Here is a 56528-nt window from a genome sequence, read left to right as displayed (position 1 = left end):
TCAATCACTTTGCGCTGGATGCGGATGCCCCACATACCGTGTTGATGGGCGGGGGCATTGGCATCACTCCGATGATCGCTATGGCGCATGAGTTATACGCCAAAGGCCGCCCTTTCGCGCTGCACTATTCCGGTCGAAGCCGTGCTACGATGGGCTTTCTGGACGACATCGCGGGTTTTGGCTGGGCGGACCGCGTGGTGCTGCATATCTCGGATGAAAGCAGTCGCGCTGATCTGGCCGCAATCATGGCAGCGCTGCCGAACGGCACGCATCTGTATACTTGCGGCGCGCAGGGCTATATGGACGCCGTGATCCAAGCGGCATCGGACGCGGGCCTGCCCGAAGACGCGGTGCATCTGGAATACTTCACGCTCCCCGAGGTGCCAGAATACCAGAACCACGACTTCACCCTGCGGCTTGCCCGCTCGGGGCGTGATCTGCCGGTGCCTGCGGGGCGTGTGGCGACCGATGTGCTGGCCGAGAACGGCGTGCATCTGGATGTGAAATGCGCGGACGGGCTGTGCGGTGTGTGCAAATGCACCCTATTGGGCGGCGAGGTCGAGCATCGCGATTTCGTGCTGTCCAAAGCGCAGCGGGCGGATACGGTGATCTTGTGTCAGTCCCGTGCCGCGCAAAAGGACGGCGTGATCGAAGTGGATTTATAGCTCTCGGTCGTATCCCGTCATCTCCAGATACCCGACACCCTGATGGCTGCCTGACACGGTCACCGGCCCCTCCCAATAGGGCACCGACAGGTCCATCCATGCGTGCGGGTTGAGCGCGCCCACGGTCACATCCACGCCGTAATCGGGCACGCGCACCTGCCAGCGCGTCGGCACCTCGCGCCCGCCCACGTCTGATACCGTCAAAGGCTCGGCCTGAAAGCTGCCGTCGGGCAGGGGCGTTGCCGCACCCGCCGCCGTGATCCATGTGCCAGAGGTAAAGTAGCTGCCGTCCGCCTGCCGCAGTCTGAACCCCATCAGCTTGTCCCCGTCCTCAAACGAGAGCGAGAACCAGTCCCACCCCGTCTGGTCACTGGCCAGCGGTTGCGATGACCACTCACGGTCCAGCCACGCATTGCCGGTGACGGCCACATCGCCGCCGGGCAGGGTCAACGTGCCCTCCAGCGCAAAGAAGGGTTGCGAGTAGTAATAGCTGGCCTGCCCCTGCTGGGATTTGACCGAATAGCCGCCGTCGCCTTGGAAAACCAACGGGCCTTGAGTCTCCAGCGTCACGTCATAGGCGAACTGGGTGCCTGCGGCCCGCAGGGTCACGCGCTCCATCGTCTCGCCGCGCATGTGCCAGTCGTCGATCCACGCCTCGAAGGGGGCAGGGGTCACGCCAGCCTGTCCAACACCGCCACGGGCAAAGCGTTCGGCCGTGTGATGCGCGTCTTGCGTAGTGACAGCAGCATGGCCCAGCCAGATTTGCGGGCTGTCCCAATCGTTCGTGGCAAAGGGCGCAAGGGCCGAACGGAAGAGCGTCCATTGCAGCCCGTAGGGGGTGCCATTCGCATCGGTCATATTGGCAGTCACATACCACCATTCGATCCGGTAGTCGTTGTGCGGGCCATGATCGGCGGGAAAGTCGAATTGCGGGTCGGGGGCAGGGGTGGCAAAGCCCTCGGCCTGCGTGCCCATGCCCGCAAACCCTTGCGCCAGACCAAAAGCGGGCGCACCAAAAGCGAGGAGCGTAGCGAGGAGCGCGGCCTTACCGTTCATTTGCAAATACCTTCAACAAATCCGCAGGCGGCGTGCGCGCCAGCTTGCGAGCAGGCCATGCCGCCGCCAGTGTCGCCGCCAGCAGCGCAAAGCCCCCCAGCACCGCATACTCACGCGGAAACACATACATCGGCAAACGCCAGCCAAAGGCTTCGACATTTACCACAGCCAGCAAGACCCACGCCAGCGCCATCCCCAAAGGCAGCGCACAAACCGCCGTCAGGGTCGCCAGTACAACCGCCCGCACCAGTTCCAACTGCCCCAACCGCGCCCGCGTCATCCCCAAGGCCCAGGCAGGCGCCAGTTGCGGCAGGCGCATCCCCGCCAGCGTCAGCAAGCTCATGAAAATGGCAAACCCCGCCACGCACAGCGTCAGCACATTCAGCGCGGCAGTCACCGTGAAGGTCCGCTCAAACACGGCCAATGAGAACGCCTTGATCTGAGCCTGATCCGTAATCGCCTGATCGCCAAGGCCAAAGTCGTCGCGCAAAGCCGCCCGCAACTCTTGCGGTGCATCGGTCCGCAGGCCAAAGCGCAAGGCCCGCACATCGGGATGCAAGCGCGTGAACAATGGCTCAGTCACAATCGCCTGCCCGATGGGGTTGCCGTAATCGCCGAAGACCCCCGCAATAGGCAGCGATGTGCCCTCCGAAATTTGCAGCACATCCCCGACCCACAGGCCCGCCCGCCGCGCCAACTGCTCGTTCACCAACAGCGCCTCGCCGCGTGCCACACGGTCCCAGACCTTTGCCGATTGATCCAAAAGGCCCCAATTCTCGCGGTAGGTCGCGCCGATCCGTGCGCCATAAAGCTCGGCTGGCAGCCCCGCCAGTTCGGCCTCGACCGACAGCAGAGGCAGGATCTCGGTCACGTAAGGGGCTACAAATGCCTCCAACGCCTGCGCCTGCTTGGCACTTTCGGTGCTGACATAAAGCTCGGAGGCAAGCCGCTGGTCCAGAAATCCGGTAAAGGTCAGACGAAAGCTCGACACCATGGTCGACACACCGACGTTGGCCGCCATCGCCAGCAGCAGCGCCATCAGCGCAAGGCTAAGCCCCGGCAGTTGCTGACGCGTATCGGCCCAGAACCACTGTGCCGTGACGCCTTTGGCCACGCGGCCCATGGCGCGCAACGCGACGTCCAACACCAAAGGCAGCGCCAGCGCCGCGCCGATCAGCAAACAGGCCAGCAGGCCAAAGCCCATGACCAGCCCGCTGCCCACCGCCGCCAGCAGCGCTGCGATTGCCAGCAACCCGATGCTTGCCCCCATCTGCACCTGTCGCATCCGTTCGCGTGCGGTGGCCCATGCCCTTGGCCGCGCACTTGCCAACAGTGGCATCCGCGCCACCGAGGTCAGCGCCCCCGCCGCCGCAATCGCCGTGCCCAGCACCGATATCGCCATGCCGGACAGCCACCAAACAGGCCGCAATTGCAACGTGCCCGACACCTGCGCCCCATACAGCCCCTTGAGTGTTGCGGCCACATCGGGCAGCAGGCTCGCCGCGACCAGATACCCCGCACTCACCCCCAACAGACCGCCGACAAGCGCCAGCGCCAGTAACTCCGCCGCCATCAGGACAACAAGTCGACGCAAGGGCAGCCCCAGCGCCCGTAGCGTGCGGACCATGGCGCGGCGTTGTTCGAACGCGAGGCCAACGGCACCGTGAACGATGAAAATCCCCACCGCAAAGCTCAGCAAGCCAAAGGCGGTGAGGTTCAAATGAAAGCTGTCCGTCAGCCGCGCCACATCCGAGCCGCCCTGCGCGGCACGGCGCGTCAGTTCAGGTGCGACCTGTGCGAGGGGCAGGCGGCCTATGGGTTGATCGGGGGCGACGATAAGGCGGCTTAGCGTGCTGCCCGCGTCCAGCAGGCGCTGGGCCACAAAGATGTCGGTGATGGCCGTGTCGGGGGCGATGGACGGCTCGATCACGATGGGGGTGTCCAGCACGCCGCGCAGCTTGGCCGCCGTGGCGGCATTGGCAAAGACGGGCCTGTCGTTCAGGAACCCTTGCAAATCGCCACCGACCCCCACAGGCCCCAAGCCTCCGGGTGCTGTGAGCGGATCAATCCCGACCAGCCTGATGCGTGCGGATTGCTCCCCAATCTGCCCCTCAACCACAGGCCCCACCAGCCAGCCCGCCCGCCGCAGGGCGATATACGTCTCTTGCGCGATTTCGTCCGTAGACGTGGGCAGCAGCTGGTCATATTGCCCTTCACCCAATGTGGCGGCGGCTGCGCCATAGCTGGCCCGTGCCTCGGCGTTGACGGCCTGCACGCCCGACCAAAGTGCTGTGGCCAGCGCCAGACCCGCGATCAGCGTAAACAGCTGCAACGGGTTGCGCCGCCAATGCGACCAAAGTGCGGCAAGCGCTGCGCGGGTCACGGGGCGATCACCCCTTGGCGCAGATGCGCCCGCCGCGCCATCTGTGCGGCCAGCGTGGGCGAGTGTGTCACCATGACCAGCGCCGCGCCCGTCTGCGCCACCAGATCGCGCATCTGCTCCATCACCGCTGCGGCGGTTTCCTCGTCCAGATTTCCCGTCGGCTCATCCGCGAGGATCAGCTTTGGCTTGGCGGCCAATGCGCGGGCGATGGCCACGCGCTGTTGCTGGCCGCCTGACAGCTGCTCGGGGTATTTTCGCAGATGCTCGGACAGGCCCAGCCGTGCTGCCAGATCCTGCGCCGCCGCAGCGTCATAGACCCCCGCAAGCCGCGCCTGAAACGCGATGTTGGCAGCCACATCCAGCGAAGGGATCAGATTGAACTGTTGAAAGATGATGCCCACATGGTTGCGGCGCACGGCGGCGCGTCCCGCATCATCAAGGCTGGCGATGTCTTGCCCCTCCAGCACCACGCGCCCCGCGTCCGCGGTATCGAGCCCGCCAATCAGGTGAAGCAGCGTGCTTTTGCCCGACCCGCTTTCGCCTGTAAGGGCAAGCGTGTCGCCGGCCGCCACCTCCAGATCAATGCCGCGCAGCACCGGCACGGGGCCGTCGTTTCCTGCGTATGATTTTGTAAGGTTCTGGACGTCTAGTAACATGGGCGCGCTCCGCTCTGCCCCAAGACCTATCGCGGATCGGCGCCATTGCCATCCCGATTTTGCCCCCGTCGGTCCATTTGCCGCGCCGCGCTGGTCAAGCGCGCCCCGCCCGCTATGTCGTCGCGTAGTCAGGAGGGCGCGATGGGACGTATCAGATACGCAGTTTTGGCATTGGCGCTGAGCACACAAACCGCCGCAACACAGGAGCAGATGATGGAGCTGGACCCCGAATGGGAATTTGTCGCCGACACGGTGATGGGCGGCGTATCGGAGGGCGAGATTGAGCAGGTCACCCTAGACGGGCGTGCCGCGATGCGACTGCATGGCGCGGTCTCGCTCGAGAATAATGGTGGCTTTATCCAGATGGCGTTCGACATGCCGCAGGGTGGCGAGTGGGCAGGGATCGAGATCGACCTGCGTGGCAATGGCGCACAATACGAGGTTCGTCTGCGCACGGATGAGCTGTCGCGCCCGTGGCATTCCTACCGCGCAGTGTTCGACACCAGCGGCGAATGGCAGACCCTGCGCCTGCCGTGGGCAGCGTTTGAGCGCAACAAGACCGATGTGCCTTTCGATCCCGCACGCCTGCGGCGCATGGGCGTGCTTGCCTACGGGGCCGAGATGCAGGCCGACATCGCCGTGGCCTCCGTGCGGTACTTTAAATGAGCGCGCCTGATTTGGCCCCCGCCGATATCAGCGCGGTCATCGAAATGGCGCTGAGCGATCATGTGCCGTTTGCCACGATCAAGGCGGAATATGGCTTGGGGGAAAAGGACGTGCAGGCGCTGATGCGTGGCGCCCTGAAGCCCGGCAGCTACCGCGCATGGCGCAAACGCGTGCGCGATTTCGGCAGCCGACGGGCGCAGTATAAATGAGCACCCCGCGGGACAAGGGACTGGCAGTGCCTGCCAGCAGGCTGGGGCGGCTGACGCGCCTTGGCTCGATGACCGCGGGGGTGGCGGGGAACATGGCGCTGGGCGGGATGGCGCAGCTGGGGCGCGGGCAGCGGCCCGATTGGCGCGGTTTGCTGCTGACCCCTGCCAATATCACCCGCGTGGCGGACCAGTTGGCCAAGATGCGCGGCGCGGCGATGAAGATCGGGCAGCTTGCCTCGATGGACGCGGGCGACATGCTCCCGCCCGAGCTGTCGCAGATCATGGCGCGGCTGCGGGATGATGCGCATTTCATGCCGCCTGCTCAGCTCAAGAAAGTATTGGCGACCCAGTGGCACGACGGCTGGCTGCGCGACTTCAAACGCTTTGACGTGCGCCCCATCGCTGCGGCCTCGATCGGGCAGGTACACCGTGCGCAATTGCGCGACGGGCGCGATGTGGCGATCAAGGTGCAGTACCCCGGCGTGGCGCGTAGCATCGACAGCGACGTGGCAAATGTCGGCACGCTGATCCGCATGTCGGGGCTGCTGCCTGCGGGCTTTGCGCTGGACCCCTATCTGGACGAAGCGGCGCGGCAGTTGCACGAAGAAACGGACTATCTCCGCGAGGCGGCCTGCCTCAATCGCTTTCGCGACTTGTTAAACGGGGTCGAGGGATTTCGCCTGCCGAAGGTGCATGCGGATCTGAGCACAGGGTCGACCCTGACGATGGACTATCTGGAAGGCCGTCCCATCGAGGAGGCGGCAGAGGCGCCGCAAGAGCAGCGTAATGCAATCATGGCTCGCTTGATTGATCTGATGCTAAAGGAAGTATTTGAATTCAAGGTGATGCAGAGTGATCCTAATTTTGCAAACTACCGTTTTGATCCGGTGAGCGGAGATATAATCTTGTTGGATTTTGGAGCGACGAGAGATGTTAGTGAAGATATTTCAGTGCTTTATAGGTCGATCTTGATGGCGGGGCTGGATGGAGGCTGGGGTAAGTGTGAAGATCTTGCTCTAAGTCTCGGATTTGTGGATGAAAATACCAAGTCAGAGCATCGAGAAAAGTTGATGTCGTTGATGCGGGTCGCTTTCACATCGCTGGCTGCTCCGATGTTCGACTTTACCGATAAAACCCTCACGCGGCAGATGCAGGCCGAGGGCGAAGCACTGGCCCGTGACGGATTTATCCCGCCCGTTGTGCCGATGGATGTGCTGTATCTGCAGCGCAAATTTGCGGGGATGTTCCTGCTGGGCGCACGGCTGGGTGTGCGGTTGCCGGTGGCGGATATGCTGCGGCAGGCCTGCGCCCCAAGGTGAAACCCAAGGGGCGCAAGGGGGGTTAGCTTTTCTTGCTGTCGTCGATCACGTTCATGCCCGCCAGACCGGATTGACCCAGCTCAACCCCCGCAAAGGGGCCGCCGTGGCACATGTGATTGGGGTCGTGCGGGTCCATTGGCGGCTCTTCGGCCAGCACTTTTTCAGCGTAGATTTCGGCGTTGTCGGTGGGGCGGTAGCCCAAGAAGCTGGCCTTGGCATTGTCCACCGGTGCGCGGTCGTTGTTGCTGACGCCGTAGATGACGGCCCAGCCCGTCACGGGTGTTTCGATGCAGCGCGTGACCAGCTGAATCAGGTCGTCATAGCTGAGGTAGGATCCAAGCGCGCGCGCGTTGTTGACCTGCGCACAGCTGAGGATGCGCATGTGCACGCTCTCCAATCCGCGCTTTTCCCAATACATCCGGCCAAGGTCTTCGGTGAAACACTTGGCCAGCCCGTAGAAGGTATCGGGGCGGTGGGCGACTTCGGTGTTGATGAATTCGTTCTTGGGGTACATGCCGACCGCGTGGATGGACGAGCCATAGACCACCCGCCGCACACCGTGGCGCGATGCGGCTTCCCACACGTTGTAGGAGCCGACAAAGTTCGGGCCCAGCAGTTCTTCAAACGGCTTTTCGTCCACGATTGCGCCCATGTGAACGACCATATCCGCGCCCTTGATCACGGCCTCCATCGCAGCGAAATCGGCCAGATCGGCCTGCACGAATGTCTCACCCGCATAGAGGCTGCCGGGTTGGTCCGCGATGTCGGTGGAGACCAGTTCGTCGCACAGTGCAGTGAGCGGTTCGCGCAGATACGAGCCAAGACGGCCAGCCGCGCCTGTCAGTACGATTTTCTTTAGTTTAGCAGCCATGGAAAAGCCTTTCAGAACAGGTTGTTTTTGACATCTGACAGCAGCGCATCGGTGGCGCGGGCCAGAAGGGTTGTATCGGTGCCGCAGGCGACGAAGGTAAAGCCTTCGTTCAGCAATTGCGCGGCGAAGGCGCCGTCATTGACCAATGTGCCAACAGGCATGCCCTTGGCAATCAGCTTTTGCGCGCAGGGGCGGATCAGGTCCCAGACCTCGGCATCCAGCGGTTTGCCCAGCTTGCCAATGTCCGCCGCAATATCCGCAGGACCAAAAAAGATGCCATGCACGCCGTCCACATCCGAAATCGCCTCGGCCTGTTCAATCGCGTGGCGCGATTCCAGTTGCAGCAGCACCGTCGTCTCGTCCTCGACCCGTGCCAGATAGTCGGTGACGCGGCCGAATTTGTTAGCCCGCGTCGCGCCAGAGAACCCGCGCACGCCATGCGGTGGATAGCGGGTTGCGGCGACAGCGGCTTGCGCCTCCTCAACAGTGTTGATCATCGGGAACAGCAGCCCGCGTGCGCCAAGGTCCAGCAGGCGTTTGACCATCACCGCGTCATTCCATTCGGGCCGCACGATGGCGGTGGTCGGGGTGGCGGCAAAAGCCTGTAGCTGGCCCAAGACGGTCATATAATCGTTGGGCGTATGCTCCATATCAATCAAGGCCCAGTCAAAGCCCGAGGGTGCTGTGACCTCGGCGGCAAAGGGGCTGCACAGGCTGACCCACAGACCCAGCTGTTTGCGGTTTTCGCGCAGCGCATGGGTGAAGGCATTGTCGGGATAGTTCATTTGGTGTCCCTTTCCTAGCAATGAGGGTTGTTATTTATCAACTTTGTGCAGGCCTTATTCACTAAGTGATGGTAATTTGTTGTCTATTGTCAACTTTTCACGCCTTTATCCACAGACATACCGCTAGAGAGGCACATCATAGGTCACCCAAGGCGTGCGGTCCGCAAGTTGGTCATAGACGCCCCGCGCGCGGTAGTTGTCTTCGGCCGTGATCCACCGGATCAGTGCCCAGCCACGGGCGCGCCCTTCGGCTTTGACCGCATCGATCAGCGCCTGCGCCGCGCCGCTGCCACGGGCGATGGGATCGACGAACAGATCATCCAAAAATCCGCGTGTGTTGGCGGCAAGAGGCGAGTGGAAGGGCCGGTAATGGGTGAGGCCGATCAAGGTGCCGTCCTGCTCGGCCACAAATCCGTTCACCTCATGGGCGGGATCATGCAGCCAGCCCCAGACCGTCTCGCGCATGGCGGGGGTTTGGGGTACGCCGTAAAACTCTGCATAGCCTGCGTACAGGGCCTCCCATGCGGGGCGGTCGGCAGGGGCAACAGGGCGGGTGGTGACGGGCATGGCGGTTTCCTAGATGACGGCGGTTTCTTCGAATTTGGTGCGGCTTGCGGCGCGGTTCACGTCAAACGCGCTCAGATCAAGGCTGCGGTAAGCGCCGTAGGCGATCAGCTCGGCAATGCCGCGGCCCATAGCGGGCGATTGTTGCAGCCCGTGGCCCGAGAACCCGTTGACGAAGATGAAGTTGGGGCAGCTATCGGCACGGCCCAACAGGGCGTTCTGATCAAACGTGTTAAATGCGTAGTGACCGACCCATTCATTGATCACTTTGATCGCTTCGAACTGGGGAATGCGGTTGGCGATGGTGGGCCAGACTTTGTTTTCCCAGATGGAGTGGTCAAAGTCGAAATCATCATAGGCCACATCGGGGTCCACATCGGGCGGACACCCGGCAAGATAGTATTTCCCCTCGGTGCGCATGTGAACGCCGCCGGGGTCGATGGTCAGCGGCAGGTCGCGGTCCAGCGGCTGGGCCGCGTCAAAGATGAAGGTGTAGCGTTTGCGCGGTGCGACAGGAATCTCCAGCCCCGCCATCCGCGCCGTAGCAGCGGCCCGTGGGCCAGAGGCATTCACCACCGTGCCGCAGCCCACTTTAGTCCCGTCGGCCAATGTCACGCTGGTCACGGCATTGCCGTCGCGGGTCATTGCGCTTACCTCGGCGTGGACATATTCCACACCATTGGCGCGGGCTTTGCGTTTGAACCAGTCGAACATGGTGCCCCCGTCGAAATACCCTTCGTCCACCAGGTTATGGTTGCCTGCATAGATGTCTTCGAGGTTGTAGAACGGATAATCGGCGGCGATTTGTTCGGCGCTCATGTGTTTGGTGGCCGCGCCAAGGCGGGACTGGACCTGCTGCGCGTCTTTCAGGGTTTGGGCAAATTCGGGCGTATCGGCAAGGTACATATAGCCATAGCTTTGCAGCGGCAGATGCGGAACCTCCTCGTCTCCGCCCATGAAGTCGCGGAAGTTGCGGATGAACTGCGCGCCAAACTGGCTGACCGAGATATTGGTCGGGTTGCTGAACTGCTGGCGGATGCAACTGTTGGTATGCGAGGTCGAGGCGAACTGATAGGTCGGGTCCCGCTCAACCACCAATACAGTGCCGTCGAACCCCTCCATCTGGGTCAGCCACCATGCGACCGAAGAGCCATAAATCGCGCCGCCAATGATGACGACGTCATAGGACGAAAGGGTAGGGGTTTGCATGATACAGGGCTTTCTATGGACAGTGCTTTGACGATGATAAGCACGTCACTTCGCCATTGCCTATAGGGTGTCTAGCAAAAGAAGGGCTGCTTGACCGCGTGGGCCAGCATTTCCAGGCGGTCCTGCCCGTAAAACATATCACCATCCAGAAAATAGGTAGGCGAGCCGAAGATGTTGCGCCTGATCGCCTCTTGGGTGTTGGCGTCATGGCGGGCTTGCACGGTGTCGGACTGCGCTGCCTCTAGCAGGTGCGCGCCGTTCTGGCCGCAGGCACAGGCCAGCGCTGTCAGCGTGGCGGGATCGGCGATATCGGCATCGTCGCGCCAATGGGCCTGCAAAATCGCAAAGCTGAGCGGGTCTGGATCATCGCTGGCGATGATCATCCCGTTCGCAAGTGCGAGCGGATTGTCGTGATGTGTCGGGCGGTGGCGGATCATCTTCAGGCCGCGCCATTGCGCCCAACGGGCCAGTTCGCGGCCAAAGAAATAGTCGATATGTGCGGCGCTGCGGTTTGCAAACGCGGGTGCGCCCGTGGCCTGCATAACGGGGGAAAAGTCGAACGGGCGGTGTTCGATCCGCAGTCCTGCGTCGCGGGAAATTTGTGTCAATTGCTGTGCGCCAAGATAGGCATAGGCAGAGTGGGCGGAGTAGAAATATTCGATCACGCGGTCGGTTGTCATTAAAACCTCGAAGGTGGCGCAGGGTGTGATTCGCAAATTACACGCGGAGCGAGAGGGCGTTCAAGGCGCGTTCAGCTGTTGAAGTGCCGCAGCGAGCGCATCACCGTCGCAGCGGTGAAATTTTGCTGGACCGAAACGCGGGGCTGGGTCATCACTATGGCATGAAAACGCCTCTGATAGACAACCTGCAATACGCCAACTTCTCACCTCGCATATTCGAACAGATGCGCGCGGGCGGGGTGGACGCCGTGCATGTCACCATCGCCTATCACGAAAGCTTTCGTGAGATGGTGCTGAACCTTGAGCAATGGAACCGCTGGTTCGAGGCGCATCCCGATCTGATCTTCAAGGGCACCACCGCCGACTGCGTGCGCCGCGCCCAAGCGACAGGGCGCACGGCGATTTTCTTTGGCTTCCAGAACCCCAGCCCGATTGAGGATGACATTGGTCTGGTCGAGATTTGTCACCAGCTCGGCATCCGCTTTATGCAGCTGACCTATAACAACCAGTCCCTGCTCGCGACGGGCTGTTACGAGGATTATGACGCAGGCCTGACCCGCATGGGCCGGCAGGTCGTGTCCGAGATGAACCGCGTGGGTCTGGTGGTGGATATGTCCCACTCGGGCGAGCGTTCGACGTTGGACGCGATCGCGCATTCGACCCGCCCGATTGCCATCACCCACGCCAATCCTGCGTGGTGGCACGCGGCGCTGCGCAACAAGTCCGACGCGGTGCTGAGCGCGCTTGCTTCCAGTGGTGGAATGTTGGGATTTTCTATTTATCCTCATCATCTTGCAGGTGGGACTTCATGTACTGCGCGAAGTTTCTGCGAGATGATAGAAGAGGCCGCCGGCCGCTACGGCGCGCACACCCTCGGCATCGGTACAGATTTGTGTCAGGACCAGCCCGACAGCATCGTGGAATGGATGCGTGTGGGCCGTTGGTCCAAGGTGATCGACTATGGCGAAGGCTCGGCCAGCAACGCGGGCTTTCCCGCGATGCCCGACTGGTTCGGGGATAATCGCGACTTTGGCAACATCCGCGCAGGGCTGCAAGCGACCAGCCTGACCGCCGAGGAAATCGACGGGATCATGGGTGGCAACTGGTTGCGGTTCTATGAGGAAAGCTTTGGGGCCGCGACATGAAAGACGGGCTTGCGCAGCCGCCACAAAAGCCGTTGCGCACCCCTGATGATGTCATGCGCCTGTCGCGGATGGGGTCAATGTTTCCCTCGCGGCTGTCCTTCCTGCGCAGTCTGATCCGCCGCCTCGCGCAGGAGCGGGCCACCGTCACCCGCCACGCATGGCAGATTTGCGAAGACGGGTTTGGCCACGCGGTGTTCAGCGTCGATCTTGGCGGCCATACCTATTCGCTGGTCGCCGTCTCGACCGACCTGCCGCCCGCGCTGCGCACCGACCGTGTGATCGCGACAGCGTGGGACAGCGCATATGTCCTGTTCGACGGCATTCCTGACCCGGATGACATTGCGCGGATCACCAAAAACGCGCCCCTGCAAGAGGCGGGACGCTTTGGCCCGCGGGACCTGATCCTGAGCCGTGCGAATAAATCCGTGCGCCTGTTTGCCCATGTTACCGACGCGCTGCAGGCGGGGCGGCAACCCGATGCGGATATGATCCGCGATGTCGGCTATCTGATGCGGACCACCGCTGTTTACGGCAACGGCAAATTCGGCATCGCCGACCGTGCGACCTATGACACGCGCCCGGGGTTGGAGGGGCCGTTCGCCGCAGAGATGCTGACCGTCTGGCTGATCCGCCACTTCACACATGCGCTGGCCGAACATGTGGGGCGCGGCACGCTTGCGCCGCATCTGAAACGGCATCTGGGTATCGGAAATTCAACGGGCCTTGGCATGGCGCCGTTTTTGGTGACCCACCCCGTGCTGCTCAATAACTGGATGCTGGCACGCGAGACGGCGTTGGCGCGGGTGCGGGCAATTGAGGCGTTGAGCGCGGCGCAGATCACGCGGCTGGGCGTGCTGGCGGCGCGGGCCGCGTCGCATCTGGCGCAGTGGCGCGTGCCAGACCCCGACCATCAGGCGCGGATTGATCGGTTGCGCCGCGATTGGCGCACCGCCGCGACCTTTCTGGAGGCGGGTGCGTTGACGGGGCAGACCCCGCTCGACACCGTGATGCAGCGCGTGGAAGACCACAGCGAAGACGTGCAAGAGCTCATGGCCGCGCTGCTGATCGAGCCGTTTGGCGATGTGGTGGACGGGCTGACCGAGTGTATGGCCGACCCGTTTTGCGGCTTTGCGCTGCCTTTGCGCGACACGGGTGCGGTGCGGGCGCGGATAACCGATCACTTTGCTTGGGCGTTGGATGTGGACTATGCCGCCGCGGCGCACTGCGGGCAGTTCTGGTATGTCTCCGAGGCGAAGATGGAGCCGCGTCTTGGCCAGCGGTTCACCGAAGAGGGGGCCGCCCTTGAGACACCGCTTGATATCGCGCGGCGCGTGGCAGCGGCCTTTGCCGATCTGCCAGCGGATGCGGTTCCCGTCTCTGATTTCCTGACCCGTCACCCCGAACACGCCCTCGCGGTAGAGCGTGTGGCCCTGTCGACCCAGCACCCCTATGCCGAAATCCGCGACAATCTGATCGCACAAACCTGCCTGCCCATTGATATGCTGCGCTGCAAGCTGTCGTTCTTTGGCGCGTCCAAGTTCGACCCCAAATCCGACCGCTGGACCCGCATCACCCTGTGCCAGGGTGCGCCTTTGGCCGAGGACCTGAACAGCGACGCAGACGACTGGTGGTTGCCGGTGTTCGGCGCATGACACGCTCGGCCAACGAGGTGATGGTGCTGGCGGGCAAAGCCGCACGCGGGGCGGGGGCGCCGCCTGCACAGGCTGCGCAATTTGGTGCGGCAGCCGTTTGGCATTTGCAGCAAGGGCGCGATGTTGCTGCGTTGGACGCAGCCTTGGCGGCTTTGCCTGCGGGGCCGATCCTTGATCTACCGCTCGCGATTGCGCGGATAGTCGAACGGGGCGAAGGCGCAAGCGTTCTGCCGCCCGCGCCGCTTGCGCAGAGTTACGTCGAAACGCTGCCCTTTGTCGCTCGCATGGATGCGCAGGGCCGTGTGGAGATCGATTTAACGACACCTGCACCGCGAAAGGTGCCGCAGCGGATTGCGCTGGACCCGCAGACCTATGCGGGGTGGAGCGCCCTTGCCGCAAAGCTGTTGGTGCCGGAAAGCGATGCCTCGCGGCTGTCGGGCGCGGGGGCGGGCCTAACCGACAACGACTGAGCCGTCGAAGGGCGATGTCTCGTACGTGACCCCCGCCAGATACAGCCCGTGCGGCGGTGAGACAGGGCCGCACGCCTGACGGTCCCGCGCCTCCAACGCGGTTTTCACGTCGATGGGTTGGAGCGATCCACTGCCCACCCGCTCAAGCGTGCCGATGAAACTGCGGACCTGATTGTGCAGGAAGGACCGCGCGCGCACGTCGAAATGCACCTCGGTGCCGTGCATGGTTTCAACCTCAAAGATGTCCAGCACATCCAGCGCCTTCACAGGGCTGAGCGATTGGCAGATGGTCGAGCGGAAAGTGGTAAAGTCATGCTTGCCCAGCAAATGCGAGGCCCCCTCGCGCATGGCGTCCAGATCAAGCTGCTGTTTCACCTGCCACACAAAGCCCCGCGAATGGGTCACAGGGGCGCGGCGGGGCAGGATGCGAAACAGATACCGCCGCTCTTGCGCGGAAAACCGTGCGTGGAATGTGTCGGGCACCTGCGCACAAGCAGTGATCGAGACGGGGTTGGGTTTGAGGTGATAATTGATCGCCTCGGACAAACGAAACGGCGTCCAGTCGCGCACCATATCGCAATGGGCGACTTGGGCGATGCCGTGCACGCCCTTGTCCGTGCGCCCTGCGGCTGCGATTTTATGCACGCCTTTTTCGACCTTGCCCAAGGCGTGTTCAATCGCGCCCTGCACCGAGGGCAGGTCGTTCTGGCGCTGCCAGCCGTGGAACGGCGCGCCGTCATATTCAACTTGGAGGGCAAATCTGGGCATGAAAGGGGCTTTATCCCGCGGCTGTTGCTGTGGCAATCCCTGCAAAACGCCACTATGTAGGATCCGTTAGGTAGGACGGGCACGCACGTGGTGATTTCTCAGATTGCGGATGGCATATGGCGGCAGGTCGAGGCCGTGCAGGATACGGTCTCGGAGACGTTTTTCGAGCCGGTGATCCGGCTGGGTGTGACGGGGCTTGCGCGATCGGGCAAGACCGTGTTCATCACCTCGCTGGTGGCCAACCTGATTGACCGTGGACGGATGCCGGGCCTTGTCGCCGCAGGCGAGGGCCGGATCGAGGCGGCGTTCTTGCAACCCCAGCCCGACGATACGATCCCGCGCTTCGAATACGAGGCGCATTTGGGTGCCTTGACCGCTTCGACCCCCAACTGGCCCGACAGCACCCGCGCCGTGTCCGAATTGCGGCTAAGCCTGCGGGCCCGGCCCAATGGCTTGCTGTCGGGGTTGCAAGGACTGCGGACTATTCATTTGGATATTGTCGACTACCCCGGCGAATGGCTGCTGGATCTGGGGCTGCTGGATATTTCCTATGATGACTGGACCGCGCAAACGCTGGAGCGGATCGCGCCCCGTGCGCAGGCGGCAGAGTATCTTGCGCTGGCACGGGCCACGGACGGGCAGGCCAAGCTGGACGAGCCTGTGGCCAAGGCTTTGGCCGAGGCTTATGCCGCCTATCTGATCCAAGCGCGGCTTGACGGGTTCTCTGACTGCACACCGGGGCGGTTCTTGTTGCCCGGTGATCTTGCGGGTTCTCCCGTGCTGACATTTGCGCCGCTGCCTGCCAGCGGCGATGACGGTCGCAAAACCCTGCGGCGTGAAATGGCGCGACGGTTCGAGGCCTATAAGCGCGAGGTCGTCAAACCTTTCTTCCGCGACCACTTCTCGCGTATCGACCGTCAGGTCGTGCTGGTTGACGCGCTGGGTGCGATCAACGCAGGCCCGCCCGCCGTCGAAGACCTGCGTGCCGCGATGAGCGAGACCTTGGGCGCCTTCCGCCCCGGCAGCAACAGCTTTTTGGGCAATCTTCTGGGCGCCAAACGGGTTGAGAAGATCCTCTTTGCTGCGACCAAGGCCGACCATTTGCACCACAGCCAACACGCGCAGCTGACCGCGATTATGGAGGCGCTGACCCGCGAGGCCCGCGAACGTGCGCGGTTCGCGGGGGCCAAGACGGCGGCCTTGTCCATTGCCTCCCTGCGGGCTACGACCGAAGATCGGATGACCCATGAGGGGACGCCGCTGGACGTGGTGCGCGGCACGCTGTTGGACAGCGGCAAACAGGCGGCCTTCTATCCCGGTGCGCTGCCCGACGATCCCGCGCATCTGCTTAGCCCTGCGCGGGCGGGGGCGGAAAAATGGCTTGATGCTGATTACCAGATCATGCGATTTGCACCCGCAAAGCTGAGCCTGCGTCCAGGTGACGGCCCGCCGCACATCCGCCTTGACCGTGCGGCAGAATTTTTGATCGGAGACCGGCTATGAGTGCTGTGATGATACGCCCTGCGCGCAGTTTGGATGCAGGCAAGTTGGCGGATATCCTTGCCGCTGCCAATGCGCAGTTCGACTGGTTGCCGATGCTTTACTCCTCGGCCGAGGAGATCATGCTGATCGGGGATATGATCGACAGCGGCTGGGTGCGCGTTGCCTATGTGGACAGCGTCGCCGTGGGCTTTATCGCCCGCAAGGGGACCGAAATTCACGCCCTGTGCCTGCGCCCCGATATGCAAGGTAAAGGCGTGGCGCGTGCGCTGATGCGCGATGCGCAGCGGCTGGCGAAAAAGCTGGGGTTGTGGAGCTATCAGGCCAATGACCATGCCTCGGAGTTTTACGCCAAGGCAGGGTTCAAGGAACAGCTGCGAACCGAAGGGCAGGGCAATGATGCGGGCCTGCCCGACATTCGTTTCGAATGGCACAGGGACGCGGAATAATGGCCAAGGGTCCGGTACTGTTCGATCTTGAAGAAGACGCGCAGGCCGCCCCGTCGGTTGCCGATGCGCCGCCCGTCGCCGACCTTGATGTGCTACCTGCGCCGCAGGGGCAGGCCATGCAAATCGCCGCGCGGCTGGCGGCGCGCAAACCGTCCAAGTTGATGCGGCTGTTCTGGGGGCTGGCGGGGGTCTTGCTGGCGGCGTTCATCTCGCTGGCGGCGTGGCGGTTTGTCACCGACCTGATGGTGCAATACCCGCTGATCGGCACCGCGATGAGCGTGCTTTTGGTGGTGTTCCTGATCGTGATGGCGCTGGTCGCCCTGCGCGAGGCGGCGGCCTTTGGTCGCTTGGGGCGGCTGGACGGATTGCGCCACAACGCAACTCAAGCCTTGGCTGCTGCTGACCTGACCGCCGCACGCGGCGTCACGGATCAACTGGTGCGTCTGTACAAAGGGCGCGATGACACCCGCTGGGGCCGCGAGCGTCTGGCCGAATTGCGCGGGGATCAACTTGATGCCGCAGGGCTGCTGGCGGTGGCCGAGGCCGAAGTACTCGCTCCGCTTGATCTGGCCGCCCAGCGCGAGGTCGAGGCCGCCGCACGGCAGGTCGCGACTGTGACGGCATTGGTGCCGCTGGCTTTGGCCGATGTGGCGGCGGCGCTGACCTCGAACTTGCGGATGATCCGCCGGATTGCCGAAATCTATGGTGGGCGGTCGGGGTTCTTTGGCAGCTGGCGGCTGACCCGTGCGGTGCTGTCGCATCTGGTGGCGACGGGCGCAGTGGCCGTGGGCGATGACCTTTTGGAGCCGATTTTGGGCGGCGGCATTTTGGCCAAGCTTAGCCGCCGCTTTGGCGAAGGCGTTGTGAATGGTGCACTCACTGCCCGCGTTGGCGTGGCCGCGATGGAGGTCTGCCGCCCGCTGCCATTCGGCGCATGCACTCGCCCCAAGGTCCGCACGATCATCACCAACAGCCTTGGCAGCCTGTTTCGCAAATCTGACGCCGGCAATTAAGGTTAACCTTACTGGCAGCTACCGCACAGGCTGCTACACTGGCCCCGAAAGTAAGGGGAGAGTGTGGGTATGGAAGGTCTGTTGATCGTGGTGGCACTGGTTGTGCTTGGCATTCCAGTGGCTGTGATCGGGTTGATCATCTCGCAATCGGGGGTAAAGGAGCGCCTGTCCGAGGCCGAGCGTAAGATCAGTGATTTGCGCAATGACCTCAAGCGGTTGAATGAAGGCGGTGCCGCCACCCCGCCACCCCGTTCCACAAAACCCGCAGCCCAGTTGGAGCCGCTGCGCGCCGCGCCTGCCAAAGCCGCTGCCGCCTCTGCGCCCCCCGACATGGCCGATACGCCCCCGAAGGTCGCCGCGGCCAAGGCCACTCCACCACCTGTGACCCGATCCGCATCTGAGGTGCCGCGCCCGCCATCCCCTGTGGCGACAGCGCTTGCGCAGCTCGGGCCGTGGCTTCAGCAAAACTGGTTCTATGCCGTTTCGGCCGCGTCATTGGCGCTGGCAGGGATTTTCCTTGTGCAATACGGGATGGAGAACGGCCTGCTGCCGCCGCGTGCCCGTGTGGCCGCCGCCCTTGCCTTTGGCGCGGCGCTGATTGGCGTGGGTGAGTTTATTCGCCGCCGTTTTGGCGACGATGCGCAATCGGTGACCGAATACCTGCCGTCTGTTTTCTCCGGCGCGGGGATTGTGACGCTGTTTGGCGGCATCCTGTCGGCGCGGATGCTCTATGATCTGATCGGCGGCGGGGCGGCGATGGGCGGCATGGTGATTGTCGCGCTGGTGGCCATGGTGCTGGGCTGGATGCACGGGCCGCTGTTGGTTGCCGTGGGGGTGATCGGCGCCTATGCGGCACCCGTGGTGTTGGAGAGTTCCAACTCGGACGCCAGCCCGCTGTTTGGCTTTTTCGCGGTGATTGCGGTGCTGGGCTTGGGCGTTGATACGATCCGCCGCTGGGGCTGGATTTCGGCGCTGACGCTGGTGCTGGCTTATTTCATGGGCTTTGTTCTGCTTTTGGGCGGAGGCAGCAACGTGCGGTGGACGGCGCAGGTCTATTTCGCCGTGCTGCCGTTGCTGGCGATCCTGATCCCCGCACGCAGTCTGGTGCCGGATCATGCAGGGCCACCTGCAACGCTGGGCTTGCTCAGGCGCCTGACCCTTGGCGCGAAAGAGCGCGGCCTTACGTGGCCTGCCTTCCCCACCTTGCTTGCGTTTTCCAGCGTCGCGGCCAGCAGTGTGATTGTGCTTATTTCGTACAAACCGGGGGCGGGTGAAATCTGGCTGAGCGTGGCGTTGTTGTCGGTTCTCAGCATTGTGCTGATCTCGTGGTCTGACCGTGCGCCTGCATTGCAGGACGCGGCGTTGTTGCCGCCCGTCACGCTGTTGCTGTCGATCTTTGCGCAGGCCGAAAACGGCCGCGCCACCTACCGCCAGTTCACCCAGACCTACGCCCAGGACATCGAGGCGGCCTTTCCGTGGATCATCACTATCTTCATCGCGATTGGTGCGGCGATCTCGCTCATGGCGCTGTGGCGGGCGCTGCGGGCGGGGCAGTTCGGCGTGATCTGGGCCTTGATTGCTGCCGTCTTTGCCCCTGCGATGGCGATCATGCTCGAGATGACATGGCGTCCCGCAGAGGTGATAGGCGCTTATCCGTGGGCGCTGCATGCCGCAGGGCTGGCGGCTTTGATGGCTTTTGTGGCCGAGCGTTTGGCGCGGGCGGATGGGGCATACCGCCTGCGGGTGAGCTTTGCCGTGATGTCGATGCTTGCCTGTCTGGCCTTTGCTTTCGTGATTGTGCTCAGTTCGGTCGCGCTGACCGTGGCGCTGGCGGTGACGGTGCTGGCGGCGGCGGCGTTGGACCGTACGTGGAACCTGCCTGCGATGACGTGGTTCATTGCCGTCGGGGTGATCACGCTGGGATACCGTTTGGTGGTCGATCCGGGGTTGGAATATGGCGGCACGGGGCCGCTGGCGGCTGTGCTGGTCGCTTATTGCGGTACGCTGGCGGTGTTCATCGCCGCGCTGTGGTTGCTGCGCCCGCTGGAACGTGAGGCGGCGAAGGTCATGCTCGATTCCGCGGCGTGGTCAACGGGCGGCCTGACGGTGAGCATCCTCTTGCTGCGCTGGATCGAGAGCTACGCAGGCAGTAATTTGATGACAACGCATTGGACCTTCGGGCTGAATGCCGCAATCTGGAGCGGTCTGGCGCTGGCGCAGGTGCAGCGGACACAAGGGGGGACGGAGAAACTGCTTGATAAAGCACGGTGGGTGCTTGCGACGATCTTTGGCCTGATCGGTGGTTCCGCGCTTGTCACCGCTATGGGCAGCGCACCCGTTTTCGCCACGACCTACGGCTGGGGCAATGCCGCCCCGCTGTCCGAGCATATCTTGATCCGCATGGCGCAGGCGCAGGTGTACGGGCCTGTGTTGTTCAACACGCTGGCGGCGGCCTATCTGGTTCCTGCGGCGGTTCTGTTGGCAGGCGCGTGGCGTCTGGGCGCGATTGATGCGCGGATGCGGATGGCATTGGGCGCTGTTGGCGCAGCGCTTGTGGCCTTCTGGGGCTTTACCGTGATCCGCCATTTCTGGCAGGGCGGTGACGCGATGCCGCTGAGCTTAGGCATCGGGCAGCCCGAGCAGTACACCTACACAATCGTGCTGCTGCTGGCGGGGGCGGGGCTGTTCTATCAATCGCTGGCACGGCGCTCGGCGCTGATCCGCAAGGCGGGGCTGGTGGTGATTGGTCTGGCGGTCGCCAAAGTGTTCCTGATCGACGTCACCGATCTGGACGGGCTGACGCGGGTCTTCTCGTTGCTGGTCTTGGGGCTGGCGCTGGCTGCGCTGGCGTGGCTGAACCGCTGGGCGCAGGAGCGCGACCGCGCCGAGGCGCAGGGGCCTGTTCCACCGCCATCACCCCCGACGCTGGACTAAGACGCGCTTGCCCCCTCGGGGGCAGGTGCCTATAAGCCAAGGTAACATGACAGTACATCTGCACATCATACGAATTACATCCCCGGCGCTCCGCATCGCGTGAGCCGCCGGGCAAAGGTGTTTGAGCCGCTCGCACCGCCCCCATATCCCTGACATACCAGACCGATAAAGGACGCCCCTTATGTGCGCCGAGACAACGACCCCCGAGTATAAATCCACCCTCAATCTGCCCCGCACCGATTTCCCCATGCGCGCAGGCCTACCCAAGCGCGAGCCCGCGTGGCTGGCCCGTTGGGAGGAAATGGACGTCTACGCCAAGTTGCGCGAGAAGGCGAAGGCGCAGACGCGCCAGCCGTTTACGCTGCATGATGGCCCTCCTTACGCCAACGGGCATTTGCACATCGGCCACGCGCTGAACAAAACGATCAAGGACATGATCGTGCGCAGCCACCAGATGATGGGCCGTGATGCGCGCTATATCCCTGGTTGGGACTGCCATGGCCTGCCGATCGAGTGGAAGATCGAAGAGCAGTACCGCAAGAAGGGCCGCGACAAGGATCAGGTGCCGATCAACGAATTCCGCGGGGAATGCCGCGACTTCGCCGCAGGATGGGTCGACATCCAGCGCGAGGAGTTCAAACGTCTTGGTGTGCAGGGCAACTGGGCCGAGCCATACCTGACAATGGATTTCCACGCCGAGCGTGTGATCGCCGAGGAGTTCATGAAGTTCCTGATGAACGGCACGTTGTACCAAGGCTCCAAACCCGTGATGTGGTCGCCCGTAGAGCAGACTGCACTGGCCGAGGCCGAGGTCGAGTATCACGACAAGGACAGCTTTACCGTTTGGGTGAAGTTTGAGGTGCTGAGCGATAGCGATCTGGCGGGCGCTCAGGTCGTGATCTGGACGACAACACCGTGGACCATGCCCTCCAACAAGGCGGTGGTCTATGGCGAAGGTGTCTCTTATGGCCTGTACAAGATCACAGGCACGCCCGACGAATGCTGGGCCAATGTGGGCGATCGCTATTTGCTGGCCGATAACCTGGCAGCGGACGTATTGGGCCGTGCGCGTCTGGAGGACGATCAGTGGACCCGTGTTCGCGATGTGACCAATGACGAGCTTGCGGGCATCAGCCTCAAGCACCCGCTGGCGGGTGCCGAGGGTGCAAACGGCGAATGGGACGACATCCGCGATTTCCGCGCCGCTGATTTTGTGACCGATACCGAAGGCACGGGCTTTGTGCATTGCGCGCCGTCCCACGGGCTTGAGGAATACGACCTCTACCGCGAGCTTGGCATGCTGGAGCAGGTCATCACCTACAACGTGAACCCCGATGGCCGCTACCGCGATGATCTGCCGTTCTTTGGCGGCAAGGCGATCCTCAAGCCCAACGGGAAGGAGGGCAACGCCAATGCCGCTGTCATCGACAAGCTGGTGGAGGTTGGCGGCTTGCTGGCCCGTGGCAAGATCAAGCATAGCTACCCGCACTCGTGGCGCTCGAAGGCGCCGGTGATCTACCGCAACACGCCGCAGTGGTTTGCCGCCATCGACCGCCCTGTGGGCGACGGGCAGGACATGCACGGCACCACGATCCGCGAACGCGCCCTGACCGAGATCGACAACGTCAACTGGACGCCCAAATCAGGCCGCAACCGCCTGCACGCGATGATGGAGGCACGCCCCGACTGGGTGCTGTCGCGCCAACGCGCATGGGGCGTGCCGCTCACGTGCTTTACCCGCAAGGGCGTGCTGCCCACGGACCCCGACTTCCTGCTGCGCAACGCGGACGTAAACGCGCGGATCGTCGAGGCGTTCGAGGTTGAAGGCGCTGACGCATGGTACGCCGATGGCGCCAAAGAGCGCTTCCTTGGCGGGATCGTAAACGCGGACGACTACGACATGGTTACCGATATTCTGGATGTTTGGTTCGACAGTGGATCGACCCACGCGTTCACCCTGCGCGACCGCGTGGACGGATCGGACGACGGGATCGCGGATGTCTATATGGAAGGGACGGATCAGCACCGTGGCTGGTTCCACTCGTCGCTGCTGCAATCGGTTGGCACCTATGGCCGTGCGCCGTATCGCAATGTTGTGACGCACGGGTTCACGTTGGATGCGAAGGGCATGAAGATGTCCAAATCCATCGGCAATACCATCGTGCCGCAAAAGATCGTGGACCAGTACGGCGCGGATATCCTGCGCCTGTGGGTCGCACAAACCGACTATACCAACGACCAGCGCATCGGGGACGAGATCCTCAAAGGCGTGGCCGACAGCTATCGTCGCCTGCGCAACACGATGCGCTATATGCTGGGCTCATTGCCCGATTTTGATGCGGCCAAGGCCGTGGCGCGGGATGATATGCCAGAGCTGGAGCAGCTGATGTTGCACAAGCTGGCCGTGCTGGACGGTGTGGTGCGCGACGGCTATGCGCGGTTCGATTTCCAGGGCGTGTTCCGTGCGATCTTTGATTTCGCCACGCTGGATCTGTCGTCCTTCTACTTCGATATCCGCAAGGATGCGCTGTATTGTGATGGCGACACACCGCGCCGTTTGGCGGCTTTGACGGTGCTGGATCACCTCTATGCGCGGCTGACCACATGGCTTGCGCCGATCCTGCCCTTCACGATGGAAGAGGTCTGGTTGCAGCGCAACGGCGAGGATACCTCGGTGCATCTGGTCGATTTCCCCGACACCCCCGCCGACTGGCGCGACGATGCGCTGGCCGAGCGGTCCGAGACCGTGCGCGCCGTGCGCCGTGTCGTCACAGGTGCGCTCGAAGAGCAGCGCACGGCCAAGGTCATCGGCTCGTCCCTTGAGGCAGGGCCGGTTGTGTTCATGTCGCCCGAGCTGGCGGCGGTCATCACCAACCCCGACACCTTTGCCGATCTGTGCATCACCAGCCAGATCACCCTGCAAACGGGCGAGGCCCCCGAGGGCGCGTTCACCCTGACAGATGTGGCAGGCGTCGGCGTTGTCTTCGAGAAGGCAACGGGCGAGAAATGCGCACGCTGCTGGAAGGTGCTGCCCGATGTCGGCACGCACAGCCATGAGGCCGTCTGCGGCCGCTGCGACAGCGCTCTTTAAATGACTGTCAGGGCAGGGGCATTCCCTTGCCCTGACAGCTTTCCGCGTGTTTCGGATTGAGCCTGCGGCCCGCTGCGCCCATACTCTGCCCTATGAAAACATGCACCGTTTCCACGCAATTCGGCGATCTGGTCCTGATCCAGACGGGCGACTATATCACCAAACTCGATTGGGGCCGCGCCCCAGCCGAGGAGTGCACGCACGTGCTCGAGGAGGCGTGCCGCCAGATTGCCGCCTATGACGCGGGCGATTTGCAGGTGTTTGATCTGCCCCTGCGGGTCGAGGGGTCAGAGTTCCAGCGCGCAGTATGCGCCGCCATGTCGGCGATCCCGTTTGGAGATACCTGCACCTACGGCGACATCGCAAAGGCGCTGGGCGTCCCTGCGCAGGCTGTCGGCGGGGCCTGTGGCGGCAACCCCATTCCGGTCATCATTCCGTGCCACCGCGTGATGGGCGCCAAGGGCCTCACCGGATTTTCAGGGGCAGGCGGGGTCGAGACAAAGGTCGCTTTGCTGCGCCACGAAGGCGCGGGCGGTTTCCTGATCTAGAGGTCGCGGCCGTCGTACATGATCTGCTGCGCGATGCCCGCAAACAGCAGATAGATCGAGGTTATAACCAACCCCCACGCGGCCCAGCTTTCGGGGTGGAAGTTCACCCACGCGGCCCAGCCCGCAAAGAACGTCCACGCCAGCGCCATCGGCAATGTCACCACGCGCCAGCGTTCGGTGCGCACGGGGTGTACAAATTTCAGCGGCACAAACATCGTGATCGACAGGAATGTCACCAACACAAGGCTGATATACCACGGGATATGCAGCGCAAAGATCACCAGCACCAGCATGTTCCAGCAGCCCGGAAAGCCCGAGAACGAGTTGTCCTTGGTCTTCATCCGCGTATCCGCGAAATACAGCGCACTTGCGAAGGTCACGATGATAATCATCAGCCACCCGCTCCACCCGCTCATCAGACCTGACTTGAACAGGGCAAAGGCTGGGATGAAAACATAGGTCAGATAATCGATCACCAGATCCAGCAGCACACCGTCGAATTCGGCGGCGTTGGTTTTGACCTCGTATTTACGGGCCAATGGCCCGTCGATCCCATCGACGAAAAACGCCACGACAAGCCATAAGAACATCATGTCGTATTTGTTGTCCGCAGCGGCCAGCATCGCCAGCATGGCGAAAACGGCGCCAGTGGCGGTCAGCAGGTGAACGGCGAGTGCTTTGGTGCGAAGTGTCATGGTATCTGTCTCGCAAATCGTCCCGAAGGATGCAAAAGGAAAAATGTCACGCCTTGGGGTGGGCGCGGTTGTAGACTTCCATCAGGCGCAGCGTATCCACGGCGGTATAGGCTTGGGTCGTGGAGAGGGACGCATGGCCCAGAAGCTCCTGAATCGCACGCAGATCACCGCCCGCGTCCAGCAGATGGGTGGCAAAGCTGTGGCGCATGGCATGGGGGGTCGCGCTGGCGGGCAGGCCCAGTTGCATACGGGCGCTGGCCATGACCTTCTGGATCGCACCCGCAGCCAACGGGCCACCGCGCACGCCAAAGAACAATGGCCCTTTGGATTGCACAGGATGGGGGCAGGCGGCAACATAGGCTGCAACCGCATCGCGGGCGGCAGGCAGCACAGGCACCACACGTTCCTTGCCGCCTTTGCCAAGGATGCGCAGGGTTTGGGGCAGGTTTGCATCCGCACCCGTCAGGCCCAGCGCCTCGGATATACGAAGGCCACAGCCCCACAGCAGGGTCAGCACCGCCACATCCCGCGCCGCAACCCACGGGGTTGCCGATTGCACCTCTACGCAGTCAATCAGCTCGTGAGCGGCGTCAATTGCTAGGGGGCGGGGCAGCTTTTTCGTAAATTTCGGCGCGCGGGTGGACAGGACGGCGGTGGGCTCGAACCCCTCACGCTCGGCCAGCCAGCGGTAGAAGGCTTTGACCGCCGAGAGTTTTCGCGCAAGGCTGCGTGGCCCCACGTCGTTGCCGCGTGTCTGCGCCATCCATGCCCGCATGTCGCTGATCGTAATGTGCGACAATGCGCCCAGCCCGTGGGTCTGGCCGTGATGCACAGAGATAAACGCCAGAAACTCTGTCACATCGCCACGGTAGGCGGTGAGCGTGTTTTCTGCGGCCCCTTTCAGGGCGCGCTGTTGGTCCAGCCATGTTTGCAGGGCGTCCCGCGCAGCGGGAGAAATGGCCAGCGTATCTGTGGCTGTACCGCTCAAGACAACCAGCGGCGCATCGCACGCTCGAACACGCCGGTGAAGAACGCCAGCAGGTCCGTGCCTTGTTGCGGGCCGAACATATGCGGGTCTTCGGCGCCCATGACCAACATTCCGGGCAAACGGCCTGCGCCGAAATCAAGCTTCAGACACGCCTCAGAGCGGATCCATTCGGCGTTGGGGCCATAAATGCTGTCTGATGCGTCCTGGACCGAACGCAGGGTCACTTGGCGGACCGTGCCACCGCGCCCTTGGGTCAGGTAGCTGTCGATAAACCCGGGCTCTGCCACGCTGAGGACGTCGCCGAGGCGTTGCACGGCTGGGTCCGTGTCATTCTGCACGGATTCAAGAACCAGTTTCACGGTATCGACGCGCAAAATCTCTCCGACTTCGCCGCCCAGATCGCGCAGGAAGGTCTCGAACTCGACCGGATCAAGCATCCGCAGGATGGCGCGGTGAATCTGGTTGGTGCCTGCGAGGTTTTCGTAGGCGGCTGCAATCACGCTGCGGTGGGTGTCTTCCAGACGGTCAAGGCGCGTCTCAAGTCGTTCCATCGCGATGCCGCGCAGATCGACGATATTACCGCCCATCGCTTTTTCATTCGCGGCAATCAATGCCTGCATGACATCGTTGTCATCCAGAATCACATCGGGCTGCGAAATGATGGCTTCACGCAGTGTGTCTTCTATTTTTGGGCTGCTGCTCATGCTGCTCTCGTTTTGTTTTTTTGTTCTATAGCACGGGATATTGGGCTGTGGTGGGGTTTTTTTGCCTATTATTGATGCAGCGGCACCAAAAACACAGATTTGGGGAGGAGGGCGGCCTCATTCCCCTGACGGACACTGGCTTCCCCAGCGTAATGTCGGGGCATGGAACAGAACTGCACACAAAATAATACGCCGCTTTTCCCGCTGAACCCCGCGCAGCTGCGCGCCCTGTTGGGCGCACAGCAGTAGCGTCATCCCTTACAGGATGTTCTGGCCGGTCTTGGCCCAGTCTTTCATGAACTGATCCAGCCCCTTGTCTGTCAGCGGGTGTGACGCCAGCTTGCGGATCACCTCCGGGGGGGCGGTGATGACGTCGGCACCAACCAGCGCACATTCGCGGATGTGGCCGACGCTGCGAATCGAGGCCGCCAGAATCTGTGTCTCGTAGCCGTAGTTGTCATAGATGGTGCGGATGTCTTCGATCAGGTCCATGCCGTCCAGATCAATATCGTCCAGACGCCCGATGAACGGCGAGATGAACGTGGCACCGGCTTTGGCCGCCAGCAGCGCCTGGTTGGCCGAGAAGCACAGGGTGACGTTGACCATGTTACCTTCGCCCGACAGGACCTTGCAGGCTTTCAACCCGTCCCATGTGAGGGGCAGTTTGATGGTGACGTTATCGGCGATCTTGGCCAGCTTGCGGCCCTCGGCGATCATGTCGTCTGCTTCCGTCGCGACGACTTCGGCGCTGACGGGGCCGTCGACCAGATCACAGATTTCCTTGGTGACTTCCAGAATATCGCGGCCTGATTTCAGGATCAGCGAGGGGTTGGTGGTGACCCCGTCGACCATACCCAGATCGTTCAGCTCGGCGATGTCTTTGATTTCAGCGGTATCTACAAAAAATTTCATTTCCGGTTCCTTGTTGGAATGTGGGCGCTAACGGTTATATCTGCCTTTGCTTTAGCGCATGATCTGCGATGCTGAAAGCCTTGATCCCCCTTTGCCCCAAAAGGAAGCCGTGTTTGTCCAAACAGATGTTCTTTGACGAAGGTGCGTTAATTGCGGTGTTGACCACGCAACCGCTGGACCGTGCGCTGGATTACAAAGCGCCCGAGGGCGGCTGCCATTTGGGCGCGTTCGTCGAGGTGCCGCTGGGTCCGCGCAAGGTGATCGGCGTGGTCTGGGGCGCAGGTGCGGGGGATTTTGACCATAACAAAGTACGCTCGGCTTACCGCGTGCTGGATGCCGCGCCGATGCGCGAAGAGATGGTGAGTTTTCTTGAGAAGTCCGCCGCCTACACGCTGACCCCGCTCAGCGCGATGCTGCGGCTGACGACCCGTGCGCCGGGTTTGGGCGATCCGCCCTCGATGCGCAAAATCTACCGCCGCGGGACGGGGGAGCCGGACCGCGTCACCGCTGCCCGCACCAAAGTGATCGAGACGCTGGCGGAATACGGTGATCTGTCCTTCACGCTCAAGGAACTGGCCGAGATGGCGGGGGTGACGTCTTCGGTCATCAAAGGGCTGGTGAAACAGGATGTGGTGTTTGAAGAAGACAGCCCGCGTGATCTGCCGTTCCAGCCGCTGGATCCTGACCTGCCCAGCAAAGAGCTGACGGAAGATCAGGCGAAGGCGTCGGCGGTGCTGGCGGCGGGCGTGTCTTCGGGCGACTACGGCACCACCTTGCTGCGCGGTGTCACGGGATCGGGCAAGACCGAAGTTTATCTAGAGGCGGTGGCAGCTGCCCTGCGGGCGGGGCGTCAGGCGCTGGTGCTGCTGCCCGAGATTGCGCTGACGGCGGAGTTTCTCACGCGGGTCGAGGCGCGGTTTGGCGCGAAGCCTGCCGAGTGGCACTCGGGTGCGACCATGACCGAGCGGCGGCGCATCTGGCGCATGGTCGGGCAGGGGCAGGCGCAGCTGGTGATCGGGGCGCGGTCGGCGCTGTTTTTGCCCTACCGTGATCTGGGGCTGATCGTGGTGGATGAAGAACACGACACCTCCTACAAACAAGAGGACGGGGTGCTGTATAACGCTCGCGATATGGCTGTGCTGCGGGCCAGTATTTGCGGCGCGCATGTGGTGCTGGCCTCGGCCACGCCATCGTTGGAAAGCTGGGCCAACGCAGAAGCTGGCAAGTATACCAAGCTGGAGCTGACATCACGCTTCGGGCCTGCGGTGATGCCGACGATGGGCACGATTGATATGCGTGCCCAAGGGTTGCCTAGCGACCGCTGGGTTTCACCCAAGCTCAAGGACGAAGTTGACGCGCGGCTGGCGCGGGGCGAGCAGGCGATGCTGTTCATCAACCGCCGTGGCTATGCGCCGGTGACGTTGTGCCGTGCCTGCGGGCATCAGATCGGCTGTGATGATTGCGATGCCAAGATGGTCGAGCACAGGTTTCTCAAGCGCCTCATCTGCCACCAATGCGGCGAGAGCAAGCCGATGCCGACCGTTTGCCCGTCCTGTGAAGCAGAGGACAAGCTGGCCCCTGTCGGCCCCGGGGTGGAGCGGTTGGGCGAAGAGGCAACGGCGCTTTGGCCCGATGCGCGTATCGCGACGCTTAGCTCGGATATGTATGGCTCGGCCCGTGCGCTGAAGGCCGAGATTGCGGGGATCGCCGAAGGCTCGGCTGATATTATCATCGGTACGCAGCTGGTGGCGAAGGGGCATAACTTTCCCAAGCTGACGTTGGTAGGGGTGATTGATGCGGACCTTGGCCTGACGGGCAGTGATCTGCGTGCGGCCGAGCGGACGTTCCAGTTGATGCGCCAAGTGGCGGGCCGTGCGGGGCGGGCCGAGGCCCCCGGCACCGCCTTGTTGCAGACGTACCAGCCTGACCATCCCGTGATCCGCGCCATTCTGGCGGGGGATGAAGAGGGGTTCTGGCAGGCCGAAGCAGGCGAGCGGCGCGGCGCGGGCATGCCGCCTTACGGTCGTTTGGCGGGGATCATCCTGAGCGGGCCTGATATGGCGGCGGTGTTCGAGGCGGGCAACCAGTTGGCGCGTAATGACGGTGTTTTGCGGGCGGTTGGTGCGCAAGTATACGGGCCTGCACCTGCACCGATTGCGCGGGTGCGCGGGCGGCACCGTGTGCGGCTGCTGGTGAAGGCCGACAAGGGGGTTGCCTTGCAGCGGGCGCTGCGCACGTGGGTCGGGCAGATCAGGTTGAAGGGTGACTTGCGGTTGGCTGTCGATATTGATCCGCAGAGCTTTTATTGAGCGCCGGATTTTGAGTTTAAAGGCAAAATAAAGAAGCGGGGGGCGGGGGATCACAGTCTGGTTGTGTGCGCAGATAGCTATCGCCTTTGGCGGCGGGCGGGCGTAAGGCTGGGGGATGATTGATTATCTGAGCCTTGAGGATGCCAAGCACCAGCCTGTCTGGCGGCGGCCGACGACGCTTTTGTTTGTGATGGCTTTGGCCATGCCGATTGCGTTTTTCACGTGGTATGCGTTGCTCAATAACTTTGTGCAGGAGGTGGCTGCCTTTGACGGGGCGGATATTGGCCTGTTGCATACGGTGCGCGAGATACCGGGGTTTTTGTCGTTTCTGGTGATCTATCTGATTATTGTCGTGCGCGAACAGGTCTTGGGGCTTGTTTCGCTTATGCTGCTGGGGGCGGCGACGGCGATCACCGCGTGGTATCCGCAGTTAACGGGGATTATGATCCTGACGTTCCTAAGCTCGGTCGGGTTTCATTATTATGAGACGGTAAACCAGTCGTTGCAGCTGCAATGGTTGCCCAAGGACCGCGCGCCGCAAATGCTGGGTTGGTTGATGGCGGCTGGGTCGGCGGCGACGTTTATTGTGTATTTCGTGATTATGATCCTGTGGGAGCCGTTGGGCCTCACTTATAACACTGTGTTCTTGGCGGGGGGCGGGATCACGGTTGCGGTGGCGTTGTTTGCGCTGCTGGCCTATCCGCAATACGAGAGCCCGCATCCGCAGATCAAAAAGCTGGTGCTGCGCAAACGCTATTGGCTGTATTATGCGTTGCAGTTCATGTCAGGTGCGCGGCGGCAGATATTTATGGTGTTTGCCGGCTTTATGATGGTCGAGAAGTTTGGATTTGCGGTGCATGAGGTGGCGGGGCTGTATTTGATCAATCTGGTTCTGAATATGGTCATTGCCCCCATGCTGGGCCGCATTGTCGCCCGTTTTGGAGAGCGCAATGCGCTGATATTTGAATATACGGGTCTTGTTTGTGTATTTCTGGCTTACGGCGGCGTGTATTTCTTTGACTGGGGGTTTCAGGTAGCGGCGGTGCTTTATGTGCTGGACCATATGTTCTTTGGGTTGGCTCTGGCGCTGAAGACCTACTTCCAGAAAATCGGCGCGCCCGGTGATATGGCGCCCACGGCGGCGGTGGCGTTTACGATCAACCATATTGCGGCAGTGTTTTTGCCTGTGTTGCTGGGGCTTTTGTGGCTTGTCTCGCCCGCGGCGGTGTTCTTGCTGGCGGCGGGGATGGCGTTTGTCTCGTTTGTGCTGGCGACGCTGATCCCGCGCCATCCCGAGGCGGGGTCTGAGACGGTGTTTGCTCTGCGCCGCCCACGGGTTGCGGAGTGAGCGCTCAGGGGCGGTTTCTGACGGGCTCGACCCTGGGGCATGTGGTGCGGATGACGGCGACAGGTGCGCTGGGCATTACGTTTGTGTTTATTGTGGATGCGGCGAACCTGTTGTGGATTTCGCAGCTGGGCGACAAACAGTTGGTTGCCGCCGTTGGCTTTGCCTATGCGGTGCAGTTCTTTTCCGTCTCGGTCGCGGTGGGGTTGATGATTGCGGCCACGGCCGTTGTGTCGCGCAGCATTGGCGCGGGGGACCGTGCGCGGGCGCGCAGGCAGGCGGGGGCTGCGGCGCTGATTGCGGCGCTCACGCTGGCGGTGGTGAGCGTGCTGATTGTATCGCTGCGGTATCAATTGGTCGGGTGGGCAGGTGCCAGCGGAGAGACGGCGCGGCTGGCTGCGCGGTATCTGGCAATTACGATTCCGTCGCTTGTTCCCATGTCGGCGGCTTTGGTCATGTCTGGGACATTGCGGGCCGATGGTTATGGCGCGAAGGCGATGTATATCACGCTGATTGCGGGGCTTGTGCTGCTGGTGATTGATCCGGTGTTGATCTTCTACATGGGCTGGGGGCTGGACGGAGCCGCGATCGGGCTGGTGCTGTTTCGCTTTGCGCTGCTGGCGCTGGCGGTGCGGTTTGCCGTTCTTCAGCTGAACCTTGTGGACCGCCCGCGGCTGCGCACCCTGCGCAACATCGGCGCACCTTTTGTGGCCGTGGCAATTCCCGCCATTGCCACGCAGATGAGCACACCTGTCGGCAACTATCTACTGACCCGTGTGATGGCGCCGTTTGGCGACGACGCTGTGGCGGCTTGGGCCGTGGTCGGGCGGCTGACGGTGGTGGTGTTCGGCGGTATCTTTGCGCTGAGCGGTGCGATTGGCGGGATCTTTGGCCAGAACTTTGGCGCGGGGCAATTGGACCGCGTGCGCAGCACCTACCGCGACGCGCTGATTTTCTGTTTCCTCTATACTCTGGTCGCGTGGGGGCTGTTTGTGGTGCTGGTGCCTTATGTGATTGCGACGTTTGATTTGCAGGGGCAGGGGGCGGATGTGCTGAATGCCTTTGCGGTGATCGGCGTGGGCGGTTTCATTTTCTTTGGCGCGCTGTTTGTGTCCAATGCGGCGTTCAACAATCTGGGCAAGCCTGCACGCTCGACCCTTGTGAACTGGATCAAGGACGGCGTGCTGGCGATGCCTGCGGCGATCTGGTTTGCGGGTATTTTTGGAGCCGCAGGCGTGATCTATGGCCAAGCGGCGGCGGGCATTATTGTCGGCGCAGCATCGGCCACTTGGGGTTGGTTCTACGTCAAAGGCTTGGGGCCGGCGGACACGCGCGGTCTTGACGCCGCGCCCGCGCCCCCCTACCCGAACCCCGACAGACACAGGAGCAGATAGATGCCAACCTTTACCGCCCTCACCACCCTGATGGGCCGCGACCCTGCATATAAACTGGGCGAGGCGATGGAAGCCATGACACCCGAGCCGACAGGCGTGGGCGTGTTCGAGGTCGAAGACGGATCGGGCCTGTGGGAAGTGGGCGGTTATTTCGAGGCAGAGCCTGATGCGGCGTCGCTTGCGCTGTTGGCCACCGCGATGGGGGCCAAGGCGTTTACCGTTTCCGAATTGCCCGAAACCGATTGGGTTGCCCATGTGCGGCGTGAGCTGGCCCCCGTTGAGGCGGGGCGCTTCTTTGTCTACGGCAGCCATGACGCTGATAAAGTTCCCGCGGATTGCGAGCCGCTGTTGATCGAGGCCGCGATGGCCTTTGGCACCGGCCACCACGGCACGACTCTGGGGTGTTTGCGGGCTTTGGACCGTTTGGCGCTGGACGGGTTTGTGGGCAAACGTGTCGTTGACATCGGCTGTGGCACTGCGGTGCTGGCGATGGGCGCTGCGCGGATCTGGTCCGACACGGTGCTGGCGTCCGACATTGACGAGGTCGCGGTAGACGTCGCACGGGCCAATGTGGTGGCCAACGGGCTGGAAGGCCGCGTGACCTGCGTTGAGGCAGCAGGCTTTGACCATCCCGATCTGAATGCCGCCGCGCCTTTCGATCTGGTCTTTGCCAATATCCTTAAAGGGCCGCTCGTCGCGCTAGCACCCGATATGGCGGGCGCGATGACACAGGACGGTTTTGCGATTCTTTCGGGGCTGTTGAACGAACAGGCGGACGAAGTGATCGAGGTTTATGCACGATCCGGCATCAATCTACATCACCGCGATAGCATTGGTGATTGGACGACGTTAACGCTTCGGAAGATGGACGCGAATTAACCCCATTTAAGGTGAATTTGCCGCATTTGCCCCATTCTTGCCACATTCGGTCGGTAAAAATTGAATCAACAATGGTGGGGGCTGTTGTTGAGAGAGACCGCTGCCATGGTTTACACAAAAGAAGACTTTCAATCGCGCCTGAAGGGCGTTGACCGCAAGAAATCAAAGATGTTGCGCCGCCGCTTTTCTGCACGGGTCGACAACAACGGTGTAATTTTCGCAAAGCCAAAGGCGCGCCGCCTGAGCTTTCCTCTCAAAGGGATTGTGTTCATGGTGCTGGGCTTTTTGTGCCTGAAGGCGCTGATGCTGTCCGCGAACGGCCCTGATGCCTACAGCGAGCGTTTGGCGACGCTGGAAAACGGCAATGTGGTTGAGGCGATGGGCGCACGCGTTCTGTCGGTTGATCCAGCCACTCAGTTCATTGCCGACAAAATTGGCCCGATGTTCCGCTAACATCTCATTTTCACGGTGGTGGCCTTCCGGGGGGAGGGGCCTGCCGTGAAAATTTTGCGTCTGTAGCACGCAAAACAAAAGCCGCGCCCGGAGCAATCCGGCGCGGCTTTTCTGTATTTCGATGGGGCCCCCTTTGGGCGACCCCGTTATCCGTTAGCGGATGAAATCGCTGCTTGCGACACTTGCGATGTCGCCGCGTGTCAGGCCAACGTCTGCCAGTTCGCGGTCGGTCAGATTGTGGAGGGCGCGTGCGGTTGTGCGGGCATCGTTCCATGCGATCGCGTAGCCGATCAGATTGGCGGTGCCTGCTGCAAAGCGGTTCGCAAATGCTGCAATGCCGTATGTCGTGCGGGAAGCGTCAAGAGATGTCATCATTACAGTCCTTCGTAGGTCGAGCGTGTGTCTAAATTATAATCGTCTTGAGCGGCAAATAGGCAGATTACGAAAACCGCGCAAGCCCCGCAAACGCGTATCGGATATGCGTTTTCTGCATAGCAGCATATTTGTGGCAAACCCCAATAAAACATGGTGTAATCGCGCTGAAATACTGTCGTATTTGTCTGTCTGGATGTCGCTTATGCCCTGTGTCCCTGTCGGTTTCTGGCTGACCCTTGGAAACTGCGGGGTTCGATGGGAATACGAAAAATTCTAGGCAATGTTCGCGTTTCGTGCTAATCGCTGCACAAAAGCAAAAGAAGCGAGAGGATAGGGCGGATGATACGGGTGATCGGTATTGATCCCGGCCTGCGGAATATGGGCTGGGGTGTGATTGATGTGGCGGGCAGCAAGCTGAGCCATGTCGCAAACGGAATTTGCCATTCTGCAACGGGTGTTGAGCTGGCGGAGCGTCTTTTGTCGCTGCATGCGCAGCTGACCCGCGTGTTCGCGACCTACCGCCCGCAGACCGCCGCGGTCGAGCATACGTTCGTGAACAAAGACGGCGTTGCGACCCTCAAACTGGGGCAGGCGCGGGGGATTGCCTTGTTGGTGCCTGCGCAGATGGGATTGGTCGTGGGCGAATATGCCCCCAATAACGTGAAGAAAACCGTCGTGGGTGTGGGCCATGCGGACAAAGGGCAAGTGCAGCATATGGTCAAGATGCAACTGCCCGGTGTTGATTTTAAAGGGCCTGATGCGGCGGATGCTTTGGCTGTTGCCATTACCCATGCGCATCACGGCGGGGCGTCCAGCTTTGCCGCGGCTGTCGCAAAGGCCAGCGCATGATTGGCAAGATTACAGGGCGGATTGATTACCGCGCCGCGGACCATGTGTTGATTGATGTGCGCGGTGTCGGGTATCTGGTTTTTTGCTCCGAGCGGACGTTGGCGGCGCTGCCACCCGTGGGCGAAGTGGCGGCGGTTTATACCGACATGCTGGTGCAAGAGACGAACTTGCAGCTTTTCGGGTTTACCACGCTGGCCGAGAAAGAGTGGCACAGGTTGTTGATAAGCGTGCAGGGCATCGGGGCGAAGGCTTCGTTGGCGATCCTCGGGGCGCTTGGCCCTGACGGGGTGAGCCGTGCGATTGCACTGGGCGATTGGAACGCGGTGAAGGCGGCCAAAGGGGTCGGCCCCAAGATCGCGCAACGTGTTGTGATGGACCTGAAGGACAAGGCCCCTGCGATGATGGCCATGGGCGGCACCGTGGCCGAGGCGCTGGGCGATGCGGAGGCTGAAGTGATCGAGACGCCCGCACCGCGCCGCAAACCAGCCCCCGCGCCCAATGCAAGTGCGCAATCAGAGGCGTTGTCGGCTTTGGGCAATCTGGGCTACAGCCCCGGGGATGCGGCGGGTGCTGTGGCGCAAGCGGCGGGTGAGGCTCCTGACGCTGATACGCCTGCGCTGATCCGTGCGGCGTTGAAACTTCTGGCGCCAAGAGAGTAATGTGCGCTCATCGCTCCGTCGGAGCGTTACGCTTTTGCGCCGCAGGGGCGTTCGCTCATCGCTGGCCTTTGGCCGCTCTTCGCTGGGGACGACATGATAGATAGTGATCCGATTGTGCGGCCCGAGGGCATGCCGGAAGATTTTGACCGCGCGTTGCGTCCGCAGATGCTGGATGAGTTCGTGGGGCAGGCCGAAGCGCGTGCCAACCTGAAGGTGTTTATCCAAAGCGCCAAGCAACGCGAAGAGGCGATGGACCATACATTGTTCCATGGCCCGCCTGGCTTGGGTAAGACGACGCTGGCACAGATTATGGCGCGGGAGTTGGGGGTCGGCTTTCGCATGACTTCGGGGCCTGTACTGGCCAAGGCGGGTGATCTGGCTGCGATCCTGACCAATCTGGAAGCCCGCGATGTGCTGTTTATCGACGAAATCCACCGCTTGAACCCCGCGGTTGAGGAGGTCTTGTACCCCGCGCTGGAGGACTTCGAGCTGGATCTGGTGATCGGCGAGGGGCCAGCGGCGCGGACCGTGCGGATTGAGTTGCAGCCCTTTACGCTGGTGGGGGCGACGACGCGGATGGGCTTGCTGACCACGCCTTTGCGCGATCGCTTTGGCATTCCGACGCGGTTGCAATTCTACACCGAAGACGAGCTGTTCATTATTGTCGAGCGCAACGCCCGCAAGCTGGGCGCGCCTGCGGATGAGGGCGGCGCCCGTGAGATCGCCAAGCGCGCCCGCGGCACCCCGCGGATAGCGGGGCGTTTGTTGCGCCGCGTTGTGGACTTTGCTGTGGTTGAAGGTGACGGGCGTGTGACGCGGGAATTGGCGGATATGGCGCTGACGCGACTGGGGGTGGACCATCTGGGGCTGGATGGTGCGGACCGACGGTATTTGAAGCTGATTGCCGAGAACTATCAGGGTGGGCCTGTGGGGATCGAGACGATGTCGGCGGCGCTGAGTGAATCGCGGGATGCGTTGGAAGAAGTGATTGAGCCGTTCTTGTTGCAGCAAGGGTTGATCCAGCGCACACCGCGTGGGCGGATGTTGGCGCAAAAGGCTTGGGTGCATCTGGGGATGGAGCCTCCGAAACGGGATGTTGACCTGTTTGGCTGAGTTCGGGATTGAGTTTAAGGGCAAAATAAAGAGGGGCTTTGGGGCATGACAATGGGACCTGAGCAGATAGAGGCGTTGTTTACACGGGCAGACGGGGAGTTTGTCTTTGCGCGTTGGGGGCGGCCGATTGCGCCTGTGGTCTTCGGCGTTGAGGACGAGACTTTGCAGGTTGTGAAGGGCGCGTTGGAGGCGGTGGCGGCGTTGGCGGGTCACAAGATGGCCGAGACGGATATGGAGCTTGGCTCTAACTTCATGGTATTTTTCTTTGAAGACTGGGCGGAGTTGCTGGACGTGCCGGGGATGGACCGGTTGGTGCCTGATCTGGGGCCATTGGTTGAAAAGCTGTCGGGCGCCGATGCGAACCAGTACCGGTTTTTCCGCTTTGACGAGGCGGGCGCGATCAAGGCGTGCTTTGTGTTCTTGCGGATGGATGCGCATCTGAGTGCGGTGCCTGCGCAGACATTGGCGTTGAGCCAGGTTGTACAGTCTTATCTGCTGTGGTCGGATACGGCGTTTCGTGCCCAGTCGCCTTTGGCAGTGGTGCAGGACAAGACGATTTTGCGCCCTGACATCGCTGGGTTGATACGGGCGGCTTATGATCCGGTTTTACCTGCGGCGGCAATGGACCCGAGCCATGCGCTGCGGTTGTTTGCGCGTATGTCCGTGGGGGATGTGCAGTGATCCACCGCAAAAAAATGCGCGTCTATTACGAAGACACGGACATGGCGGGCATCGTCTATTACGCCAATTACCTGCGGTACATTGAACGCGCCCGCAGTGATTGGGTCCGTGATGTGGGCATTGACCAGCTGGCGATGAAAGAGGCGGGCGTTGTTTTTGCCGTGCGCCGTGTCGAGGCGGATTATGTCACGCCTGCGCGATTTGATGATGTGTTGGAGGTGCGTACCACGCTTGAGAGTTTGAGTGCGGCCAAGATGGTCATGGCTCAGGAAGTCTGGCGCGGGGAGACGCTGGTTTTCAGTGCTAAAGTCTTGATCGTGTGTATCGGTGCATCGGGCAAACCTGTGCGGTTGCCAGCGGAATGTCGCCTGCTGGAGGCGTGAACGGGCGGCAATACGCTTGGCCCTCGCTTTTTGGTTTTCGCTGCGTTAGTTTAGCTGCAAATGGAGCCTGAGAACAGGCCCGCATAAGGCAGTAGAGTAGAGCAACAGACATGCAAACAGCATTGATCGCGGCCGAAATCGGCGGCAGCATTACCGTATGGGGCATGTTTGCCCAAGCGACGTTTACCGTAAAACTTGTGATGATCGCACTTGTGGTGGCCAGTTTCTGGACGTGGTCGATCATCGTGCAAAAGACCATCCAGTACCGCGCTGCAAAGCGCGAGGCGGAAGAATTCGACCGCGCCTTTTGGTCGGGCGAGCCGTTGGATGGCCTCTATGACCAAATCGGCCCCGAGCCGTCGGGGGCGGCGCAGAAGATATTTGCCGCCGGCATGACCGAATGGCGCCGCTCGCACCGCGAGGATGGCGGTTTGATCCCCGGTGCCACCGCGCGGATTGACCGCAGCATGGATGTGGCCATCGCCAAAGAGGCGGAGCGGTTGCAGAAGGGTTTGCCTGTGCTAGCGACCACGGGGTCCACGGCCCCCTTTGTTGGTCTGTTCGGTACGGTTTTCGGCATCATGAACGCGTTCATCGAGATTGCAGAGCAGCAAAACACCAACCTTGCTGTCGTGGCCCCCGGCATTGCCGAGGCGCTGTTGGCGACCGGTCTGGGTCTTTTGGCCGCGATCCCTGCGGTGGTGTTTTACAATAAACTGAACGCGGACAGTGACCGTATCCTTGGCGGGTACGAGGCGTTCGCGGATGAGTTCGCCACCATCCTCAGCCGCCAGTTGGACGGTTGAGCCATGGCGGGTGGTGTCATGCAAAGCGGTGGCAAAGGCGGCGGGCGGCGCAGGCGGCGCGGCGGCGCACAGCCTATGGCCGAGATCAACATCACGCCGTTTGTGGACGTGATGCTGGTGCTGCTGATTATCTTCATGGTCGCGGCCCCGCTGTTGACGGTGGGCGTGCCGGTTGAACTGCCCAAAACCGCCGCCTCGGCTCTGCCTGCCGAGCAGGAAGAGCCGCTGACGGTTACGCTCACCGCTGAAGGTTCGGTGCAGATCATGAACACCGAGACCGCCCGAGACGAGCTGGTCGCCAAGCTGCGTGCCGTTGCCGCCGAGCGTGAAGGCGACCGCGTCTTCCTGCGGGCGGATGGTGCGGTGCCGTATAGCGCGGTGATGGAGATTATGGGCGCGCTTAATGCGGGCGGGTTTACCAATATCGGTCTGGTGACGGATATCGGCGGGCCGACGCTGGACGGCTCCGGGAACTAGGCCGATGTCGCGGGCGCGGAAAACGGGCAATATCGTATCGGGTGCGGGGCATGCGGCTTTCATCGGCTGGGTGCTTTTTGGAGGTATGTTCACCTCGCGTCCCGATCCGGTTGAGGTGCAGGAGGCGGCGATGATCTCTGGGGCTGAGTTTCAGGCGCTGGTGGATGCGGCGCGTCAACCTGTAGAGGTCGCGCCCGAGCCTGTGCCCGCAGCACCAGACCCTGTCGAGGACGCGCCAGAAGTTGATGCCGCCACGCCAGAACCGCAGCCCGCCCCCGCGCCAGAGGTGGCAGAGCCTGCCGAGGAGCCAGTGGAAGAGACCGCGCCCGATGTCTCGGACGCAGCGCCCGAATTGCCGGAGCCAGCCGCCGAAGTGACAGTGGACGACGCCCCCGTCGCCGAAACACCGGTCGAGCGCCCCGCCGAGGTGATCGCACCTGACCCCGCACCTGCGCCAGAGCCCGAAGCGGTGGAACAGCCAGAGCCGCAAGAGGCAGTGATCCCCGAAGAAACAGGCGAGACGGTCGAGCCGCCACAAGAGGCAGCCGAGACGCCGCAAACCAGTGACCGTATCGTGACCGAGGCAGACACAGCCCCCGCCGCCGCGCCCAATGCCTCAATGCGCCCGCCTGCGCGCAGGCCCTCTGCGCCGCGGCCCGTCCAGACGACCGAAGCCCCGAGCCAGCCTGAAACGGACGACAGCGATGCGGTGGATGCTGCTGTGCAGGCGGCGTTGGAGGCGGCGCTCAGTTCGGCCACAAATGATGTGCCCACAGGTCCGCCGATGTCATCGGGCGAAAAGGACGCGCTGCGTCTGGCCGTTCAGGGCTGTTGGAACGTGGATCCCGGTGCGCGGTGGGCACAGACCACTGTGACCGTTGCCATGAATATGACCCAAGACGGCAAAGTCGTCGGCAACTCGCTGCGGATGATCGCCAGCGAAGGTGGTGATGCGTCTACCGCCAATGCGGCCTTCGGGGCGGCGCGGCGGGCGATTTTGCTGTGCCAGAAAGACGGCTATCCGCTGCCACCCGAGAAATACGGCCAGTGGCAAGAGATCGAGATGACCTTCAACCCCGAACGGATGCGGATCAGATGAGGGGAGGAATGCTCATCCCCGTTGTTGTGTGTCTGGCCTCAGTTGCCGGCGCTAAAACGGTGTCGCATGCACCAGACTATCTGAGCATGTCCGCGTTTGCGGCCCCAATGACGCCCCGCCCCGCGCAACATATTCTTGCCGCCAGCAACGATAACGCGATGAGCAGTGCAGAGCGCAGCGCGCTTGGGCAACAAATCTTGGCCTGTTGGTTGCCGCCCCAAGGGGCGGTGCCTGTCACGGTGGCCTTTTCGCTGGACCGCAGCGGGCGGCCTGTTGCAGGCTCCGTCACGCTGCGCGGCACGGGGCAGGGCATGGCAAAGGCGTCTTACCACGCGGCCAAACGGGCGGTTTTACGCTGTGGGCGCGGCGGCTTTGACCTGCCGGTTGAGAAATACGCAAAATGGCGGAATATTGAACTGACGTTCGACCCTGAAAGGACGAATTTGCGATGAAATACCTGAGTATATGTTTGGCGCTCCTCTGCGCCTTTGGTTTTGCCGCCAGCTTTGCGGCACCCGCACAAGCGCAGCAAGGCCCGCTGCGTATCACGATCGAGGAAGGCATCATCAAGCCGCTGCCTTTTGCCGTGCCCGATTTTCAGGCAGAGACGGGCGAGGCAGGGCAGCTTGCCGCCGATCTGGCCCGTGTGGTTGCAGCCGACCTACAAGGGACGGGCGTGTTTCGCGAGATCCCTGCCTCGGCATTTATCGCGGACTACTCAGACTTCAATGCAGCCGTGTCGTTCCCCGACTGGAAAGCGATCAACGCGCAGGCGCTGGTCACGGGCGCTGTGGCCGTAAATGGCACTTCGGTCAACGTAAAATTCCGCGTCTATGACGTGGTATCCGGCACCGCATTGGGCGAGGGGTTGCAGTTTTCGGGCACCACCGAAGGCTGGCGTCGCATGGCCCATAAGGTCGCGGACGAAGTCTATAAACGCATCACGGGCGAGGGCGGATATTTCGACAGCCGCGTGGTATATGTGTCCGAGACAGGGCCAAAGAACGAGCGCCAGAAGCGGCTTGCGATCATGGATTATGACGGCGCCAACGTCAGCTACCTGACCGACAGCAGCGCCATTGTGCTGGCCCCGCGTTTCTCGCCCTCGGGCGACCGCGTGCTGTACACCAGCTACGAGTCAGGCTTTCCGCGGATTTATGTGCTCGACATAGGCTCGGTCCAGCGGCGGGTGTTGGAGAGCGGCGACGGCACGATGAGCTTCGCGCCGCGGTTCTCGCCTTCGGGGCAGACCGTTGTCTTCTCGCTGTCGCAGGGCGGCAATACAGACATCTACACGATGGACATAAACTCGGGCCAGTCCGTGCGCCTGACCAACACCCCCTCGATCGAGACCGCGCCCAGCTTCAGCCCCGATGGCTCGAAGATTGTGTTCGAGAGCGACCGCTCAGGCTCGCCGCAGTTGTATGTCATGTCCGCAGGCGGCGGCGAAGCGCAGCGCATTTCATTCGGCCAAGGGCGTTATGGCACGCCCGTGTGGTCGCCACGCGGCGATCTGGTGGCCTTTACCAAACAAAACGCGGGCCGTTTCCACATTGGCGTTATGCGCACGGACGGCTCCGAAGAACGCCTGCTCACGGCATCGTTTCTGGACGAAGGCCCGACATGGGCGCCAAATGGCCGCGTGATCATGTTCACCCGTGAGACGCAGGGCGAGGGCGGTGCATCCTCACTCTATTCCGTGGACATCACAGGCCGCGTATTGCGCAAGGTGGACACCCCCCAAGGCGGCTCTGACCCAAGCTGGTCACCGCTGCAAAAGTAACCCTTTGCCCCGCCGCCCTGCGGTGTGGTATCTAAAAGTTAATAACACCCTTAAGAGGTCGAAGCAGATGAAACTACTCCCCATGAGCCTTCTGGTCGCAGCCGTTGCGCTGTCGGCCTGTACCAATCCCAACCGTTTTGGTGCCAACGATGACGCGCTTGCGAATCCTGTGCCTTCGGGGACGTTGCAGCCCTCGAACGGGATCGTACCGGGCAGCGCGAATGACCCGACCTCGACCGCGTATTTCAATCAGACCGTGGGTGACCGCGTGCTGTTCGAGGTCGATCAGTCGACGCTGACCGCCGCAGGCCGCGCCACGCTGGACGGGCAGGCGGGCTGGCTTGCCACCAACACAGATTACCAAGCCGTGATCGAAGGCCACGCGGACGAGCAAGGCACACGCGAATACAACCTTGCCCTTGGCGCACGCCGCGCCAATGCGGCCCGCGAATACCTTCTGTCCAAAGGCGTGCCAGCCGCCCGCTTGCGGGTTGTCAGCTACGGCAAGGAACGCCCGATCGAGATTTGCTCGAACGAGGCATGCTACGCCAAGAACCGCCGCGCTGTGACTGTGCTGGCGGGTGGCCAGACAAGTTAAGAAGGAAGACGTAGGATGCGGTTTGCATTTATCTTTGCGGTCGTTCTGGGCGGGGTCGGGTTTTCCGCCCTGCCGATGGCGGCCAATGCGCAGGACGCGCAAACCCTCGCCGACATCCGCCAGGAGCTGGTGACGTTGAGCGTCGAGATGACCAAGCTCAAGCGCGAGCTGTCGACCACGGGCAATGCAGGCGGTGTGCAACTGCCCGCCTCTGTGCTGGACCGCGTCAACGCGATGGAGAGCGAGCTTGCCCGCGTCACCTCCAAGACCGAAGAGCTGGAGTTTCGCATCAACCGCATCGTCGATGACGGCACGCGGCGCGTCGCGGACCTTGAGTTCCGTTTGGTAGAGCTTGAGGGCGGCGATATTTCGACCCTCGGGGAGACCAGCACCTTGGGCGGCGACGGGCAGGCCAGTGCGCCCGCTCCTGCGCCCGCCCCCCAAACCGATACCAGCCAGCTCGCCGTGGGCGAGCGTGACGATCTTGAGCGGGCGCAGGAGGCGCTCGCATCCGGTGACTTTCGCACCGCCGCAGACCAGCTTGCGACCTTCAATCAGACCTACCCGGGCTCTCCAGTAGCGGCACAAGTGGATTTGTTGCGCGGTGATGCGCTGACGGGCCTTGGCGACACGCGCGAAGCGGCGCGGGCCTATCTGGGCAGCTTTGGCGCGGTGCCGACTGGCCCCGTTGCCCCCGAAGCCTTGTTCAAACTGGGCGCGGCCCTTGGCGCATTGGGCCAAACCTCAGAGGCCTGCGTGACCTTGGGCGAAGTCCCAAGCCGTTTCGCCGACAGCCCCTTTGCTCCCCAAGCGCAGGCCGAGCAGGCCAAGCTGGGATGCAGCTAGATCAGGCATGGGTGATGCAGCAGGGCGAAGACGCCATGTTGCTTCATGGTGTCGACCGTGCCTTTGGCACTGATCTGCCTGCCCGCATTGGCATTGCGGTGTCGGGCGGCGGTGACAGCGTGGCGTTGCTGCACCTTTTCGTGCGGTGGTCGGCGCAAACGGGTCATCCCATTGCTGCCGTGACCGTGGACCACGGCCTGCGCAGTGAAAGCCGCGCCGAGGCGGAAGGCGTCGCACATCTGTGCCGGTCGCTGGGCGTGCCGCATGATATTCTGACATGGCAACGCCCTGATATAGCAGGCAATCTGGCGGCTGCTGGACGTAATGCCCGCTACGATCTGATGGCGCAGTGGGCGCAGCAGAATGGCATTGGCGGCATTGCTTTGGGCCATACCATCGACGACACGGCCGAGAATTTCCTGATCCGCTTGGGGCGCTCAGCGGGTCTTGACGGGTTGGCCGAGATGCAAGCGCGATTTGTACGGCACGGCATCACTTGGGTCCGCCCCTTGTGGCAACAAAGCCGCGAGGCGTTGCGGGCCTATCTGCGTCGCCACGATGTCCCGTGGGTCGAAGACCCAAGCAACGACGACCCCAAATACATGCGCACCCGCGCCCGCACCCTGCTGCCGCAACTGGCCGAACTGGGTATCGATGCCCAAGCGATCCACCACTCGGCCTATGCGCTGCGTCAGGCCCAAAGCGCTTTGGCGCATTATACCCGACAGGCCGCTGCGCAGCATGTGGTGCAACAAGGCGGCGACCTTCTGCTCCCCGCGCAACTTCCCACGGATGTCCCCCCCGAGATCGAGAGACGCCTGACTGTGGCCGCCCTGCAATGGGTCGGATCAAACCCCTATCCCCCGCGCAAGATTTTCGCGGGAAGCCTTGGCCATGAACTGATGGACCAGCCGCGTACAACGCAAAGCGGCTGTTTGATTATGAAGCGCAAAGACCATTTTCACATCACCCGCGAATATAATGCGGTTAAGGATTTGGTAACAGCTACGGATGTAGCGTGGGATCAACGCTGGCGGCTGATCGGGCCACATGCGCCAGAGCTAACGATACGCGCGCTGGGGAAGGCTGTCGCAGAGGTGCCGGACTGGCGCGCCTGCGGCATGCCGCGCCAGTCTTTGATGGCCTCGCCCGCGATTTGGCGGGGGGATACGTTGATTGCGGCACCTGTTGCGGGCTGGGGTGGAGAATGGACTGCACAGATCTTCGCAGACTTCACCTCTTTCTTGCTTTCGCATTGAACAAATCGCGGCAGCCTCTATCTTAGGCACGTGGCGCAGAGAGTCTCTTTGTGCCGATACGTATTCAGGAGAGTTTCCTTGGGCAATTTTCGCAATCTCGCGTTTTGGGCTGTATTACTGATCCTCGTTTTCTCGTTGTTCAATCTGTTCAACGGCGGCAGCAGCGGGTCCATGCAAAACCGTGAGATCAGCTACTCAGATTTCATCGCCTCTGTCGAGAATGGCAATGTCAGCAACGTCACCCTTGACGGGGAGCAGGTGCGCTTCAAGCAATCGGACGGCACTGACTATGTCACGATCAAACCCATCGACGCCGAGGTAACCAAGCTGTTGACAGACAACAGCATTCCCTTCCGCGCCGAAAGCCAGCAGGAAAGCGGCTTGCAGACATTCCTTGTCTCGCTTTTGCCCATTCTGCTGCTGATCGGGGTGTGGATTTACTTCATGAACCGGATGCAGGGCGGCGGTAAGGGCGGTGCAATGGGTTTTGGCAAATCCAAAGCCAAGATGTTGACCGAGAAGCATGGCCGCGTGACGTTTGATGACGTTGCAGGCATCGACGAGGCGAAAGAAGAGCTCGAAGAGATCGTGGAATTCCTGCGCAATCCGCAGAAGTTCAGCCGTTTGGGTGGCAAGATTCCCAAAGGCGCGTTGCTTGAGGGTCCTCCCGGCACCGGTAAAACACTGCTTGCGCGTGCGATTGCGGGCGAAGCAGGTGTGCCGTTCTTCACCATTTCGGGGTCCGACTTTGTCGAGATGTTCGTCGGCGTGGGTGCGTCCCGCGTGCGCGACATGTTCGAGCAAGCCAAGAAAAACGCGCCTTGCATTGTATTCATTGATGAAATCGACGCTGTGGGCCGTCACCGTGGCGCCGGTTACGGCGGCGGCAACGACGAGCGGGAGCAAACGCTCAACCAATTGCTGGTCGAGATGGACGGTTTTGAAGCCAACGAAGGTGTAATCATCATCGCGGCCACCAACCGTAAAGACGTTCTGGACCCTGCGCTGTTGCGTCCGGGCCGTTTTGACCGTCAGGTGACCGTCGGCAACCCCGACATCAAAGGCCGTGAGAAGATCCTTGGCGTGCACGCCCGCAAGACCCCGCTGGGTCCTGACGTTGATCTGCGCATCATTGCCCGCGGCACGCCCGGTTTCTCGGGCGCTGATCTGGCAAACCTCGTGAATGAAGCGGCGCTGACCGCTGCGCGTGTTGGCCGCCGTTTCGTCGCCATGCTCGATTTCGAGAGCGCGAAAGACAAGATCATGATGGGCGCCGAGCGTCGGTCGATGGTGCTCACGCAAGACCAGAAGGAAAAGACCGCCTACCATGAGGCGGGCCACGCGATTGTCGGCATCAAACTGCCGAAATGTGACCCGGTCTACAAAGCGACCATCATCCCGCGTGGCGGTGCCCTTGGCATGGTGATGAGCCTGCCTGAAATGGACAAGCTGCAAATGTTCAAGGATGAAGCCGAAGAGCGGATCGCCATGACCATGGCGGGCAAAGCGGCCGAGATCTGGAAATACGGCGCGGCCTCTGTCTCGTCTGGGCCTGTGGGCGACATCATGCAAGCCAGCCAGCTGGCACGCGCCATGGTGATGCGCTACGGCATGTCCGACAAGGTCGGCAATATCGACTATCAAGAAGCGGCTGCTGGCTATCAGGCCAATGGCGGGGCGGGCGGCTTTAGCGTCTCTGCCGCAACGAAAGAGCTGATTGAGGAAGAGGTCAAGCGCATCATCGACGAAGGCTATGCGCTCGCCTACAAACTGATCGAGGATCACGCAGACGAATTCGAGCGTTTGGCCCAAGGCCTGCTTGAGTACGAAACACTGACGGGTGACGAGATCAAGCGCGTGATGGCGGGCAACCCCCCGACCGAGCCTGACGACGAGGATGACACATCCGACAGCGGCTCAGCCCCTAGCGTGACGGCGATCCCGAAGGCCAAAGGCAAGAAATCACCGCCTAGCGGCGGGATGGAGCCTGAACCCTCTGTCTGATCACTTTGCGTGATATCGACGACACAAGTTATGATGGGCCCCGCGATCTGCGGGGCCTTTTCTTTTGTCCAGAGCTGCCGCACTCTGCGCCCGTAAACAGGAGGCCCCCATGGCAGAGCACCGCACAACCGACATTTACGGCACGATTACCTGGCTGGGAAAAGTACCGCTGGACAGGCCCAACATCCGCTCGCAAGCGGTGGATCATGTGCGCGCCACCTATGCAGGATTTGAGGGTGATTATCACGGCGGCGTGACGCGGGCCTCTTGTGTGCGGGTCACGGGGCGGCACGCGAAGGGTACTGAAATCCGCAACACGCGCCAATTGTCGATCCTCTCCGCCGAGGAGATGGCGCAAGTGGCGGCAACGATGGGTCTGGACGTGCTGGAGCCCGAGCATCTCGGCGCGTCGATCATCCTTGAGGGTATTCCCGACTTCACCCACCTGCCACCCGCCTCGCGCCTTCAAGCCGAGAGCGGCGCGACGATTGTGATTGATGTCGAAAACGGCCCCTGCAACTTCCCCGCCCGCGAGATCGAGAGCGACAGCCCCGGTCATGGCAAGGCGTTCAAATCGGCGGCAAGGGGCAGGCGCGGTGTGACCGCGTGGATCGAGCGGGAGGGCGACCTTGCGGTGGGCGACAGGCTGAGGCTGTTTGTGCCTGATCAGCGACCGTGGGCACCTGAGCGCTCTGACGACGCAGGCTGATTTCTCGTTCTGGCAGGTTCGGGAGGACGCCTACCTGCCGCTGCTTCCGGGCGATATCTTGGGCGGGGCGACGATGTGCAAAGGCTACCCCAGCCTCTCTCGTATCTCACCAGCGGCACGCGCAAACGGTTGATGGAGTGCCGTATGGGTCTTTGGCCACCTGACGCCGCTTTGTGTGAGCAGTTTAAAACCGGCGATAATGCAGAAGCGGCAATTCGTTTCTTAAACGAAACGAAGGTTCCAACCCGCGCCGCAAGTTGCGTGGAAAATGTCGTAATTCTGACGTGGGAACCTCGCGTGCCCTAGTATGCAGCAGATAGTATCTGACGCAACGGCACTTAATGGGGAATACCATGGCTTACAAAACCGACATTCAAATCGCACGCGAAGCGTCCAAGAAACCCATTCAGGAGATTGGCGCGAAGCTGGGTATTTCCAGCGATGACCTGCTGCCTTACGGTCACGACAAAGCGAAGGTGAGCCAGAGCTTCATCAATTCGGTTCAGGACCGCGAAGATGGCAAGCTGATCCTTGTGACCGCGATCAACCCCACGCCTGCGGGTGAGGGGAAGACAACGACGACTGTGGGTCTGGGCGATGGTCTGAACCGCATCGGCAAGAACGCTGCCGTCTGTATCCGCGAAGCGTCATTGGGGCCGAACTTTGGGATGAAAGGCGGGGCCGCTGGCGGTGGCTATGCCCAGATCGTGCCGATGGAAGAGATGAACCTGCACTTCACCGGCGACTTCCACGCGATCACTTCTGCCCACTCGCTTTTGTCTGCGATGATCGACAACCATATCTATTGGGGCAACGCGCTGGAGATTGACACGCGCCGCGTTGTCTGGCGCCGTGTGGTGGACATGAACGACCGTGCGCTGCGCCAGATCACGGCGAGCCTTGGCGGTGTGGCCAACGGCTTCCCGCGTGAGGCGGGTTTTGACATCACCGTGGCCTCCGAGGTCATGGCGATCCTGTGTCTGGCGAAAAATTTGGCGGACCTGCAAGAGCGTCTGGGCGCCATGATCGTGGCCTATCGCCGTGACAAGTCGCCCGTATTTGCCCGCGATATCAAGGCGCATGGCGCGATGACCGTGCTGTTGAAAGACGCGATGCAGCCCAATATTGTGCAGACGCTCGAAAACAACCCCGCCTTTGTGCATGGCGGTCCTTTTGCGAATATCGCGCACGGCTGTAACTCGGTCATTGCGACGACCACGGCGCTGAAGCTGGCGGATTATGTCGTGACGGAAGCGGGCTTTGGTGCCGATCTGGGGGCTGAAAAGTTCCTCAACATCAAATGCCGCAAGGCGGGGCTTGCCCCGTCGGCTGTGGTGGTTGTGGCCACGGTGCGCGCGATGAAGATGAATGGCGGCGTGGCCAAAGCGGACCTTGGCAACGAAAATGTGGACGCGGTCAAGAACGGCTGCGCGAACCTTGGCCGTCACATCGAGAACATGAAATCCTTTGGTGTGCCTGTGGTTGTGGCGATCAACCATTTTGTCACCGACACGGATGCCGAAGTGCAGGCAGTGAAGGATTACGTCGCGACCCAAGGGTCCGAGGCCGTTCTGTCGCGCCACTGGGAATTGGGCTCGGAAGGGTCTGCCGATCTGGCGGCCAAAGTGGTCGAGACCATCGAGAAGGGCGAGGCGGACTTCGCGCCGATTTATCCTGATGACATGGGGCTGGCCGATAAGATCAACACGATCGCGACCAAAATCTACCGTGCGGATAGCGCGCAGATGGACCAAAAGATCCTCAACCAGTTGAAGGATTGGGAAGATCAGGGCTATGGCAATTTGCCTGTTTGTATGGCGAAAACGCAGTACAGCTTTACCACTGATCCAGCCGAGCGCGGCGCGCCGACGGGGTTTGACATCCCTGTGCGTGAGGTGCGTTTGAGCGCGGGCGCGGGCTTTGTCGTGGCGATCTGCGGTGAGATCATGACCATGCCGGGTCTGCCGCGCGTGCCTTCTGCGGAAAGCATCGGGTTGAATGATGCGGGCGAAGTCGAAGGCTTGTTCTAGAAGCTGAACGGGTTAGAAAGCGGGAGGAGGGATTGACCCTCCTCCCGCTTTGCTTTGGCCCCGCGGGGCCAAAGATGAGTTTAAGGGCAAAATAAAGAAAAGGGGCGCGGTGAGATGACGGCGACTGTGATTGACGGGAAAGAGTTTGCGGGACGCGTGCGGGGGCAGGTTAGTGACCATGTGGCACGTCTGAAGGCGGATCACGGGATAACGCCCGGGCTGGCGGTTGTGTTGGTGGGCGAGGACCCGGCGAGCGAGGTTTACGTGGCGGCCAAGCATCGGCAGACGGTTGAGGTGGGTATGGCCTCGTTCGAGCATAAGCTGCCAGCGGATGTGAGCGAAGAAGAGCTGTTTGCGGTGATTGATAAGCTGAATGCCGATCCGGCTGTGCATGGTATTTTGTGCCAGTTCCCTGTGCCTGACCATCTGGACGAGCGGCGCGTTGTGGCCCGGATTGATCCGGCCAAGGATGTGGATGGGTTGAGCGTGACCAACGCGGGTTTGCTGGCCAGTGGCGAGACGGGCCTTGTGTCGTGTACGCCTTTGGGATGCTTGATGCTGCTGCGCGACCAGCTTGGCGATATGTCGGGCATGGATGCGGTTGTGGTCGGGCGGTCGAACCTGTTTGGCAAACCGATGGGGCAATTATTGCTGCAAGAGAATTGCACCGTTACGATTGCGCATTCGCGGACCCGCGATCTGGCGGATGTATGCCGCCGTGCGGATATTCTGGTGGCCGCCGTGGGCCGCGCCGAGATGGTCCAGGGCGATTGGGTCAAGCCCGGTGCAACGGTGATTGATGTGGGCATTACGCGGATCCCGCACCCCGACAAGCCTGGCAAATCCAAGCTGTTGGGCGATGTGCATTTTGCGGGTGCTGCGGAAGTAGCGGGTGCTATCACGCCCGTGCCCGGTGGCGTGGGGCCGATGACGATTGCGTGCCTTCTGGCCAATACCGTCACCGCCTGCTGCCGTGCGCACGGGTTGGCGGAGCCTGAGGGCTTAACCGCCTAAGAACGTGCTGTGCATGATGCGGCCGGGGAGGAATGTGAACGCTCCGGCCACAAAGAGCGCTGTGAAGGCCATGGTTTGCATGGTCTTCTTATGCTCGTCGATGCGGCCTGCGCGGGCGGCGCGCACGGCGCGGACGAGGCTCCAGAGAACATAGAGCGACAGCAGGTGGATCGGGCTGAACGGGCCGATCAGGCGCAGCTCGGTGATGCCAAAACTGCTGAGCGCGACAATCGCCATCATTGCGACCCAAAGGCGTCCCATGAAACGGTGGTTTGTGCTACCCTTCGGAACGGCGAAGATGGCCATGGTCAGGATGACTGCGCCAATCGCAACTATCATATGTATCTGGATAATCAGCGGCGCGTTTGTAAATGGCGTGAGGGTCATAGCGGGGCTCCATTGTGTTCGGTTGCTTTGTCATGGCAAGCTGTGGAGGACGGTGCCAGAGCGGCTGCGCAAGTGGCGCTTTGCTTTCGTGAATGACATCGGGGTAGGGGTGGAATGCAGGTCACGCTTCGTGAAATGGGCAGGTTCAGGTTGCCGTTATTGATCTGGCTAGCGGTGACGTCTGTTGCCGCGATGGCGGGGCCCTTCGGCACGATCGAGGCGATGGAGTTGGGCGGGCGCGTGGCTTATTGGGGCACGGTGACGGCGGGTTCGATCGCGATGAGCATGGCGGCCTACCATGTGGCACAACGCTTCGGGCGGATCGGATCATTGCTGGTTTGGATCGGCTTTTTGCTGGGCTTGTCTGTTGTCGTGCATGTGGCGAATAGTTTTCTATTTGCGCATTGGTCAGGGGTGGCGCGCTGGCTGTCGCTAGCGGTCAACGTCATTGTGGTCGCTATCGCCGTGCATCTGCTGGCTTGGGCGGTGGAAGGGCGCGCTCCGCAGGTGGAGGCATCGCAGCCCACGGATGTGTTCCAAAAACGTTTGCCCATTGAGGTGCGTGCCCCCTTGGTGCGGATCGAGGCGCAAGATCACTACCTGAATGTGGTCACGTCCAAGGGCATCACGCTGATCCTGATGCGGTTGGGGGAAGCAATTTCAGAGCTGTCGGGCCTTGGGCTACAGGTCCACCGCTCGCATTGGATTGCGCTGGATGCGGTGCAAAAGCATCGGCGTGACAAAGGGCGCGATCTGATGGTGATGGCGGATGGCCACGAAGTACCGGTTAGCCGAAGCTTTAGGCCAAGCGCACAAGACGCGGGATTGTTCTAACGTGGGACGGGGACCATGGTGCCCTGTAGGATGGCGATCAGGGTCTCCTTGCCGTTCTCGACCGCGTGGACCTCGGAGGTGACCACGCACAGGCGTTTGCCCGTTTTTATCACGCGCCCTGCCGCGACAAGATGGTCGCCGCGTGCGGGCGCTACAAGATTGATCTTGATCTCGGCGGTGACGACTTCCATGTCCAACGGCAACGTGGTGAGCGCGGCATAGCCCGCCGCACTGTCACCGATAGAAAACGTCAGCCCCGCGTGCCCATGCCCTTGTTGTTGCCGCGCACCTGCCAATATCGGCGCGGTGATGCGCACAAGCCCCGCGCTGACATCGGACAGTTCAGCCCCCAGGGTCTGCATCATGGATTGGGCGGCAAAGCTGTCGTGGATGCGTTGAATTGTTGTCTGGTCCATGGGTTATCTCGGCATTGGAATGGCGGTGGGGGTGGCCCCTGTTAGCACGGCGATGGCTTCGTTGCGCATCAGGTCGCGCAGGGCGGCGTGTTGGCTGTGCAGGCCGCCCGTATAGGTGCCGTAGGCGGGCAGGATGATGCGGTTTGTGTCGATCAGAAACGCCGCCCGCGTGACGGTGCGGCCGCGCAATTGCACGCTGGCCTTGGGGTGGTAATGCCCCGAGACTTCGCCGCTGGCCCCGTCTTGTGCGATGTGACGGAAGGTGAGGGGCGGTAGGGGAAGCTCTGCCAGATGGGCGCCGCCGAACTCGACCGGGCCGGGGTCGTGGTTGCCCTCGATCCAGACCCAGCGGCGGCCCGCTTGCAGGCGGAAAATCCATTGGCGTTCCTCTTCGGGCAGGGCATCGGCGGCGGCAAGGTCGTCGAAACTGTCGCCCAGACAGACCACCGTGCGCGCATGGCTGAGCGCCAGATCAGCGGCCAGACGGGTCAGCGTATCGCGGGTGTCATAGGGCGGCAGGGAGGTGCCGCCGCGCCGCGCGATCCGTTCGGATTTGCCCAAATGCAGATCGCTGACCACCAGCAGGCTTTGATCGGGCCACCAAAGTGCGCCCGACCCCATTGCTGTCAGCTGTGCGCCCGACAAAGTGAAATCATATCCCTTCATGGCGTCAGGTGTGGAACAGATTGGCAACCGCCGCAAGGGCGCTTAGGGCAGCGCCCGCCAGCGCGGCTTGTCCGAGGGCGCAGGCGTGATCTGCGCCAGCCCTGATTCCTGCATCAGGCGGCGGGATTCTTCGGCAAGCAGGCGTTCCTCGGCATCTCCCTTCACGGGCACGCGGCCCATTTCCAGCAACAAAGGCGCGGCCAGCGGCGTGACGCGGGGCAGGGTGAGATGATCGATCCGCCCGCGTGTCCGATCCAGCATCTCCTCGATCCGGCCAAAGTCGACCAGCCCGCGCAGAGCCTCTTCGCGGGTGATGTCCAGCATCAGGTGGTCGGGGTCGTATTTCGTGAGCGTGTCGTAAAGGATATCCGAGCTGAACGTTGCTTGCCGCCCCGATTTGCGCGCCTGCGGGCTGTTGCGCTCGATCAATCCTGCGATGGTGGCACTGGCGCGAAAGGTCCGCTTCATCACCGCATTACCGGCCAGCCAAGTCTCCATCCCGTTATGCAGGGCCGTCGGGTCAAGCAGGGGCGCGGGGTCGGTCACTGGGTCGATGCTCCAGATCAGGGTGGCGTAGTCGGTGGCGACAAAGCCCATCGGGCTCAGGCCCAGCTCCTCCATCCGTTTGGTCAGCAGCAGGCCCAGCGTTTGCTGCCCGTTGCGGCCGGCAAAGCCGTAGAAGACCGTCTGTTCGCGGCCATCGTGGGGGAAGCTCTCGATCAGCAGGCGGCCCGGTTGCGGCAGTTGGCTGTGGGTGCGTTGCAGCTCCAGCCACTGGGCGGTGTGGGGCGGCAGTTCGGGCCAGCGGTCCTGGGCAAAGATGCGCTGCACCCGTGCGCTCAGCTGTGTTGATGTGGCGAATTTTGTGCCGCCAAAGGTCGCGACCTTGGGCTTTTTCGCGGCATTGCGCGAGACCTCGACGGTCATCTCGCGCAGACCTTCATAGCGCACGATCTGCCCGCCGATCAGGAAGGTGTCACCAGCGGTCAGTGTCGCGGCAAAGCCTTCCTCGATCTCGCCCAAGGGTTTGCCGCCACGGTTGCGTTTCATCCGCACCTTGAGTTTGTCGGTGTCCTGAATCGTGCCGATGTTCATGCGCAGATTGCGGGCCGCACGCGGATCGCGCAACTGCCACATGCCGTCGGGGCGCTGGATCAGCCGTTGCCATTTGTCATAGGTGCGCAGGGCGTAGCCGCCCGTGGCGCAGAAATCCAGACAGGCGTCGAATTCGGCACGGGTGAGGGTGCTGTAGGCTCCTGCGGTTTTGACCTCGTGGTATAGGGCAACCTCGTCGAACCGGCCTGCGCAGGCGGTGATGAGGATGTGTTGGCACAGCACGTCACGCGGGCCCCGCCCGCGTGCGTCACCGTCCAGTTCGCCGTCCAGTACGGCCTCTAACGCGGCAAGGCATTCGACAACTTCAAAGCGGTTGGCGGGGACCAGCAGCGCCTTGGACGGCGCGTTATAGCGGTGGTTGGCGCGGCCGATGCGCTGGACCAGCCGCTTGACGTTCTTGGGCGCGCCGATCTGGATGACCAGATCAACGTCGCCCCAGTCGATCCCCAGATCAAGGCTGCCTGTGCAGACAATCGCCCGCAACTCGCCGCGCACCATCGCGGCCTCGACCTTTGTGCGCTGTTCGCGGTCGAGTGAGCCGTGGTGGATGCCGATCGGCAGGCTGTCGTCATTGGCGAGCCAGAGGTTATGAAAGAAAATTTCCGCCTGTGCGCGGGTGTTGTGGAAAATGAGCGTGGTCTGGTGCTGTTTGACCTGTTCCAGAACGGCAGGGATCGCATAGGCCGCACCGCCCCCCGACCATGGCGGGGCTTCATCCGTGCGCAGCATGGTGATGTCGGGCGCGGGGCCGGGATCGGCTTGAAGGATTGCACAAGGGTCCGGGTTGCGGGCCATGAGGTGGGCGATGGCCTGTGGATCGTCCACTGTTGCGCTAAGACCGACGCGTTTGAGATCAGGGCAGATCGTTTGCAGCCGTGCGAGCGCAAGCATCATCTGGTCGCCGCGTTTTGATTCTGCCAGCGCGTGGATTTCGTCGATCACGACGCGTTTCAGACCGCGAAACATGCGCGGCGCGTCTTCGTAGCTGACCAGCAGGGCGAGGCTTTCTGGAGTGGTAAGGAATATATGCGGCGGGTCGGCGCGTTGACGTTTGCGCAGGGTGGCGGTGGTGTCGCCCGTGCGCTCTTCGACGCGGATGCTGAGGTTCATCTCCTCAATCGGGGTACGCAGGTTGCGTTTGATGTCGGCAGCCAGCGCTTTGAGCGGGGAGATGTAGAGCGTGTGCATCCCGTCGTGGGGGGTCTCGTGCAGGTCGATGAGCGTTGGCAGGAAACCTGACAAAGTTTTGCCGCCGCCCGTTGGCGCGATAAGCAGGAGAGCGGGATCATCCGCGCGGTCGAGCATCTCTTGTTGGTGGGGGTGGATGGTCCAGCCTTTGGACTGGAACCAGTTTTGGAAAGTTCGGGGGAGTTTGCGCATGGAGTGTAAGGTAGCACCGTTGCGCAGGGGGGCCAGCCCCCTTGGCCCAAAAGGCCAATTCTCCAGGAGGATTTAGGGCCAGAAAAATAGGCGATCAGTCGCGGGGTTTGAGGGTTTTCAGCAGCGATTGGATCGTTTCGGGCAGGGTGGTGTCTGCGTGTTCGGGTGCTGCATCAAGGGCGCTGGCGATGTCTTTGACAAGAATGGCGATTGTGTTGTTATCCACATGGCCGTCGCGGGCGAATTCGATGCTGTTGAATCCAGAGGCGAACCAGTTCTGGCCTGACGAGGTATGGATAAGGTCCAGAAGGGCTTCGGGGTCGAGCTGTGCGGCGTCTGCCCAGTCAAGAACTAGCCGTGTCATGGCGGTGTTTGACGCGGCAAGAAGGTTGTTGAGAACCTTGGCTTGCATCCCCGCACCGTAACCGCCCATGCGGTGAAAATGTTTTCCCATCGCGCTGAAGAGCGGCTGTGCGGCATCCAGATCGGTCGCGTTCCCGCCCAGCATAAAGCTGAGGCGGGCTTCTTGCGCTGCGATTTGAGCGCCAGACATGGGCGCGTCGATCAGGGCGATGTGGGACGGGATGCGGGCGCGCAGGTCTTTGACGTAGCGTGGGGATAGGGTCGAACAGATGATGATGCGGATCAGGGTCGGGATGGCGGTGAAGTTCTGGTCGCCAAACAGGACTGCTTCGGTCTGGTCGATGTCGCGGACCACGGTGATGAGCGTGT

55 protein-coding genes (2 of these 55 cut by a window edge) are annotated in these 56528 nt (G+C 61.9%); 36 read left to right on the top strand and 19 right to left on the bottom strand.

Annotated features, from left to right (window positions below):
* Nucleotides 1-665 carry the 3' end of a reductive dehalogenase gene (locus ABMC88_RS00530; protein ID WP_349574875.1) on the top strand. It extends 2536 nt beyond the left edge of the window, so 665 of the gene's 3201 nt are visible here — the last part of the coding sequence; the start codon falls outside the window, past its left edge; the stop codon is at nt 663-665.
* Here ABMC88_RS00530 and ABMC88_RS00525 read toward each other — a convergent pair.
* The 3 genes from ABMC88_RS00525 to ABMC88_RS00515 are packed head-to-tail and all read right to left on the bottom strand — an operon-like array spanning nt 660 to nt 4760.
* Nucleotides 660-1721: a lipocalin-like domain-containing protein gene (locus ABMC88_RS00525; RefSeq protein ID WP_349574874.1), complete on the bottom strand. Its 1062-nt coding sequence runs from the start codon at nt 1719-1721 to the stop codon at nt 660-662. The two genes, ABMC88_RS00530 and ABMC88_RS00525, sit on opposite strands and share 6 nt — an antisense overlap.
* Nucleotides 1711-4104, bottom strand: coding sequence for an ABC transporter permease (locus tag ABMC88_RS00520; protein ID WP_349574873.1), 2394 nt, complete (start codon nt 4102-4104; stop codon nt 1711-1713). Before ABMC88_RS00520 ends, ABMC88_RS00525 begins: the two co-directional genes overlap by 11 nt.
* The gene (locus tag ABMC88_RS00515) at nt 4101-4760 is read right to left on the bottom strand and encodes an ABC transporter ATP-binding protein (protein WP_349574872.1); all 660 of its coding nucleotides are present in this window, start codon (nt 4758-4760) and stop codon (nt 4101-4103) included. Before ABMC88_RS00515 ends, ABMC88_RS00520 begins: the two co-directional genes overlap by 4 nt.
* A 141-nt stretch (nt 4761-4901) precedes the next feature.
* Here ABMC88_RS00515 and ABMC88_RS00510 point away from each other — a divergent pair, with 141 nt between their 5' ends.
* From ABMC88_RS00510 to ABMC88_RS00500, 3 genes are read left to right on the top strand one after another with little or no spacing between them, the layout of a single operon-like run.
* Nucleotides 4902-5426, top strand: coding sequence for a CIA30 family protein (locus ABMC88_RS00510; RefSeq protein WP_349574871.1), 525 nt, complete (start codon nt 4902-4904; stop codon nt 5424-5426).
* Nucleotides 5423-5635 carry a DUF2805 domain-containing protein gene (locus ABMC88_RS00505; RefSeq protein ID WP_349574870.1) on the top strand — a complete coding sequence of 71 codons (213 nt, stop codon included), beginning with the start codon at nt 5423-5425 and terminating at the stop codon, nt 5633-5635. Before ABMC88_RS00510 ends, ABMC88_RS00505 begins: the two co-directional genes overlap by 4 nt.
* Complete coding sequence (locus ABMC88_RS00500) at nt 5632-6954, top strand: ABC1 kinase family protein (RefSeq protein WP_349574869.1); 1323 nt, start codon at nt 5632-5634, stop codon at nt 6952-6954. The genes ABMC88_RS00505 and ABMC88_RS00500 overlap by 4 nt, the downstream gene beginning before the upstream one ends.
* 22 nt (nt 6955-6976) lie before the next feature.
* Here ABMC88_RS00500 and ABMC88_RS00495 read toward each other — a convergent pair whose 3' ends face one another.
* From ABMC88_RS00495 to ABMC88_RS00475, 5 genes are all read right to left on the bottom strand, one after another.
* On the bottom strand, nt 6977-7825 hold the full coding sequence (locus ABMC88_RS00495; protein WP_349574868.1) for an NAD-dependent epimerase/dehydratase family protein: 849 nt from the start codon (nt 7823-7825) through the stop codon (nt 6977-6979).
* 11 nt (nt 7826-7836) lie between these two features.
* Nucleotides 7837-8610 (bottom strand): HpcH/HpaI aldolase family protein, encoded by a 774-nt coding sequence (locus tag ABMC88_RS00490; RefSeq protein ID WP_349574867.1) that lies wholly within the window; start codon nt 8608-8610, stop codon nt 7837-7839.
* A 123-nt stretch (nt 8611-8733) separates the two neighbouring features.
* The gene (locus ABMC88_RS00485) at nt 8734-9177 is read right to left on the bottom strand and encodes a GNAT family N-acetyltransferase (protein WP_349574866.1); all 444 of its coding nucleotides are present in this window, start codon (nt 9175-9177) and stop codon (nt 8734-8736) included.
* A gap of 9 nt (nt 9178-9186) precedes the next feature.
* A complete protein-coding gene (locus tag ABMC88_RS00480) occupies nt 9187-10383 on the bottom strand; it encodes an NAD(P)/FAD-dependent oxidoreductase (protein ID WP_349574865.1) in 1197 nt (398 codons plus the stop codon).
* Between the two features lie 71 nt (nt 10384-10454).
* A complete protein-coding gene (locus ABMC88_RS00475; protein ID WP_349574864.1) occupies nt 10455-11063 on the bottom strand; it encodes a 2-hydroxychromene-2-carboxylate isomerase in 609 nt (202 codons plus the stop codon).
* A 161-nt stretch (nt 11064-11224) separates the two neighbouring features.
* Between ABMC88_RS00475 and ABMC88_RS00470 the strand changes: the two genes are divergently transcribed.
* The 3 genes from ABMC88_RS00470 to ABMC88_RS00460 are packed head-to-tail and all read left to right on the top strand — an operon-like array spanning nt 11225 to nt 14330.
* Nucleotides 11225-12208: a membrane dipeptidase gene (locus ABMC88_RS00470; RefSeq protein ID WP_349574863.1), complete on the top strand. Its 984-nt coding sequence runs from the start codon at nt 11225-11227 to the stop codon at nt 12206-12208.
* Nucleotides 12205-13860 carry a hypothetical protein gene (locus ABMC88_RS00465; RefSeq protein ID WP_349574862.1) on the top strand — a complete coding sequence of 552 codons (1656 nt, stop codon included), beginning with the start codon at nt 12205-12207 and terminating at the stop codon, nt 13858-13860. The genes ABMC88_RS00470 and ABMC88_RS00465 overlap by 4 nt, the downstream gene beginning before the upstream one ends.
* The gene (locus tag ABMC88_RS00460; protein WP_349574861.1) at nt 13857-14330 is read left to right on the top strand and encodes a hypothetical protein; all 474 of its coding nucleotides are present in this window, start codon (nt 13857-13859) and stop codon (nt 14328-14330) included. Before ABMC88_RS00465 ends, ABMC88_RS00460 begins: the two co-directional genes overlap by 4 nt.
* Here the strand turns inward: ABMC88_RS00460 and truA are convergent.
* Nucleotides 14313-15098 carry a tRNA pseudouridine(38-40) synthase TruA gene (gene truA, locus ABMC88_RS00455; protein WP_349574860.1) on the bottom strand — a complete coding sequence of 262 codons (786 nt, stop codon included), beginning with the start codon at nt 15096-15098 and terminating at the stop codon, nt 14313-14315. The genes ABMC88_RS00460 and truA overlap by 18 nt on opposite strands.
* A gap of 87 nt (nt 15099-15185) precedes the next feature.
* Here truA and ABMC88_RS00450 point away from each other — a divergent pair, with 87 nt between their 5' ends.
* From ABMC88_RS00450 to ABMC88_RS00425, 6 genes are all read left to right on the top strand, one after another.
* Nucleotides 15186-16601, top strand: coding sequence for a YcjX family GTP-binding protein (locus ABMC88_RS00450; protein WP_349574859.1), 1416 nt, complete (start codon nt 15186-15188; stop codon nt 16599-16601).
* Nucleotides 16598-17047: a GNAT family N-acetyltransferase gene (locus tag ABMC88_RS00445; RefSeq protein WP_349574858.1), complete on the top strand. Its 450-nt coding sequence runs from the start codon at nt 16598-16600 to the stop codon at nt 17045-17047. The genes ABMC88_RS00450 and ABMC88_RS00445 overlap by 4 nt, the downstream gene beginning before the upstream one ends.
* A complete protein-coding gene (locus tag ABMC88_RS00440; protein WP_349574857.1) occupies nt 17047-18060 on the top strand; it encodes a YcjF family protein in 1014 nt (337 codons plus the stop codon). The genes ABMC88_RS00445 and ABMC88_RS00440 overlap by 1 nt, the downstream gene beginning before the upstream one ends.
* A 69-nt stretch (nt 18061-18129) precedes the next feature.
* Nucleotides 18130-20994 carry a DUF2339 domain-containing protein gene (locus ABMC88_RS00435; RefSeq protein WP_349574856.1) on the top strand — a complete coding sequence of 955 codons (2865 nt, stop codon included), beginning with the start codon at nt 18130-18132 and terminating at the stop codon, nt 20992-20994.
* A gap of 181 nt (nt 20995-21175) precedes the next feature.
* The gene (ileS, locus tag ABMC88_RS00430) at nt 21176-24085 is read left to right on the top strand and encodes an isoleucine--tRNA ligase (RefSeq protein WP_349574855.1); all 2910 of its coding nucleotides are present in this window, start codon (nt 21176-21178) and stop codon (nt 24083-24085) included.
* Between the two features lie 92 nt (nt 24086-24177).
* On the top strand, nt 24178-24633 hold the full coding sequence (locus ABMC88_RS00425; protein WP_349574854.1) for a methylated-DNA--[protein]-cysteine S-methyltransferase: 456 nt from the start codon (nt 24178-24180) through the stop codon (nt 24631-24633).
* Here ABMC88_RS00425 and ABMC88_RS00420 read toward each other — a convergent pair.
* The 4 genes from ABMC88_RS00420 to fsa form a co-directional block, all read right to left on the bottom strand.
* On the bottom strand, nt 24630-25328 hold the full coding sequence (locus tag ABMC88_RS00420) for a CDP-alcohol phosphatidyltransferase family protein (RefSeq protein WP_349574853.1): 699 nt from the start codon (nt 25326-25328) through the stop codon (nt 24630-24632). The genes ABMC88_RS00425 and ABMC88_RS00420 overlap by 4 nt on opposite strands.
* 46 nt (nt 25329-25374) lie before the next feature.
* Nucleotides 25375-26316: a tyrosine recombinase XerC gene (locus ABMC88_RS00415; protein WP_349574851.1), complete on the bottom strand. Its 942-nt coding sequence runs from the start codon at nt 26314-26316 to the stop codon at nt 25375-25377.
* Nucleotides 26313-27020 carry a DUF484 family protein gene (locus ABMC88_RS00410; protein ID WP_349574850.1) on the bottom strand — a complete coding sequence of 236 codons (708 nt, stop codon included), beginning with the start codon at nt 27018-27020 and terminating at the stop codon, nt 26313-26315. The genes ABMC88_RS00415 and ABMC88_RS00410 overlap by 4 nt, the downstream gene beginning before the upstream one ends.
* Nucleotides 27021-27278: 258 nt before the next feature.
* On the bottom strand, nt 27279-27932 hold the full coding sequence (fsa, locus tag ABMC88_RS00405) for a fructose-6-phosphate aldolase (RefSeq protein ID WP_349574849.1): 654 nt from the start codon (nt 27930-27932) through the stop codon (nt 27279-27281).
* Between the two features lie 125 nt (nt 27933-28057).
* On the opposite strand from fsa, the gene ABMC88_RS00400 reads away from it, so the two are divergent.
* The 5 genes from ABMC88_RS00400 to ABMC88_RS00380 all read left to right on the top strand — a co-directional run bounded on the left by ABMC88_RS00400 (nt 28058) and on the right by ABMC88_RS00380 (nt 34312).
* Nucleotides 28058-30241 carry a primosomal protein N' gene (locus ABMC88_RS00400; protein WP_349575548.1) on the top strand — a complete coding sequence of 728 codons (2184 nt, stop codon included), beginning with the start codon at nt 28058-28060 and terminating at the stop codon, nt 30239-30241.
* A 115-nt stretch (nt 30242-30356) separates the two neighbouring features.
* Nucleotides 30357-31589 carry an MFS transporter gene (locus ABMC88_RS00395; protein ID WP_349574848.1) on the top strand — a complete coding sequence of 411 codons (1233 nt, stop codon included), beginning with the start codon at nt 30357-30359 and terminating at the stop codon, nt 31587-31589.
* Nucleotides 31586-32980, top strand: coding sequence for an MATE family efflux transporter (locus tag ABMC88_RS00390; RefSeq protein WP_349574847.1), 1395 nt, complete (start codon nt 31586-31588; stop codon nt 32978-32980). The genes ABMC88_RS00395 and ABMC88_RS00390 overlap by 4 nt, the downstream gene beginning before the upstream one ends.
* Complete coding sequence (locus tag ABMC88_RS00385) at nt 32981-33859, top strand: 50S ribosomal protein L11 methyltransferase (RefSeq protein ID WP_349574846.1); 879 nt, start codon at nt 32981-32983, stop codon at nt 33857-33859.
* 105 nt (nt 33860-33964) lie between these two features.
* Nucleotides 33965-34312, top strand: coding sequence for a hypothetical protein (locus ABMC88_RS00380; protein ID WP_349574845.1), 348 nt, complete (start codon nt 33965-33967; stop codon nt 34310-34312).
* 153 nt (nt 34313-34465) lie between these two features.
* On the opposite strand, the gene ABMC88_RS00375 is transcribed toward ABMC88_RS00380, so the two are convergent.
* Nucleotides 34466-34684: a DUF1127 domain-containing protein gene (locus ABMC88_RS00375; protein WP_349574844.1), complete on the bottom strand. Its 219-nt coding sequence runs from the start codon at nt 34682-34684 to the stop codon at nt 34466-34468.
* A gap of 345 nt (nt 34685-35029) precedes the next feature.
* On the opposite strand from ABMC88_RS00375, the gene ruvC reads away from it, so the two are divergent.
* The 17 genes from ruvC (at nt 35030) to folD (ending at nt 50997) form a co-directional block, all read left to right on the top strand.
* Nucleotides 35030-35536, top strand: a complete 507-nt coding sequence (gene ruvC, locus ABMC88_RS00370; RefSeq protein ID WP_349575547.1) for a crossover junction endodeoxyribonuclease RuvC — start codon at nt 35030-35032, stop codon at nt 35534-35536.
* Nucleotides 35533-36195 carry a Holliday junction branch migration protein RuvA gene (gene ruvA, locus ABMC88_RS00365; protein ID WP_349574843.1) on the top strand — a complete coding sequence of 221 codons (663 nt, stop codon included), beginning with the start codon at nt 35533-35535 and terminating at the stop codon, nt 36193-36195. The genes ruvC and ruvA overlap by 4 nt, the downstream gene beginning before the upstream one ends.
* A 93-nt stretch (nt 36196-36288) precedes the next feature.
* A complete protein-coding gene (gene ruvB / locus ABMC88_RS00360; RefSeq protein WP_349574842.1) occupies nt 36289-37308 on the top strand; it encodes a Holliday junction branch migration DNA helicase RuvB in 1020 nt (339 codons plus the stop codon).
* A gap of 51 nt (nt 37309-37359) precedes the next feature.
* A complete protein-coding gene (locus ABMC88_RS00355) occupies nt 37360-37989 on the top strand; it encodes a hypothetical protein (protein ID WP_349575546.1) in 630 nt (209 codons plus the stop codon).
* Entirely contained in the window at nt 37986-38372 is a 387-nt protein-coding gene (gene ybgC, locus ABMC88_RS00350; RefSeq protein WP_349574841.1) for a tol-pal system-associated acyl-CoA thioesterase, read from the top strand. Before ABMC88_RS00355 ends, ybgC begins: the two co-directional genes overlap by 4 nt.
* 110 nt (nt 38373-38482) lie before the next feature.
* Nucleotides 38483-39178, top strand: a complete 696-nt coding sequence (gene tolQ, locus ABMC88_RS00345; protein ID WP_349574840.1) for a protein TolQ — start codon at nt 38483-38485, stop codon at nt 39176-39178.
* Nucleotides 39179-39181: 3 nt separating this feature from the next.
* Nucleotides 39182-39655, top strand: coding sequence for a protein TolR (gene tolR, locus ABMC88_RS00340; protein WP_349574839.1), 474 nt, complete (start codon nt 39182-39184; stop codon nt 39653-39655).
* Between the two features lie 4 nt (nt 39656-39659).
* Nucleotides 39660-40754 (top strand): cell envelope integrity protein TolA, encoded by a 1095-nt coding sequence (gene tolA / locus ABMC88_RS00335; protein ID WP_349574838.1) that lies wholly within the window; start codon nt 39660-39662, stop codon nt 40752-40754.
* A 59-nt stretch (nt 40755-40813) separates the two neighbouring features.
* Nucleotides 40814-41206, top strand: a complete 393-nt coding sequence (gene tolA, locus ABMC88_RS00330) for a cell envelope integrity protein TolA (RefSeq protein ID WP_349574837.1) — start codon at nt 40814-40816, stop codon at nt 41204-41206.
* Nucleotides 41203-42537: a Tol-Pal system beta propeller repeat protein TolB gene (gene tolB, locus ABMC88_RS00325; protein WP_349574836.1), complete on the top strand. Its 1335-nt coding sequence runs from the start codon at nt 41203-41205 to the stop codon at nt 42535-42537. The genes tolA (ABMC88_RS00330) and tolB overlap by 4 nt, the downstream gene beginning before the upstream one ends.
* A 67-nt stretch (nt 42538-42604) precedes the next feature.
* The gene (pal, locus tag ABMC88_RS00320; RefSeq protein ID WP_349574835.1) at nt 42605-43135 is read left to right on the top strand and encodes a peptidoglycan-associated lipoprotein Pal; all 531 of its coding nucleotides are present in this window, start codon (nt 42605-42607) and stop codon (nt 43133-43135) included.
* 15 nt (nt 43136-43150) lie between these two features.
* A complete protein-coding gene (locus tag ABMC88_RS00315) occupies nt 43151-43981 on the top strand; it encodes a tetratricopeptide repeat protein (RefSeq protein WP_349574834.1) in 831 nt (276 codons plus the stop codon).
* Entirely contained in the window at nt 43972-45240 is a 1269-nt protein-coding gene (tilS, locus tag ABMC88_RS00310) for a tRNA lysidine(34) synthetase TilS (protein ID WP_349574833.1), read from the top strand. The genes ABMC88_RS00315 and tilS overlap by 10 nt, the downstream gene beginning before the upstream one ends.
* Nucleotides 45241-45318: 78 nt before the next feature.
* Nucleotides 45319-47244, top strand: coding sequence for an ATP-dependent zinc metalloprotease FtsH (gene ftsH / locus ABMC88_RS00305; protein WP_349574832.1), 1926 nt, complete (start codon nt 45319-45321; stop codon nt 47242-47244).
* A 109-nt stretch (nt 47245-47353) separates the two neighbouring features.
* Nucleotides 47354-47953 (top strand): MOSC domain-containing protein, encoded by a 600-nt coding sequence (locus tag ABMC88_RS00300; RefSeq protein WP_349574831.1) that lies wholly within the window; start codon nt 47354-47356, stop codon nt 47951-47953.
* Between the two features lie 353 nt (nt 47954-48306).
* Nucleotides 48307-49983: a formate--tetrahydrofolate ligase gene (locus tag ABMC88_RS00295; protein ID WP_349574830.1), complete on the top strand. Its 1677-nt coding sequence runs from the start codon at nt 48307-48309 to the stop codon at nt 49981-49983.
* Nucleotides 49984-50097: 114 nt separating this feature from the next.
* Nucleotides 50098-50997, top strand: a complete 900-nt coding sequence (gene folD, locus ABMC88_RS00290; RefSeq protein WP_349574829.1) for a bifunctional methylenetetrahydrofolate dehydrogenase/methenyltetrahydrofolate cyclohydrolase FolD — start codon at nt 50098-50100, stop codon at nt 50995-50997.
* Here the strand turns inward: folD and ABMC88_RS00285 are convergent.
* Nucleotides 50986-51384 carry a DUF2306 domain-containing protein gene (locus tag ABMC88_RS00285; protein ID WP_349574828.1) on the bottom strand — a complete coding sequence of 133 codons (399 nt, stop codon included), beginning with the start codon at nt 51382-51384 and terminating at the stop codon, nt 50986-50988. The two genes, folD and ABMC88_RS00285, sit on opposite strands and share 12 nt — an antisense overlap.
* Before the next feature lie 159 nt (nt 51385-51543).
* Between ABMC88_RS00285 and ABMC88_RS00280 the strand changes: the two genes are divergently transcribed.
* Entirely contained in the window at nt 51544-52218 is a 675-nt protein-coding gene (locus tag ABMC88_RS00280) for a LytTR family DNA-binding domain-containing protein (protein ID WP_349574827.1), read from the top strand.
* Here ABMC88_RS00280 and ABMC88_RS00275 read toward each other — a convergent pair.
* The 4 genes from ABMC88_RS00275 to ABMC88_RS00260 form a co-directional block, all read right to left on the bottom strand.
* Nucleotides 52215-52634 carry a PaaI family thioesterase gene (locus tag ABMC88_RS00275; protein WP_349574826.1) on the bottom strand — a complete coding sequence of 140 codons (420 nt, stop codon included), beginning with the start codon at nt 52632-52634 and terminating at the stop codon, nt 52215-52217. The genes ABMC88_RS00280 and ABMC88_RS00275 overlap by 4 nt on opposite strands.
* 3 nt (nt 52635-52637) lie before the next feature.
* Nucleotides 52638-53300, bottom strand: a complete 663-nt coding sequence (pdeM, locus tag ABMC88_RS00270; protein WP_349574825.1) for a ligase-associated DNA damage response endonuclease PdeM — start codon at nt 53298-53300, stop codon at nt 52638-52640.
* Nucleotides 53301-53342: 42 nt separating this feature from the next.
* Complete coding sequence (locus ABMC88_RS00265; RefSeq protein WP_349574824.1) at nt 53343-55796, bottom strand: ligase-associated DNA damage response DEXH box helicase; 2454 nt, start codon at nt 55794-55796, stop codon at nt 53343-53345.
* Between the two features lie 94 nt (nt 55797-55890).
* A protein-coding gene (locus ABMC88_RS00260; protein WP_349574823.1) for an NAD(P)-dependent oxidoreductase crosses the window boundary here: on the bottom strand, nt 55891-56528 show its 3' portion. Its footprint extends 121 nt past the window's final position; only the last 638 of its 759 coding nucleotides appear in the window; the start codon falls outside the window, past its right edge — the gene reads right to left on this strand; it ends in the stop codon at nt 55891-55893.

Source organism: Sulfitobacter aquimarinus, assembly GCF_040149565.1.
GTDB lineage: Bacteria > Pseudomonadota > Alphaproteobacteria > Rhodobacterales > Rhodobacteraceae > Sulfitobacter > Sulfitobacter aquimarinus.
This window is presented reverse-complemented; position numbering and strand designations above follow the sequence as displayed.

What these genes read in the sequence shown, in the direction of transcription:
- ABMC88_RS00525 (WP_349574874.1), bottom strand. Translation starts at nt 1,721, where the DNA reads ATGAACGGTAAGGCCGCGCTCCTCGCTACGCTCCTCGCTTTTGGTGCG.
- ABMC88_RS00515 (WP_349574872.1), bottom strand. Translation starts at nt 4,760, where the DNA reads ATGTTACTAGACGTCCAGAACCTTACAAAATCATACGCAGGAAACGAC.
- ABMC88_RS00510 (WP_349574871.1), top strand. Translation starts at nt 4,902, where the DNA reads ATGGGACGTATCAGATACGCAGTTTTGGCATTGGCGCTGAGCACACAA.
- ABMC88_RS00505 (WP_349574870.1), top strand. Translation starts at nt 5,423, where the DNA reads ATGAGCGCGCCTGATTTGGCCCCCGCCGATATCAGCGCGGTCATCGAA.
- ABMC88_RS00500 (WP_349574869.1), top strand. Translation starts at nt 5,632, where the DNA reads ATGAGCACCCCGCGGGACAAGGGACTGGCAGTGCCTGCCAGCAGGCTG.
- ABMC88_RS00495 (WP_349574868.1), bottom strand. Translation starts at nt 7,825, where the DNA reads ATGGCTGCTAAACTAAAGAAAATCGTACTGACAGGCGCGGCTGGCCGT.
- ABMC88_RS00490 (WP_349574867.1), bottom strand. Translation starts at nt 8,610, where the DNA reads ATGAACTATCCCGACAATGCCTTCACCCATGCGCTGCGCGAAAACCGC.
- ABMC88_RS00485 (WP_349574866.1), bottom strand. Translation starts at nt 9,177, where the DNA reads ATGCCCGTCACCACCCGCCCTGTTGCCCCTGCCGACCGCCCCGCATGG.
- ABMC88_RS00480 (WP_349574865.1), bottom strand. Translation starts at nt 10,383, where the DNA reads ATGCAAACCCCTACCCTTTCGTCCTATGACGTCGTCATCATTGGCGGC.
- ABMC88_RS00475 (WP_349574864.1), bottom strand. Translation starts at nt 11,063, where the DNA reads ATGACAACCGACCGCGTGATCGAATATTTCTACTCCGCCCACTCTGCC.
- ABMC88_RS00470 (WP_349574863.1), top strand. Translation starts at nt 11,225, where the DNA reads ATGAAAACGCCTCTGATAGACAACCTGCAATACGCCAACTTCTCACCT.
- ABMC88_RS00465 (WP_349574862.1), top strand. Translation starts at nt 12,205, where the DNA reads ATGAAAGACGGGCTTGCGCAGCCGCCACAAAAGCCGTTGCGCACCCCT.
- ABMC88_RS00460 (WP_349574861.1), top strand. Translation starts at nt 13,857, where the DNA reads ATGACACGCTCGGCCAACGAGGTGATGGTGCTGGCGGGCAAAGCCGCA.
- truA (WP_349574860.1), bottom strand. Translation starts at nt 15,098, where the DNA reads ATGCCCAGATTTGCCCTCCAAGTTGAATATGACGGCGCGCCGTTCCAC.
- ABMC88_RS00445 (WP_349574858.1), top strand. Translation starts at nt 16,598, where the DNA reads ATGAGTGCTGTGATGATACGCCCTGCGCGCAGTTTGGATGCAGGCAAG.
- ABMC88_RS00440 (WP_349574857.1), top strand. Translation starts at nt 17,047, where the DNA reads ATGGCCAAGGGTCCGGTACTGTTCGATCTTGAAGAAGACGCGCAGGCC.
- ABMC88_RS00435 (WP_349574856.1), top strand. Translation starts at nt 18,130, where the DNA reads ATGGAAGGTCTGTTGATCGTGGTGGCACTGGTTGTGCTTGGCATTCCA.
- ileS (WP_349574855.1), top strand. Translation starts at nt 21,176, where the DNA reads ATGTGCGCCGAGACAACGACCCCCGAGTATAAATCCACCCTCAATCTG.
- ABMC88_RS00425 (WP_349574854.1), top strand. Translation starts at nt 24,178, where the DNA reads ATGAAAACATGCACCGTTTCCACGCAATTCGGCGATCTGGTCCTGATC.
- ABMC88_RS00420 (WP_349574853.1), bottom strand. Translation starts at nt 25,328, where the DNA reads ATGACACTTCGCACCAAAGCACTCGCCGTTCACCTGCTGACCGCCACT.
- ABMC88_RS00410 (WP_349574850.1), bottom strand. Translation starts at nt 27,020, where the DNA reads ATGAGCAGCAGCCCAAAAATAGAAGACACACTGCGTGAAGCCATCATT.
- fsa (WP_349574849.1), bottom strand. Translation starts at nt 27,932, where the DNA reads ATGAAATTTTTTGTAGATACCGCTGAAATCAAAGACATCGCCGAGCTG.
- ABMC88_RS00400 (WP_349575548.1), top strand. Translation starts at nt 28,058, where the DNA reads ATGTTCTTTGACGAAGGTGCGTTAATTGCGGTGTTGACCACGCAACCG.
- ABMC88_RS00395 (WP_349574848.1), top strand. Translation starts at nt 30,357, where the DNA reads ATGATTGATTATCTGAGCCTTGAGGATGCCAAGCACCAGCCTGTCTGG.
- ABMC88_RS00385 (WP_349574846.1), top strand. Translation starts at nt 32,981, where the DNA reads ATGCCAACCTTTACCGCCCTCACCACCCTGATGGGCCGCGACCCTGCA.
- ABMC88_RS00380 (WP_349574845.1), top strand. Translation starts at nt 33,965, where the DNA reads ATGGTTTACACAAAAGAAGACTTTCAATCGCGCCTGAAGGGCGTTGAC.
- ABMC88_RS00375 (WP_349574844.1), bottom strand. Translation starts at nt 34,684, where the DNA reads ATGACATCTCTTGACGCTTCCCGCACGACATACGGCATTGCAGCATTT.
- ruvA (WP_349574843.1), top strand. Translation starts at nt 35,533, where the DNA reads ATGATTGGCAAGATTACAGGGCGGATTGATTACCGCGCCGCGGACCAT.
- ruvB (WP_349574842.1), top strand. Translation starts at nt 36,289, where the DNA reads ATGATAGATAGTGATCCGATTGTGCGGCCCGAGGGCATGCCGGAAGAT.
- ABMC88_RS00355 (WP_349575546.1), top strand. Translation starts at nt 37,360, where the DNA reads ATGGGACCTGAGCAGATAGAGGCGTTGTTTACACGGGCAGACGGGGAG.
- tolQ (WP_349574840.1), top strand. Translation starts at nt 38,483, where the DNA reads ATGCAAACAGCATTGATCGCGGCCGAAATCGGCGGCAGCATTACCGTA.
- tolR (WP_349574839.1), top strand. Translation starts at nt 39,182, where the DNA reads ATGGCGGGTGGTGTCATGCAAAGCGGTGGCAAAGGCGGCGGGCGGCGC.
- tolA (WP_349574838.1), top strand. Translation starts at nt 39,660, where the DNA reads ATGTCGCGGGCGCGGAAAACGGGCAATATCGTATCGGGTGCGGGGCAT.
- tolB (WP_349574836.1), top strand. Translation starts at nt 41,203, where the DNA reads ATGAAATACCTGAGTATATGTTTGGCGCTCCTCTGCGCCTTTGGTTTT.
- pal (WP_349574835.1), top strand. Translation starts at nt 42,605, where the DNA reads ATGAAACTACTCCCCATGAGCCTTCTGGTCGCAGCCGTTGCGCTGTCG.
- ABMC88_RS00315 (WP_349574834.1), top strand. Translation starts at nt 43,151, where the DNA reads ATGCGGTTTGCATTTATCTTTGCGGTCGTTCTGGGCGGGGTCGGGTTT.
- tilS (WP_349574833.1), top strand. Translation starts at nt 43,972, where the DNA reads ATGCAGCTAGATCAGGCATGGGTGATGCAGCAGGGCGAAGACGCCATG.
- ABMC88_RS00300 (WP_349574831.1), top strand. Translation starts at nt 47,354, where the DNA reads ATGGCAGAGCACCGCACAACCGACATTTACGGCACGATTACCTGGCTG.
- ABMC88_RS00295 (WP_349574830.1), top strand. Translation starts at nt 48,307, where the DNA reads ATGGCTTACAAAACCGACATTCAAATCGCACGCGAAGCGTCCAAGAAA.
- folD (WP_349574829.1), top strand. Translation starts at nt 50,098, where the DNA reads ATGACGGCGACTGTGATTGACGGGAAAGAGTTTGCGGGACGCGTGCGG.
- ABMC88_RS00285 (WP_349574828.1), bottom strand. Translation starts at nt 51,384, where the DNA reads ATGACCCTCACGCCATTTACAAACGCGCCGCTGATTATCCAGATACAT.
- ABMC88_RS00275 (WP_349574826.1), bottom strand. Translation starts at nt 52,634, where the DNA reads ATGGACCAGACAACAATTCAACGCATCCACGACAGCTTTGCCGCCCAA.
- pdeM (WP_349574825.1), bottom strand. Translation starts at nt 53,300, where the DNA reads ATGAAGGGATATGATTTCACTTTGTCGGGCGCACAGCTGACAGCAATG.
- ABMC88_RS00265 (WP_349574824.1), bottom strand. Translation starts at nt 55,796, where the DNA reads ATGCGCAAACTCCCCCGAACTTTCCAAAACTGGTTCCAGTCCAAAGGC.